Origin of the sequence: Methanoculleus sp. UBA303 (assembly GCA_002501655.1) — an archaeon.
Taxonomy (GTDB): Archaea; Halobacteriota; Methanomicrobia; order Methanomicrobiales; family Methanoculleaceae; genus Methanoculleus.
Map to the genome: position 1 here is coordinate 1 of DANY01000033.1, position 57,671 is coordinate 57,671.

The 57,671-nt window shown below is 60.6% G+C and carries 45 protein-coding genes, 1 tRNA gene and 2 pseudogenes; 21 read left to right on the plus strand and 27 right to left on the minus strand.

What is annotated here, in order from left to right; genetic code table 11:
• Window positions 1-545, minus strand: a 545-nt coding sequence (locus BP846_RS07820; RefSeq protein WP_292394134.1) for a transposase, incomplete at its 3' end; no start/stop codon positions are given.
• Between the two features lie 355 nt (window positions 546-900).
• Here BP846_RS07820 and BP846_RS07825 point away from each other — a divergent pair.
• From BP846_RS07825 to BP846_RS07865, 9 genes are all read left to right on the plus strand, one after another.
• On the plus strand, window positions 901-1,359 hold the full coding sequence (locus tag BP846_RS07825) for a 30S ribosomal protein S15 (RefSeq protein WP_292394136.1): 459 nt from the start codon (window positions 901-903) through the stop codon (window positions 1,357-1,359).
• 6 nt (window positions 1,360-1,365) lie between these two features.
• Window positions 1,366-2,583: a DHHA1 domain-containing protein gene (locus tag BP846_RS07830; protein WP_292394138.1), complete on the plus strand. Its 1,218-nt coding sequence runs from the start codon at window positions 1,366-1,368 to the stop codon at window positions 2,581-2,583.
• Window positions 2,580-2,843: a KEOPS complex subunit Pcc1 gene (locus tag BP846_RS07835; protein ID WP_292394140.1), complete on the plus strand. Its 264-nt coding sequence runs from the start codon at window positions 2,580-2,582 to the stop codon at window positions 2,841-2,843. Before BP846_RS07830 ends, BP846_RS07835 begins: the two co-directional genes overlap by 4 nt.
• Before the next feature lie 23 nt (window positions 2,844-2,866).
• Complete coding sequence (locus tag BP846_RS07840) at window positions 2,867-3,460, plus strand: 30S ribosomal protein S3ae (RefSeq protein WP_292394143.1); 594 nt, start codon at window positions 2,867-2,869, stop codon at window positions 3,458-3,460.
• Window positions 3,461-3,550: 90 nt separating this feature from the next.
• Window positions 3,551-4,024 (plus strand): hypothetical protein, encoded by a 474-nt coding sequence (locus tag BP846_RS07845; protein ID WP_292394145.1) that lies wholly within the window; start codon window positions 3,551-3,553, stop codon window positions 4,022-4,024.
• A 59-nt stretch (window positions 4,025-4,083) separates the two neighbouring features.
• Window positions 4,084-5,319: a 2,3-bisphosphoglycerate-independent phosphoglycerate mutase gene (locus BP846_RS07850; RefSeq protein WP_292394147.1), complete on the plus strand. Its 1,236-nt coding sequence runs from the start codon at window positions 4,084-4,086 to the stop codon at window positions 5,317-5,319.
• Window positions 5,320-5,335: 16 nt separating this feature from the next.
• Complete coding sequence (locus BP846_RS07855; RefSeq protein ID WP_292394149.1) at window positions 5,336-6,184, plus strand: polymer-forming cytoskeletal protein; 849 nt, start codon at window positions 5,336-5,338, stop codon at window positions 6,182-6,184.
• Complete coding sequence (locus BP846_RS07860; RefSeq protein WP_292394151.1) at window positions 6,181-7,020, plus strand: hypothetical protein; 840 nt, start codon at window positions 6,181-6,183, stop codon at window positions 7,018-7,020. Before BP846_RS07855 ends, BP846_RS07860 begins: the two co-directional genes overlap by 4 nt.
• A gap of 123 nt (window positions 7,021-7,143) precedes the next feature.
• Window positions 7,144-8,337, plus strand: coding sequence for an MFS transporter (locus BP846_RS07865; protein WP_292394153.1), 1,194 nt, complete (start codon window positions 7,144-7,146; stop codon window positions 8,335-8,337).
• 136 nt (window positions 8,338-8,473) lie between these two features.
• Here BP846_RS07865 and BP846_RS07870 read toward each other — a convergent pair whose 3' ends face one another.
• The 3 genes from BP846_RS07870 to BP846_RS07880 are packed head-to-tail and all read right to left on the minus strand — an operon-like array spanning window position 8,474 to window position 11,785.
• Window positions 8,474-10,483, minus strand: a complete 2,010-nt coding sequence (locus BP846_RS07870; protein WP_292394154.1) for a DEAD/DEAH box helicase — start codon at window positions 10,481-10,483, stop codon at window positions 8,474-8,476.
• The gene (locus BP846_RS07875) at window positions 10,480-11,289 is read right to left on the minus strand and encodes a winged helix-turn-helix transcriptional regulator (RefSeq protein ID WP_292394156.1); all 810 of its coding nucleotides are present in this window, start codon (window positions 11,287-11,289) and stop codon (window positions 10,480-10,482) included. Before BP846_RS07875 ends, BP846_RS07870 begins: the two co-directional genes overlap by 4 nt.
• On the minus strand, window positions 11,273-11,785 hold the full coding sequence (locus BP846_RS07880; RefSeq protein WP_292394158.1) for an ArsR family transcriptional regulator: 513 nt from the start codon (window positions 11,783-11,785) through the stop codon (window positions 11,273-11,275). Before BP846_RS07880 ends, BP846_RS07875 begins: the two co-directional genes overlap by 17 nt.
• 57 nt (window positions 11,786-11,842) lie before the next feature.
• On the opposite strand from BP846_RS07880, the gene hypF reads away from it, so the two are divergent.
• The gene (gene hypF / locus BP846_RS07885; protein WP_292394161.1) at window positions 11,843-14,050 is read left to right on the plus strand and encodes a carbamoyltransferase HypF; all 2,208 of its coding nucleotides are present in this window, start codon (window positions 11,843-11,845) and stop codon (window positions 14,048-14,050) included.
• Window positions 14,051-14,447: 397 nt separating this feature from the next.
• Here hypF and BP846_RS07890 read toward each other — a convergent pair whose 3' ends face one another.
• Genes BP846_RS07890 through BP846_RS07900 form a run of 3 tightly spaced genes read right to left on the minus strand, consistent with a single transcriptional unit; the run spans window position 14,448 to window position 16,353 of the window.
• Window positions 14,448-15,659 carry an ATP-binding protein gene (locus BP846_RS07890; RefSeq protein ID WP_292394163.1) on the minus strand — a complete coding sequence of 404 codons (1,212 nt, stop codon included), beginning with the start codon at window positions 15,657-15,659 and terminating at the stop codon, window positions 14,448-14,450.
• Window positions 15,656-16,141 carry an ATP-binding protein gene (locus BP846_RS07895; protein WP_292394165.1) on the minus strand — a complete coding sequence of 162 codons (486 nt, stop codon included), beginning with the start codon at window positions 16,139-16,141 and terminating at the stop codon, window positions 15,656-15,658. The genes BP846_RS07890 and BP846_RS07895 overlap by 4 nt, the downstream gene beginning before the upstream one ends.
• Entirely contained in the window at window positions 16,126-16,353 is a 228-nt protein-coding gene (locus BP846_RS07900) for a hypothetical protein (protein ID WP_292394167.1), read from the minus strand. Before BP846_RS07900 ends, BP846_RS07895 begins: the two co-directional genes overlap by 16 nt.
• Before the next feature lie 756 nt (window positions 16,354-17,109).
• On the opposite strand from BP846_RS07900, the gene BP846_RS07905 reads away from it, so the two are divergent.
• The 3 genes from BP846_RS07905 (at window position 17,110) to BP846_RS07915 (ending at window position 25,756) form a co-directional block, all read left to right on the plus strand.
• A complete protein-coding gene (locus BP846_RS07905; protein ID WP_292394168.1) occupies window positions 17,110-20,535 on the plus strand; it encodes a CARDB domain-containing protein in 3,426 nt (1,141 codons plus the stop codon).
• 114 nt (window positions 20,536-20,649) lie between these two features.
• Window positions 20,650-23,799: a PKD domain-containing protein gene (locus BP846_RS07910; RefSeq protein ID WP_394339964.1), complete on the plus strand. Its 3,150-nt coding sequence runs from the start codon at window positions 20,650-20,652 to the stop codon at window positions 23,797-23,799.
• Between the two features lie 460 nt (window positions 23,800-24,259).
• On the plus strand, window positions 24,260-25,756 hold the full coding sequence (locus tag BP846_RS07915) for a PKD domain-containing protein (RefSeq protein WP_292394169.1): 1,497 nt from the start codon (window positions 24,260-24,262) through the stop codon (window positions 25,754-25,756).
• A gap of 188 nt (window positions 25,757-25,944) precedes the next feature.
• On the opposite strand, the gene BP846_RS07920 is transcribed toward BP846_RS07915, so the two are convergent.
• The 10 genes from BP846_RS07920 to BP846_RS07965 all read right to left on the minus strand — a co-directional run bounded on the left by BP846_RS07920 (window position 25,945) and on the right by BP846_RS07965 (window position 35,526).
• On the minus strand, window positions 25,945-28,860 hold the full coding sequence (locus BP846_RS07920) for a HEAT repeat domain-containing protein (RefSeq protein WP_292394170.1): 2,916 nt from the start codon (window positions 28,858-28,860) through the stop codon (window positions 25,945-25,947).
• 69 nt (window positions 28,861-28,929) lie between these two features.
• Complete coding sequence (locus BP846_RS07925) at window positions 28,930-29,298, minus strand: response regulator (protein WP_292394171.1); 369 nt, start codon at window positions 29,296-29,298, stop codon at window positions 28,930-28,932.
• 380 nt (window positions 29,299-29,678) lie between these two features.
• Entirely contained in the window at window positions 29,679-29,993 is a 315-nt protein-coding gene (gene rpl12p / locus BP846_RS07930; protein WP_292394172.1) for a 50S ribosomal protein P1, read from the minus strand.
• 30 nt (window positions 29,994-30,023) lie between these two features.
• Window positions 30,024-31,049, minus strand: a complete 1,026-nt coding sequence (locus BP846_RS07935) for a 50S ribosomal protein L10 (RefSeq protein WP_292394173.1) — start codon at window positions 31,047-31,049, stop codon at window positions 30,024-30,026.
• Window positions 31,049-31,690, minus strand: a complete 642-nt coding sequence (locus BP846_RS07940) for a 50S ribosomal protein L1 (protein WP_292394174.1) — start codon at window positions 31,688-31,690, stop codon at window positions 31,049-31,051. The genes BP846_RS07935 and BP846_RS07940 overlap by 1 nt, the downstream gene beginning before the upstream one ends.
• A gap of 51 nt (window positions 31,691-31,741) precedes the next feature.
• Window positions 31,742-32,218: a 50S ribosomal protein L11 gene (locus BP846_RS07945; RefSeq protein ID WP_292394175.1), complete on the minus strand. Its 477-nt coding sequence runs from the start codon at window positions 32,216-32,218 to the stop codon at window positions 31,742-31,744.
• A 205-nt stretch (window positions 32,219-32,423) separates the two neighbouring features.
• Complete coding sequence (locus BP846_RS07950) at window positions 32,424-32,897, minus strand: transcription elongation factor Spt5 (RefSeq protein WP_292394253.1); 474 nt, start codon at window positions 32,895-32,897, stop codon at window positions 32,424-32,426.
• Between the two features lie 5 nt (window positions 32,898-32,902).
• The gene (locus tag BP846_RS07955; RefSeq protein WP_292394176.1) at window positions 32,903-33,112 is read right to left on the minus strand and encodes a protein translocase SEC61 complex subunit gamma; all 210 of its coding nucleotides are present in this window, start codon (window positions 33,110-33,112) and stop codon (window positions 32,903-32,905) included.
• Between the two features lie 6 nt (window positions 33,113-33,118).
• The gene (gene ftsZ, locus BP846_RS07960; protein WP_292394177.1) at window positions 33,119-34,216 is read right to left on the minus strand and encodes a cell division protein FtsZ; all 1,098 of its coding nucleotides are present in this window, start codon (window positions 34,214-34,216) and stop codon (window positions 33,119-33,121) included.
• On the minus strand, window positions 34,213-35,526 hold the full coding sequence (locus BP846_RS07965) for a D-aminoacyl-tRNA deacylase (protein ID WP_292394178.1): 1,314 nt from the start codon (window positions 35,524-35,526) through the stop codon (window positions 34,213-34,215). The genes ftsZ and BP846_RS07965 overlap by 4 nt, the downstream gene beginning before the upstream one ends.
• 95 nt (window positions 35,527-35,621) lie before the next feature.
• On the opposite strand from BP846_RS07965, the gene BP846_RS07970 reads away from it, so the two are divergent.
• The 3 genes from BP846_RS07970 to BP846_RS07980 are packed head-to-tail and all read left to right on the plus strand — an operon-like array spanning window position 35,622 to window position 38,859.
• Window positions 35,622-35,804: a hypothetical protein gene (locus tag BP846_RS07970; protein WP_292394179.1), complete on the plus strand. Its 183-nt coding sequence runs from the start codon at window positions 35,622-35,624 to the stop codon at window positions 35,802-35,804.
• Window positions 35,801-37,003 carry a gephyrin-like molybdotransferase Glp gene (gene glp / locus BP846_RS07975; RefSeq protein ID WP_292394180.1) on the plus strand — a complete coding sequence of 401 codons (1,203 nt, stop codon included), beginning with the start codon at window positions 35,801-35,803 and terminating at the stop codon, window positions 37,001-37,003. The genes BP846_RS07970 and glp overlap by 4 nt, the downstream gene beginning before the upstream one ends.
• Window positions 36,997-38,859 (plus strand): molybdopterin biosynthesis protein, encoded by a 1,863-nt coding sequence (locus BP846_RS07980; protein WP_292394181.1) that lies wholly within the window; start codon window positions 36,997-36,999, stop codon window positions 38,857-38,859. The genes glp and BP846_RS07980 overlap by 7 nt, the downstream gene beginning before the upstream one ends.
• Here the strand turns inward: BP846_RS07980 and BP846_RS07985 are convergent.
• Complete coding sequence (locus BP846_RS07985; RefSeq protein WP_292394182.1) at window positions 38,786-39,268, minus strand: TIGR00725 family protein; 483 nt, start codon at window positions 39,266-39,268, stop codon at window positions 38,786-38,788. The genes BP846_RS07980 and BP846_RS07985 overlap by 74 nt on opposite strands.
• Window positions 39,269-39,421: 153 nt before the next feature.
• Between BP846_RS07985 and ileS the strand changes: the two genes are divergently transcribed.
• Window positions 39,422-42,601 (plus strand): isoleucine--tRNA ligase, encoded by a 3,180-nt coding sequence (gene ileS / locus BP846_RS07990; RefSeq protein ID WP_292394184.1) that lies wholly within the window; start codon window positions 39,422-39,424, stop codon window positions 42,599-42,601.
• On the opposite strand, the gene BP846_RS07995 is transcribed toward ileS, so the two are convergent.
• Entirely contained in the window at window positions 42,584-43,318 is a 735-nt protein-coding gene (locus BP846_RS07995) for a tRNA(His) guanylyltransferase Thg1 family protein (protein WP_292394186.1), read from the minus strand. The genes ileS and BP846_RS07995 overlap by 18 nt on opposite strands.
• Before the next feature lie 45 nt (window positions 43,319-43,363).
• On the minus strand, window positions 43,364-43,627 hold the full coding sequence (locus BP846_RS08000; protein WP_292394187.1) for a PRC-barrel domain-containing protein: 264 nt from the start codon (window positions 43,625-43,627) through the stop codon (window positions 43,364-43,366).
• A 53-nt stretch (window positions 43,628-43,680) separates the two neighbouring features.
• On the opposite strand from BP846_RS08000, the gene BP846_RS08005 reads away from it, so the two are divergent.
• Complete coding sequence (locus BP846_RS08005) at window positions 43,681-44,817, plus strand: CBS domain-containing protein (protein WP_292394188.1); 1,137 nt, start codon at window positions 43,681-43,683, stop codon at window positions 44,815-44,817.
• A 489-nt stretch (window positions 44,818-45,306) separates the two neighbouring features.
• Here the strand turns inward: BP846_RS08005 and BP846_RS08010 are convergent, their stop codons facing one another.
• From BP846_RS08010 to BP846_RS08020, 3 genes are read right to left on the minus strand one after another with little or no spacing between them, the layout of a single operon-like run.
• A complete protein-coding gene (locus BP846_RS08010; RefSeq protein WP_292394189.1) occupies window positions 45,307-46,950 on the minus strand; it encodes a radical SAM protein in 1,644 nt (547 codons plus the stop codon).
• Complete coding sequence (locus BP846_RS08015; RefSeq protein ID WP_292394190.1) at window positions 46,940-47,563, minus strand: 6-hydroxymethylpterin diphosphokinase MptE-like protein; 624 nt, start codon at window positions 47,561-47,563, stop codon at window positions 46,940-46,942. Before BP846_RS08015 ends, BP846_RS08010 begins: the two co-directional genes overlap by 11 nt.
• On the minus strand, window positions 47,560-49,023 hold the full coding sequence (locus BP846_RS08020) for a DHH family phosphoesterase (RefSeq protein ID WP_292394192.1): 1,464 nt from the start codon (window positions 49,021-49,023) through the stop codon (window positions 47,560-47,562). The genes BP846_RS08015 and BP846_RS08020 overlap by 4 nt, the downstream gene beginning before the upstream one ends.
• Before the next feature lie 113 nt (window positions 49,024-49,136).
• On the opposite strand from BP846_RS08020, the gene BP846_RS08025 reads away from it, so the two are divergent.
• Window positions 49,137-49,209: transfer RNA gene (locus tag BP846_RS08025), tRNA-Lys, on the plus strand.
• Window positions 49,210-49,605: 396 nt separating this feature from the next.
• Here the strand turns inward: BP846_RS08025 and BP846_RS08030 are convergent.
• Window positions 49,606-50,097: a chemotaxis protein CheW gene (locus BP846_RS08030; RefSeq protein ID WP_292394194.1), complete on the minus strand. Its 492-nt coding sequence runs from the start codon at window positions 50,095-50,097 to the stop codon at window positions 49,606-49,608.
• Between the two features lie 10 nt (window positions 50,098-50,107).
• Window positions 50,108-51,961, minus strand: coding sequence for a methyl-accepting chemotaxis protein (locus tag BP846_RS08035; protein ID WP_292394196.1), 1,854 nt, complete (start codon window positions 51,959-51,961; stop codon window positions 50,108-50,110).
• Between the two features lie 267 nt (window positions 51,962-52,228).
• On the opposite strand from BP846_RS08035, the gene BP846_RS08040 reads away from it, so the two are divergent.
• Window positions 52,229-54,430: a PAS domain-containing protein gene (locus BP846_RS08040; protein WP_292394199.1), complete on the plus strand. Its 2,202-nt coding sequence runs from the start codon at window positions 52,229-52,231 to the stop codon at window positions 54,428-54,430.
• A 168-nt stretch (window positions 54,431-54,598) separates the two neighbouring features.
• On the opposite strand, the pseudogene BP846_RS13125 reads toward BP846_RS08040, so the two are convergent.
• A pseudogene (locus BP846_RS13125) lies at window positions 54,599-55,579 on the minus strand (RNA-guided endonuclease InsQ/TnpB family protein); the annotation flags it as partial.
• A gap of 161 nt (window positions 55,580-55,740) precedes the next feature.
• Here BP846_RS13125 and BP846_RS13070 point away from each other — a divergent pair.
• A pseudogene (locus BP846_RS13070) lies at window positions 55,741-56,586 on the plus strand (PAS domain-containing protein); the annotation flags it as partial.
• A 164-nt stretch (window positions 56,587-56,750) separates the two neighbouring features.
• On the opposite strand, the gene BP846_RS08065 reads toward BP846_RS13070, so the two are convergent.
• Window positions 56,751-57,473: a PAS domain-containing protein gene (locus BP846_RS08065; RefSeq protein WP_292394205.1), complete on the minus strand. Its 723-nt coding sequence runs from the start codon at window positions 57,471-57,473 to the stop codon at window positions 56,751-56,753.
• Window positions 57,474-57,671: the final 198 nt, after the last annotated feature.

The window sequence follows — 57,671 nt, forward strand, 5'->3', positions numbered from 1 at the left end:
CCGACCGTCTGATCCGGGATCGGGTCGGCGGGTTGCGGGGGCTTCCGCCCGTCCTCGACCACGATACTGAGGAAGTACCGGCCGGTCGATTGGCGGATGACGGTTGTAGACTTCATCGTGCCCACGAAGGTGCGGTGATACTTGACTTTGAGCGAACCGATCTTCGGGAGCTTCACGGTCCCCTGCTTGAAGTCCACAGTGTATGATTGGGGTACCGTGAACGCCTGTTCTGGGGCGTGCTTCTGCTTGAAGGTCGGCGCTTCGGCCCGGCCCTCGAAGAAGTTCGTGAACGCACGGGAGAGATGGATAATCGATTGCTGCAGCGATTGGGCGTTGACCTCTTTCAGCCACGGCAACTCCTCTTTGAGCGCCGGAAGCTGGTTCGTGAGGTCGTATCTGGACAGGCTGATGCCCCCGTCGTGGTACGCCGTGTTCTTGAGGTTGAGGGCCCAGTTGTATACGAACCGGCAGCACCCAAGGTGCTTGGCGATCAGAGTCTTCTGATCCTCGGTCGGATACAGCCGGTACTGGTACCGCCGCAACATACGATAGGGTCATGGTAACTCCCCTCCGGCATAAAGAATACCCGGGCGGTGTGAAAGTGAAGAAGAGGCGCCGCTTTCACCTCCCCCCTTGCGGAGGGAGTCTGCCCGCTCATGCCGCCTTCAACCCCGCAGAGATAAACCCCTACAAATCGTGACGAATTTGGGGATCTCGCGCACCCGCACGATACCCTTAAGATGCCTCCGGGAGAATATGATGCAGCACCATATGTGCTGGCTATGGTAAGTCCGACGTGCTCCCGGAAGCACGGCCCGCAAGGGCTCGGGATTACAGAGATTAGTCAGTCAACGGACTCTTTTCTGGACTTAGCATAGTATATCTAACGGAGGTGTATGAATGGCAAGAATGTACGCTCGGCGCCGCGGAACCAGCAGTTCCATCCGACCCTACCGGAAGGAAGCACCCGAGTGGTCCAACACGGACGTACCGGAGATCAAGAAGATCGTCGTCGATCTCCGCAAAGACGGCATGTCGACCAGTCAGATCGGCCTTGCGCTGCGAGACAAGTATGGCGTCCCTGACGTCAAGCTCGCCACTGGCAAGCGCGTAAACGAGATCCTCCGCGAGGAGGGGCTTGAGTCCGAGATCCCCGAAGATCTTCGGAACCTGATGCAGAAGGCGCTCGGGCTGAGGAAGCACCTTGCGGAGAACAAGAAGGATGTTCACAACGCCCGGCAGCTCCAGATCACCGAGTCCAAGGTGCGCAGGCTGACCAAGTACTACGTCAAGTCCGGACGGATGCCGAAAGGCTGGACTTACAAACCGGAGACTGCGGAGATCCTGCTTACCCGCTGATGATCCATGTCGCTTGACGCCGCTGCTGCTCGCCTGGCCGGCCACCTCATCGAGCAGGAGTTTGTGGAGGTGCTGGCGCACCACGATGCGGACGGCATAGCCGCCGCATCCATCCTCTGCCACGCTATGTTCCGTGAAGGCGGGCAATTCCGGCTGAGGATCCGCTCAAGCATCACCACGGCCGACGTCCCTCACGACGGCAGCGTGCTCCTCTGCGATTTTGGATCAGCACTCTCGGACCTCCCCGACGACGTGATGGTGGTGGACCACCACCTGCCCCACTTCGAGGGCGACTACCACGTCAACCCGCGCCTCGCCGGGATCGACGGCGACCGGAACCTCTCGGCGGCCGGTGCGGCCTACCTCGTCGCCCAGCGCATGGGCGACAACCGGGACCTCGCGGGCCTCGCCCTCCTCGGGATCATAGGAGACGGCCAGGAGAACGAAGGGCCGAACCGGGACATATACAGCGAAGGCATCGCAAACGGGTTCATCGCACCCCGCCGCGGCATCCGCCTTCCTGGGAGGGGGCTCGTCGAGCAGCTCGCGCTCGCCGTCAACCCGTACCTCGCCGGGTTCTCGGGCGTTCCCGACGCCGCCCGGGCACTGGTCGCGCAGGTCACCGACGAGGACGACGTAGACGTCGAGTCCCTCCTCTCCCGGGTCGTGCTCACGGCCGCTCCGACGGCCTCGCACTCCGCACTCTGCGGGATCTGGGGCACCACCTACAGCCTCGGCCGGGAAGTGATCGACGAGGCCGTGAACCTCGCCGCCGTCGTCGACGCCTGCGGCAAGGCCGGATCCGGGGATATCGGCGCATCACTCTGCCTCCGCTCGACGCACGCGCTCAAGGAGGCCTGGGAGATCACCGCCCGTTACCGGCAGGCGGTCGTCGCCGGCATCCGCGGGGCGCGCCGTCTCGACGAGCGCCTCGCCCTCTTTGCGGTGGACGACGGATCCGTGGCAAGCGACGTCGCGGATGCACTCGCAAACGACTTCGTCCAGAACGGCCCTGTATTCGTCATCGGACAGAGAGGGGACCGTTACTCCGTATCGGCACGCTGTCCGCCCGGCATTGACCTCGACCTCGAGGCGCTGATGCGGGGGCTCGCGGAGGCGTGCGGCGGCCAGGGTGGCGGGCACCACCGGAGGGCCGGCGCCCTGATCGGCGCCGACCAGGTGGATCGGTTCAGGCAGGGACTCCTGGAGGCGGTTCCCGCATGATCCGGATCGAGGGCACCATCGAGACGCCGCACAGCCTTCCCGGATGTGTGGCGGCGGCGCTCGAGCCTGACAACCTCACCCTGATCAGGACATACCCGATCGAGGGAGGGGTGCGGGCCGAGATCGACGGGACCAGACTTCGGTCGATCATCGCTTCGATGGACGACTACCTCATGAACCTGGCGATAGCGGAGGACGTATGCACCTGCGCTTCAACGAAACGGCGGAGAACTCCGGAGTGCGTTCAGGCTGAAGAATGATATAATCAGAAAGAAGTGATACCATGGCAAGGAAGAAACAGGTTGGAAGAAGGGTGGAAGGCTGGAAGGCCAAGAAGTGGTACCGTGTCTACGTACCCGACGCCTTCGGCAAAGTTGAGATCGGCGACACCATCTCGGCCGACCCCGCGAACATGGTCGGTCGGGTTATGACCGCAACGCTCGGCGAAGTTGTGCAGGACTACTCAAAGTCCCACATCAAGATGAGGTTTAAGATCAACAACGTGGCCGGTGACGCCGCGTACACCGAGTTCATCGGGCACGAAGTGACCCGGGACTACCTCCGGTCGATGGTCAAGCGGCGGGCATCCCGTATCGACACCATCCACCCGGTCATCAGCAAGGACGGCAAACTCCTGCGGGTGACGGTCGTCTGTCTCACCTTATCAAGGGCCGAGCAGAGCCAGGTCCACGCTGTGCGGCAGGCGATATCGCAGGCCCTGACTGCCCGGGCGGCCGAGAGCGACTTAGAGACACTGGTCAAGGATATCGTCTCCGGCGACATGGCACGGGACGTCTTCAAGGTCGTAAAGACGATCTATCCGATCCGCCGGGTCGAGATAACCAAGTCCAAACTGGAGCAGATCGCGACCGTATAAGGTCGGCTGCTCACCCCAATTTTAACTTATCCGTATCTTCACCAGTCACAGGATCCGTGCGACGGAGACGGCACGAAGGGTATATACCCTATGGCCGGGTTATACCTCCGCCGGAGCGTGCAGGGGGTGAAGATAGTGACGGCCGAAGAGCAACCGGGAGGTGCGCGGCGGGCAAAGCAGACTGTGCTCTGCCCCGGGACCCCGGACGAGCAGCAGAAGGTGGCCCTCTGGATCATCAGGAGGATGCTCGTCCAGTTCCACCGGGAGTGGACCGGCCTCCGTGAGAGGGAGAGCAGCGGGGCCTGGGTTTCCATCGCAAACGCTCTGCTCGACCGATACTCTCACCAACTCTACGATGTCATATGCGACGTGGAGGCGGTCATCAGTGACGACCTTGCCGTGGATATCCGGTGCCTCTCGGCCGACATGATCAAGACGGCCAATATCCTCATCATGATCGACTGCAAGGAGGAGTGCTGCAGGCGGGGTGATGCCCTCGCGAAGGAGGCGCTCCGCCATGCAAAGCGGTGTGTCCCTCTTCAGAGGTCAGCCCACCCCCGGTGACCCGGACCTTCCCCGCCCACCGGGAAGAGTAATCAGGTTCGGGATCTCACCTGTTTTCGATGATTGCTCACAAGGTATTATTCCTGGTGCTGGACGGTATATCCGACCGTCCCTGTGAAGCGCTGAACGGACGGACCCCCCTCGCCGCCGCACGGACCCCGGTCCTCGACCGGATCGCCGCGGAGGGCGTCTGCGGCATCATGGATACCATCGCTCCCGGCATACGCCCCGGCTCCGACACCTCCCACCTCGCACTGCTCGGCTACCCGCCGCAGGAGTACTACACCGGCCGGGGCCCGCTCGAGGCCGAGGGGACCGGCATCCACATGACCGCCGGAATGATAGGGTTCCGGTGCAACTTCGCCACGGTGGGGGGGGATGGCCTCATCACCGACCGCCGGGCCGGGCGGATATCCGGGACCGGACCCCTCTCGGAGGCGATCCGGGAGAGCGTGGACCTCTCACCGCTCGGTCTCGGGTTCAGGTTCGAGTCGGGCGCCGGCCACCGGGCGGCCCTCGCTCTGGTGGGGGAAGGTCTCGGTGATAAGGTCTCCTCAAACGACCCGAAGAAGGAAGGGGTACGGCCGCTCACCATCCGGGCCTGCACCGACGATCCGGCAGACGCAAAGACTGCAGAAGCCTGCAACGAGTTCATCCGCCAGTCCGCAAAGGTTCTCTCCGACCACCCGTTGAACGCCCGGCGGATCGAGGAGGGCCTCCCGGCCGCAAACCTCCTCCTGATCCGGGGCGCCGGGAAGATGGGCGCGTTCCCGCAGTTTCAGGAGCGTTACAGTCTCTCCGGGAGCGTCATCTCCGCGGCTACGCTCATATCCGGGATAGGGAAAGTTGTGGGGCTCGAGCATATACCGGTGCCGGGAACGACCGGGTCGGTCGACTCCGACCTGGACGCCAAGGTGAAGGCAACGCTCGGGGAACTCGACCGAAAAGACTTCGTGCTGATGAACATCAAGGGCGCGGACGAGGCCGGCCACGATGGAAAAGGGATCCAGAAGCGGGACTTCATCGAGGTGATCGACGCGGCGCTCGAGCCGCTGCTCGGTCTCGAGGATACCCTGCTCGTCGTCTGCGCCGACCACAGCACCCCCTGTTCGATCAAAGACCACAGCGCCGACCCGGTGCCGGTCGTCATCAGGGGCCCCGGGGTCAGGGTGGACCGGACGGTCCGGTTCGACGAGGTCTCGTGTGCGGAGGGCGGCCTCAACCGTATCCGCGGCTGCGATCTCATGCCGATCGTCCTCGATCTAATTAATAAGAGTCATAAGTATGGCGCATGAAGATCATACCAGGTAAATGGAACCGACAGGAGACCACGACTGGATCAGGGCCTGCACCCTCCCGGACCATACCGAACTCCAGGAGAGGACGCTCAAGACCGGGCAGGATATTGTCATCGGTGAACGGTGCCGGATAGATTACGGCCTCTCGGGAAACGATGTCGTGGTCTGCGAGTTCAGCAGGATCAACGGCAACATCACTGCGGGCGGAGACGTCCGGATAGACAACTGGTGCGAGGTCGCTGGCGATGTCGTCGTGGAGGAGGACGCCTACCTCGGCGAGGGGGTGAAGATCCAGGGGAAACTCGTCGTCAAAGGCGACCTCGATATCGGGGACAACGTCCAGATCGAGCGTGGATTTGAGGCGAAGGGCTGGATCTCCATCCGCAACCCGATGCCGGTCATCATCTATATCATGATGTACCTGGTGGCCGTCCTCGGGATAGAGAAGGAGGATGAACTGGACGCTGTCCTCCAGAAACTCTTCAACGATGAGGAGGCCCCCGCCGCCACACCGTTGATGATCCCGGCCGGCGCCGTCCTCAATATGCAGACCTTCTCGGTCCCGGAGAGGATGACCGTCGGGGCGGGGTGCCGGCTGCACGGGAACATCCGTGCGGAGTCGATCGCGATCCGGGAGGAGACGACGGTCTTCGGGAGCCTCCACCTGCGGGAAGGCGCGAGCATCGCCAGAGGATCGGTCATCCACGGTGACGTCCAGAGCGACGGCGATGTGACGGTCGAGCAGGAGGTGCATATCCTCGGGGACGTCTCCTGCCGGGGTCTCACCCTGCACGAGGATGCCCGCGTGGATGGGGTCATCCGGGCGCCGGGGGGCCTGAAGATCGAGAGGCGAGAAGTATGAAGGTTGCAGATATCCTTGAGGTCGACGGGTGCCGGATGGTTGAACCGTCGTTTGCGGAACTGACGGAAGACTTCTGTACAGCCCTGCTGCTCCGGGCGAGACCGGACGAGGCCCGGTTGTTGGTCGATGAGGAGGAGGGGCCGCTCGCGCTCGCGCTCCACGACGGTTCGAACGGCTGGCAGGCCATCTCGTTCCTCTTCCGGGACCCGACGCTCGCGGCGATCGAGTGCTTTGAGGCCGTCGGCGGCGAGATCTATCAGGAGAGCCGGGAAGCATGGCTCTCGGCGGTCCGGGAGTACTACAGCCTCGATATCTGCGCAACCGTGCACTCTGCCCTCGAAGACCTGCGTCCCGACCGGGAAGGAAAAATCCGCGACCTCCTCGACGAAGTCTGGGGTGACCGTGCGGGAACCTGCTGCCTCGACTGCTGCTGCGGGTCGGGTGTCGGTACCGCGGCCCTCCGGGCGGGCGGCGTGCGGGCGCTCGCCTACGACAACGACCCAGGCCTTCTCGCGCTCGGGCTTTCCCGGGGCCGCCTTGCGCCGGAAGACACCATGTGCATCGACGCACAGGAGGCTTCCTGCTACATTAAGCCGGTGCCCCTCGGCGCCGTGTTCATGGCCGGGGAGATCTACTCCTATAACGCTTCCCTCTGGGAAGGGATCATCACCGGGCTCCTCGACCTCACCGGCGAAGCGCTGATCACCGTCGGCACAGAGGCCGAGGCGGCCCGGGTAGAAGGGTGGTGCGCCGGGCAGGGGCGGGATGCCGGGGTCTTCGAGAACCGGCGTGACCCCATCTACGACCGGTGGTGCTGCGTCACGCGACGGGTATAACTTCAGCCGGCGGACGACCGGGTCAATATAAGGTCAATCGCTACCAACTATTTTCACCGCATTTGTGAACGATTACCGCAAGACTCATCTTGCGGCTTTGATCCCGAATCAGGTGTATCCTGCATGAATACTGCCAAACGAATTTATAACGTCTTATTTATATCCGTCTTTGCCACCATGCTCGGGCTCGGTGTCGTCAGCCCCCTCCTCCCCATCTACGCGGAGAACCTGGGTGCGACCGGTATCTGGCTCGGCATCATATTCTCAGCCTTCGCGCTCTCACGGTCAGTCTTCATGCCCATCATCGGCCGGATATCGGACCGGCAGGGGAGGAAGTGGATCATCCTCATCGGGATGTTCGTCTACGCGGTCACGTCGCTCGCCTACCTCATCGCCGGCAGTGTCTACTCGCTCACGGTTGTCCGCCTCATTCACGGGCTGGCGTCGGCCATGGTCGTTCCGATAGCCATGGCCTATATCGCGGACCTCTCGGAGAAGGGGAAGGAAGGGAGCCAGATGGGGAACTTCTCCATATCGATGTTCCTTGGCATGGGGGTGGGGCCGCTCCTCGGTGGGTTCCTGAACGACACGCTCGGGATGCCGTCGGTCTTCTACGTCATGGCCGGCCTCTCGGCGTTCGCCACACTCCTCGTCGCCATATCCCTCCCGGAAGCAAAGCCGGGTTCTCTGGCGCTCCCGGACTCCCCGCACGTTCCGATGCGTGCGATCTTCTCGCTGCCGGTCATGCGAGGGGTCATGGTCTTCAGTTTCATCAGCGCCCTCGGCCGCGGGGGCATGATGGTCTTCATCCCGGTCTTTGCTCCCCTGATCGCTTTAAGCCCTTTCGAGGTGGGTATCGTCCTCTCCGCGAACACCTTCCTGATGGCGCTCCTCCAGGTGCCGATAGGGAGGCTCACCGACACCGGGAACAAGGTCGTCCTGATCATCATCGGATCAGCCATAGCAGCGATAGCGCTCGCAGTAATTCCCGTCTCCCGGTCGTTCTGGCCCCTGCTCGTGATCACCTCCATCATAGGCGTCGGGGGCGCCATCCAGCAGCCGTCCCTCATGGCCCTGACGGTCGATGTGGGCCGGACCATCGGGATGGGGACCTCGATGGGTGCCTATAACACGGTCTTTGGCATCGGCATGATCATCGCACCGCTGATGGGGGGTGCGTTCATGGACTTCGTCGGCGTCGAGGCCGTCTTCTACATCGGCGGGGCAATAAGCCTCCTCGGAACCGCGATCTTCGCCATGATGATGCGGAGGAGCGCTCGTGAAGGCGCCAACGGTGAGGCTCCGGGGCCCGGATAGGCCACCTTCTTCTCACGGCCCTCCCGGAGAGATGCAGCCGGCAGCCGTTCAGATGCTCTGGATCGGTATCGGCGACAGACGGCATCGCGGAGCTTGAGATAGTTCCAGGGGTTCGAAAAGAGGGACTCGGGCGCCGTTACGGTGTCTTCTCCTCGGCGCACTCGAGCTCCGCGATGACCTCGGCTGCATCGTCCATCTGCCGGACCAGGTCCTTGATCTCGATCAGGCGCTCGGCGCCGATGAAGTGCTCGGCCATCACCCGGGCCATATCGGTGAGTTCGATACGCCCCGCCCGCCGCCGGACCAGCCCATAATCGAGGAGGGTGGGGAGCGCCGGCTCCAGCGTCCCGACCATTGAGCGGGTCATCCGGATGACCTGCTGCTCGTCGCCGCCACAGACCACAGCGTTCGCTACGAACTCCTCCGAACTCTGCTCCATATCGTACTCGGGAGCGACCTCTTCCATCTCGCCCCGCAGGAGGCCGACGGCGACCTCCTCCTCAGTCTTCCCGGACGTCCGGGAGTACGACCCGCCGGGCTCCGCCATGATGACCACCCGGCCAAGGTCGTGGAAGTCGGGCCGGCCTGCCCGGCCCATCATCTGGTGGAACTCCTGTACGGTGAGCCACTTGATGCCCATAGCAAGGGCATCAAAGATCACCTGAGACGCCGGGAAATCGACGCCGGCGGCAAGCGCCGCCGTGGTCACGACAGCGGCGATCTCCCCGCTGGCAAAGCGCCGCTCCACGTCCCGGCGTTCCTGTGCGGACAGCCCCGCATGGTAGGGAGCGGCGTTCTTGCCGAGGGCGTCAGCGATGACATGGCACCGGGCCCGGGAGTTGGTGAAGACGATCGTCTGGCCCCGGTAACCCTTGGATGACCGCACCTTGTACTCCTCGGCGACCATCTGCTTGATGAACCCGATCTTCTTCGACCGCTCCACGAAGAGGAGGTGGCGCTCCAGGGCGACCGGCCGATCCGCATAGCGGACCAGGTTCGCCCCGAGTTTCTCTGCAAGCAGTCCCGGGACCCCGATCGTGGCCGAGAGGTAGAGGAACTGGGCCTCGGGGGCGACATGCTTGAGCCGGGCGATCAGCCCGTCGAGGCGGTGACCCCGCTCGGGGTCTTCAAGCATCTGGACCTCGTCGATGACGACGGTCCCGATATCCTTCAAGGACCGCCCGGTCCGGAGAGCGTGATCGATCCCCTCGTAGGTCCCCACCACGAGGGGTGCGTTAACGTCCCGGTCCCCTGCCGGGCGGGTCTCGGGGAGGTTGAGGCGGCTCACCCCGGTCTGCAGGGTGACCCGGACAAGGTGGCCGTAGCGGTCGCGGAACCGCTGGTACTTCTGGTTCGCGAGCGCGACCAGTGGGACCAGGAAGAGCATCCTCCCCCGCCCTTCGAGGAAGTTCTTCATACCGGCCATCTCCCCGATGAAGGTCTTGCCGCTCGCCGTGGCGGAGACGACGAGGAGGTGCTGTCCCTCGAGAAGCCCGTCCTGGACGGCGAGCTGCTGGACAGGCATCAGGTAATCGACCCCGGCAGCCTTCGCAAACGCAGGGGGCAGCGGGAGATCGGTGATATGGGCAGTCTTCTGGACCTCGTGCGCCTCCAGCCGGTCAAAAAGGGTCCGCTTCCGGTCGGGATGCTCAGGCCCCACCGATGCCAGAACCCGGTCGAGATCCCGGACCTGGAGGAGGAGTTTCTCCAGGTGGACCAGGACGGAGCCGCCGAATTTGCCCAGGTAGCCGAGTTCCCGGCGCATCTCGCGCTTTGCGCAGTCCATGCAGATCCACTCCCCACCGTACCGGACACCGGTCGCCTTATCGACGGGAACAAACCGGTCCTCGATCTGGCAGAACCGGCAGATGTCGATCCTCGATGACGGGATCTGGAGGTCGGCAAGGAACGACTCAAACTCCGGGCTTTTCGCTGCAAGGTGCACCGAAGACCGGCGCAGCAGTGTGATCAGGTCCCGGGTCGGGGTGGGCTTGAGTTGCTTGCCACGCCTGCGCATCTTGAAGTTCTTGGGCCGCTGGCCCTTCGGTGTCGCGGTCAGGTCGACGAACCCGGAACCCTCGACGCGGCCGCCTTCGACAAACAGCAGTTTATATGTGCCTTTCTGGGGCTGGACAATAACCATCATGGTGCGATCAGGTCGTGGATCGTGTAGGTGAGCCCCACCGTCTCCAGCCGTTTGAGGAAGTCGGTAAACTCCTCATCGACGATGAGTATTGCGCACTCCCGGCCGTGGAACGCCGCCTCGATGACTCCCTCCCGGGACCCGAAGAACATATCCGGCTTGATATCCGCCTTCCTGAGAGCTACGTAGGACTCGAGACCGACAGCGGCCACCATCTCTGCGTCCCGGATGGCGGCCCGCAGGAGATCCGGGCGGACCTGCCGCGACCCGCCCCGCTCCACCCGCGGCACCTTGCAGACATGGATGAGTCCCTCCGCGTGCTCGATGATGCCGTTTAAGTGGGCGACACCGAGATCTTCCCCGGGCTCTGCGTCCATGGTCGCCCGGCCTGTGGCGCTCTGCTCTTGCTTCGTCGCATAGAGCCACCCGTCCTGCATGAAGACACCGACCGTATCCCCCTTCTGGACCCCGTCCCGGGCAATGGCCGTCCAGACAGCCACCTGCTGTATGATGTCCCGGTTGACGTGGCGAGCATAGGACTCGAGCGCCTCGGCGTGCCGCAGAACCCACTCGATCCCGCTCTTTGTCACCTCGTAGCGGCCCCGGCCGTGAGCGGTGACCAGTCCTTCATCCACCATCTCCCGGATATACTCGGAGACAGCCTGGGGTGTCACGCCGAGTTTCCCGGCGATCTCCTGCTGGCGGATGGACGGCTGATGCTCGGCGATCTCCACCAGGATCTGGAACCGGGTGGCCTCCCGTTTGCTGCGCAGGATGATGTAAAGGGGATCTTCAGCGTATTCGGTCAAGCAACACCATTCCCTGCCCTTTCACGTCGAGACCGGGGATCCTTTTCGCCAGCCCCTTGATGAAGGTCGAACTGACCCCGTATTTTCTGGATATATCACCGATCGAGGTGGTCCCGGCCACAATCTCCTGTTCGACCGAGTCCACGATTGAACGGAGCCCTGCGTCGTTTGAGACGGCGATGTGCAGCAGGTCTCCAATGTCTCCCATAGAACACTGGAAACTGGCCCTGAATTTGCTGTATGTCGCCCGGTATTCTTTCGTTGGCTTCTCTCCGGGCTTCGGCATCCGCCACTGTTCTTCGATCAGGTTTCCCTTCCTGAGGATGGAGAGGCACTCGATCACTGTCGAAGCCTCGGCGTGCGTCCCCAGTTCCTCCTCGGTCAACCAGGTCTTGTTTAAGAGTTCATAGATCTTTTTATAATCTGCATTATTGAACGTTATAAGAAGAGGAACCAGTTCTACCGGATCGTTAAGAATTTTAATATGTCCCGTCAATGCGATACCCTATTATTATATCGTTGTATAACTCCATAAATTTTTGCTGATTTTTCGATGCGTACACGTGGCACCATCATCATCCGGGGCATCGTTCAGGGGGTCGGTTTTCGTCCCTTTGTCTACGCTAGGGCCCAGGAATTCGGAATCACCGGGACCGTCAAGAATCTCGGGAGCGAGGTGGAGATCCATGCGTTTGGGGATCGCTTTGAAGAGTTCCTGGCGGCCGTTTCCCGGGGGACGCCATTATCTCATATAGATTCCGTAGAAGTCCAGGATCTGCGCGGCGGCGCACCCGATACGTTTACTATCCTTGAGAGCGGTTCCGGGAACCTCTCGGGGTTCATCCCGGCCGACGTTGCCACCTGTGACGACTGTATCGTCGATATATTTACTCCGGGTGGGCGGTATGAGGGTTACTGGGCCACATCCTGCGTCAACTGCGGCCCCCGGTACAGTATCATCAACACCACTCCCTACGACCGGGAACGCACTTCCATGGCGGTGTTTCCTATGTGTGCTGCCTGCGGGAGCGAGTATACCGACCCGTCGTGCCGGCGCCACCACGCCCAGACGATTGCCTGTGCCGCCTGCGGGCCGCACCTCACCCTGATCCGGGCTGACGGGACGCAGGTCGAGGGCGATCCCGTCCGGGAGGCGGCGGCCCTTCTCGATGCGGGCTCGATCGTCGCCGTCCGGGGGATCGGGGGGTTCCATATCGCCTGCACAGAAGAGGCGGCCGGTGAGCTGAAACGCCGCCTGGGTCGGACGGAGCAGCCCCTCGCGGTGATGGCGACCCCCGAAGAGGTGGAACGGATCGCGATAGTATCAGACGAAGACCGGCGGATCCTCCACTCGCGGGAACGGCCGATCGTGGTGCTCGCAAAGCGGGATTCTGCATCCCTCCGGGGGATCTCGAACCTCCACACCATCGGGTGCATGCTTCCTTACACCGGGCTGCACCACCTCCTCTTTGCACACCTCGCCCATCCGCTCCTCGTGATGACGAGCGCGAACCTGCCGGGCTACCCGATGATCACCGATCTCTCGGTCGCCCTCGACCGGCTCTCAAGGCAGGTGGACTATATCCTCACCCACGACCGCCGGATCATCAACCGGTGCGACGACTCGGTCGTCCGGGACGGCTACATCATACGCTTATCAAGGGGCCTCGCCCCGAAACGGACGGCGATCGACCTTGGTGATGCGTGCATCCTCGGCGTCGGCCCGGAGTTGAACGCGAATATCTCTGTATACCGTAACGGGTTCTGCATCACATCGCCCCATGTGGGAAACGTCAGAAACCCCCAGACCCTCGCCTACCTGCAGGAGACGGTGGAGAAGATCGGGGGGCTTGTCGGCGCACGATACGACCGGGTTGTCCACGACCTCCACCCGCAGTTCCTCTCGACCCGCTACGCCCACGAGGTTGCGGAAGCGGCCGGGGCGGAACTCCTCGCCGTCCAGCATCACCGGGCGCATATCGCCGCCACGACCCGGGAGGAGTGCGTCGGGATCGCGATCGACGGTGTGGGCTACGGCGACGACGGGACAATCTGGGGCGGTGAGGTCTTTGCCGGGAAGGTCCCCCACCTCGACCGGGTCGCCCATCTCGAGGTTGTCCCGATGCCGGGCGGCGACCTCGCCACACGGTTCCCGGAGCGGATGCTGTACGGGATCCTGCCGACATCGGGGGTCCGAGACCTCTTAGCGTCGAGAGGGTGGAGCGATATCGAACTCGCAGTCCTCACCCGGCAGGTGGAGCGGGGGTTAAACGTCGCCGCCACATCGAGCACCGGCCGGGTGCTGGACGCCGCCGCAGCCCTCCTCGGTATCTGCCGGGAGCGGACCTATGACGGCGAGCCGGCGATGAAACTTGAGTCGGCGGCATGCGCCGGGAGGGCGGCGGCCTGGGACCTTGAATTCTCGCGCGATGGAGGGCGCGAGGTCTTCTCGACCCGGTCGCTCCTTGCGGAGGCGTACCGGCGGATGGCCGCCGGGGAGCGGCGGGCGGACATCGCCGCGTCGTTCCAGTACAACCTTGCCCGGGGGGTCGCTGCGATGGCCGTCCGGGCGGCACAGGAGCGGGGGATCCCCCGGGTGGCGCTCTCGGGCGGGGTGGCGTATAACCGGGCGATCCGGGAGACGATCGTCGGTGAGGTTCGCGCCGCCGGACTTGAGGTGGTTGTGAACCGGGAGTATCCGCTCGGGGACGGGTGCATCAGCTTCGGGCAGGTGGTGTACGGGGGGAGCGTGGGGGAGTAGGGCGACGACCGGGTCGATCAGGTTTGTCTGGAGGTTCTACCGGCGATCTGCTCGGGCAGCGCCTTCGGCGGGTCATGCGGCAACTGCGGGAACCGATCCTGCAGTATCTGCAGGCCGGGTCGCGGGCGGCAAGGTGGTCGTTGTTGTCCGGCCCTTTGGGACCGCGGTATCCTTCTGCAATCTTTCGCCAATCCCAGGATTACAGTATCAACGCAAAACAGGTTATTTCGCGATCCCGGTCCAAATATTTGGCGCCGATTCGACAATCTTCATCCAATCTTCGTCCAATCCCGGGTTTACAGTATCAACGCAAAGCCACTTATTTCGCAATTTGAGTCCAAACATTTGGCATCACTTCGACAATCTTCGACAATCATCCCCCCAACCAGATCCCCAATCATGCCTTCTCCGGGGTTGAGGGGGTGAGCACCCATTTCGCGCTCCTTGTCTTCCCGATAGTCGTGATCGTTCCCTCTATCCGCATCTCCTGGAGCAGATCCTTAATGAAACGGCGTCTTTGATTCTCATTCAGAGCATCGGAAACCTTGTCCAGCAGCAGGTCTTCAATATCTGCTCTCTCCGCCTCATGATAGGTCTTGAGATACGCTACCACCATATCCTTGAAGTATGCCCTGTCAAACGACCGCTTCCTGATATAATCGGCCCGTGTATCGGTCTCGGCCGCAACACTCTCCGAAACATAGAGATTCGGATGCCGCCCCTCAATGAGTTTCTTCTTCCGGAGAACAGTCCGCTCCTCCGGCGTGATGGAATAACCCTTCTGTACCTTATCAAGGGCGATCACATCCATCAGCGTCAGATCTTTTCGCTTGATCAACATACGGGTGTAGCGCTCATCGATCACCCGGCCGGGAATCGTGACCCGCACCACACCCTCCTCGTTGAGATCGTAATCCGGCATCGGAAAATTGCGATCCCGTTGTACCCGAAACATGCGCTTGATCCCGCTGCCGATGGTGTCGATCATCTTCAACTCGACCATTGCACCGGCAAGGAAGGGGTTTCGATACCGGTCAGGCGGCATATCGCGCTCGATCACATTCCGGACGCTCCCCGGTATAAAATCTCCTCGATTGGTAAACATCAGGGAACCCGGCCTCTCGGTCACGGTGATACGGGCAGACTGCTGGTAGTCCTGGTGGGCGATGCAGTTGTGCAACGCCTCACGGATCACCCAGGGATCATACTGCGTCACCTCAAGAGGGAACAGTGTCTCCCCCGGGATGTAGCGGACTGTGAGGTTTCGGACCTTGCTAAAAACCCTGTCGACGGCGAGGATCAGCGGCGGCCCGAAATGGGCATAGTCGATCTCCACCTCGCCCTGGTCCCTGAGAACCCAGGTGATGTGTGCAATTGCGGGTGAGAGGAGGGACGCTGCCTCACTCTTTCCAAGGAGAAGGACTGCAGTATTCGTAATCCGACCCTGGTTACATACCTTCGCCTTCGTAAGGAAAGTAAGATCATCCCACTCATCAACCTCTTTCGCACGATCTGGGTGTTTCCCATCGTATCTCGTTTTGTATTTTCCCCGCGCAAAGGCAATCGCCTCAGGATCGAGATCCGCAAGTGTGGCACCCTCACAGATCATCGCCGACCAGTCATCCTGAGGAGCCTGCCTGCGTATCTCTTCAATCTCATGGAGAGCAAGGGTCCGAGAGACTCGTGGATACGGCCATATGCAGCGCCATTCCATGTGGTCGGAACGCCGCGTGGAGCCGGAGGGATCTCAAACATCACCACTCGCTTCTCATCGACCGCAAGGTTGTGGACGGCGACAAACGTTATACGATGGTTCGTATGCTGCGCAATCTCCTCTTTGAGACGATCGAGACCGGGCGGGGTAAGACGGTAATTTGATCCGACAATCTTTCTGGGCAGTTTGTCGGTGACGCCGAAGATCAGCCAGCCCGCCGGTTTACCATGCAGGTTGGCTTCATTGCTCAGTGCTGAGAAGTATTTTCCGATTTTATCGAAGCCGTAATCGTTTTTTGCTTCCTTAAACTCGATGCATTCAGTTTCCTCCGGAAGTTCCATCATCTCCCGTAGTTGAACAATCAGATCCCCAGACATCGCCCTCTCCTCCCGATCGCCCTGTCCGCATGAATGATTGGGTCAGCTCCTCCTTTAAGCCTCTCCTGCGTCTCCCTCACCGCCGCCGGGACCGCCCGGTGCCGGGCGAGCCGTTTCACCGGGTCGCCGCTCTCCTCCACCGGCGGTTCCGGGCTCTTAACGCCCGTATTGCAGTTGTTCCCGTCCACACGACCGTTACCAACGGTCCACATCTACGAATAGGTCCACTATGGGCGTCAAATATCTATAGGTGACCCCGGATAGCGATAAATTCCTGGATTGAAGCTTCCGGAGGGTTGTGATGGTTGTTCCTGACGAGAAACGGGAAAAAACCCCGGGCCTCTGCTGCACTCATCGTCCGGCCTGAAGCGTCATCCCGGCACGTCTTTCCCGACAGGGTGCCGGGCAGTTTCTTCCTCCCGGCACGGGCATGGCCCGGGACAGCCCTGAACAGAATCGTTCCAGGAGAAGTTAGCGCGAAAACCGGGGGTTACCGGCAACATCCAGAGAATTGGGTTGGCCGGTTCGTCGAAGACAAAGGGTTAGCCGAAGAGGGCGCCGGGATCGGCAGGCAGCGCGCACAGGTGGGGGCGGTGGGAGTGGGGCAAGGCCGGCAGATCGGCGGGGCTCCCCGGTGCCCCATTCTGGCGAAAAGTCATTTCGTGAGAGCGATTTTGATGAAACGGATTTGTCGCTCCGGCGGTTAAAGAGAAATGTTTTTCCCCGCCGGGAGATCTGTATCTTACATAGCCTGATAACCGATCTGGCACCTTGAGTAACCGGCTTACCCAAAGCGAGAAGCGTTCACCAACCACCGCCGATCCTCTAGCATAAGAATCAGCAATTTTCAGCTAATTACAGGCAGGGAAACCAAATCCCTCAAAAAAGAGTCGGCAGTTGATCTCGCGATGGTTCATGTGTGCGGGTATATGTCAACATCGATTAGTGGCAATTTGAGAGGTAAAATAATGATGCTGAAGAGAGCAGAGTCTGGAAAAAGGGTTGCGCGCAGGAACGGATTCTATACTGGAATTTTAACTTTTATCGTGGTTGTGTGTTTTGCTGCAATGGCCATACCCTATGCGGTCGCATCTGTCGGGGCGACCAGCATTGAAGGTATATCGCAGAATGAGAGTATTGTCTCAGGCAATATGACCACGATAAGTATATCTAATAGTGAACAGGGATCAAATTGCTTTTCTGCCGAACCCCCTGAAGAGCTAACGCTGACCCAGTCACCGATGGAAGAAACAATTCCATCACCTACGGAAGAAGTCATCATACCTAACTCAACAGCAAACCAGACATCGACATCAGAGATTACAGTCACGCCTACGCCGTCCACTTTGAACAATTCCCCTGCACTTGAGATACAATCATTAGAGTGTGTAGATGTTCCACTGGAATATCCGATATACCGATCCTCGGAAAATGGACCAAAGTTAACAACGGGCAATGCTGAGTTCGTTACTGATAGCAGTGCAATTTTAACCGGAACCTTAAGTAATTCTGATCCAGATATATTGTATCAGATCCGGTTCAGGTATCAGATCAGCGGAAATGATGGAAAGTTCTTCTCTCAACCAATAAGCGTCAAAGGAAATAGTAAGTTTAGCATACCAATCACTGATTTAAGACCCGGAACAACGTATATCTTCAGAGCGATCGGGGGCATCTCCGATCCATACATCAACGATGCCCCTAACCCCTCGAGGAGTTTCAAAACCGCAGGGACAGAACTTCCCGGAACTATATCATCAATAAGTGCAAGTATCGACAAAGATTTGATCGATTATCTTGATGAATTGTTGCCGGACGATGGCAATTGTGAATATTACAATTCAGCATGGGAGATATCACCCGCACAGTATAAACTTATGATTCTTGCCGGCATCTGGTCTGAAGGAGGAAAATGCGGGTATTCTGCTCATAGTAATTGCGTTCCAGATGATGCTTGCACGCATAGTGCTATCTCTAACTTTGTTTTTTCGACGGGAATTGGTCCCGCTCAGGTTGATCGTGGCCAGGAACATATTTTAGATGTAGGATGGGATAATTGGAGTACTATCGAGAAATTGGACTGGACAAAATCTTTAGTTTCATCATTGAGGGTTTTAAAATACCATCTGGATACTTGTCAAAAGAAAGGTAAATTAAATTGTATTGAGGATATGAGGGCATGTATAAAAACCACATGGTTTGGGTATAAGATCGAAGAAGAAGGTGGTTTATGGGCTTCTGATTGGTCTGCCGTTACAGGCACTACCTGGGATACTGTAAAAAACGGTAATAAATCCTGTGCCACACTACTGGGGAACTCGGATATCACTTTAGAAGATATAAAGGGCAATGTAAAGGGTGAATGGGAGGATTATCATACTGTTGTCAGAAAGATAGGTAAATTGCGCTGGAAAGTTATGACAGACGCTGATATCAATGGCTACTTTGATACATACCAGATCTTGGCAGGACGCCTCTATGGCGAGCAGAATACATATTACTATATGAATACTGGATCTGATGTTAAAGGAACAGAGATCTGGGCATATTATAATCCCGAGGATTCAGTTCATAACTTAAAAAGCGTTTTTGTAAGAGACTATAATGCAGCCAAGTTATATCCTCTAAATGCATTTCCCGTAACTCGATCTGGGAGCACTATCTCAAAGGGTGTTATTGAAAATATGCCTGAAGTAGGGATCTTCACATGTACTCCCTCAAACCCAAAGGTAGGAGAACGAATTATTTTCAATTACAAAGTTTCAGCCCCTGAGGGTGTCTCAAGTGTTGAACTCTGGAGAATAAACGATGCCAGTAAACATGATGATTGCAATATTGCAGATGATAGATGGGAACTGATCCGATCCGTACAATCTATCACCGAAATCGGAACAATTGAAGTTATCTCCCCAGTAACTGGCACCCACTGGTATGGCCTGCATGTCGTCGATGACACTGGTGCTTGGGCGTGCGAAAAAACTCCTATCAGACTAACAATACTCGAGGATTCTCACATCCCCGAGGTGATCTCACCTGATGCAGGTACACAATATGACTCCGATTCGGTCTGCGTCATGATTAACCTGAAAGACATCGATATTGCCGATAAATACGAAGTAGTCCTCTCGGATGGTGAAACTCGGAAGTCTAAAGAATACTCATCGTTACCGGTAACAATCACGGATTCGGAGATCTGGGGAAGTGACCTCCCTGACGGAGAGTACACCGTAAAATATCGTTATCACTTCGATGAAAATGAACAATATGGATACTCAGAGGGATACTCAGACTTCAGCACATCAGTGAGTTTTACTGTCGGTGAGGTTGAGGATAAAAAGATATTTTTCGATTCGGCACAACCATATACTTCCGTTTCAATTAAACTAAAAGAGAGGACTGGTACTGCCGCACTACCAGCGTCAGACAGTTGCGTTGAAAGTCTACAGAACAGTGAATCTCCCGGAGTGTACATTTACAGAGGTACGACCCCGCTTAACATCTCGATATCCGATCTATCACAATCTCTCCCTTCAGACATTGTCTCCTCCGAGACAGATTCAGAGGACTATGCGCTCGGTGACAGAGTGGAGATAAAATTCTCCAAATATGGGTATGCAACAGAATTCGTGAACATCACACTTGGAGAAACAGAAAATTATACTGTCGATCTTGCTTCCGCCATGCCCGAGTCCGGCCTCACCGATCTCATTGCAAAGAGAATCTTCACCACTACCGAAATCCGCCGCGGGGAAGAGACATCCTTTTACGTTGAAGTCATTAATGACGGTGATGTCGCTGCAGGACCTTTCAATGTAGGACTCTGGTTCTTTAACGGTACATTGAATTTTCTTGGCAAAAATGAAGTATCGTTAATCCCTGCAAAAGAATCTCTTGTTGTAAGTGGGTGGTCCGTGGTGTGGCCAAACGATAATGGATCATATCCGGTGATTGCGTGGGTGGATTGTGATGATGCCGTCGTTAACGAAACTGATAAAATAAATAACCTCTTTCCAGGGATCGGGAGGGCAACCAAAGTAAATGAGACAACTAAACTTCGTCCACCAACACTCCTCTCTCCAGCGAATGGGTCTACCATCGATGACGACACGCCTACCTTCACCTGGTCTCCCGTTGAGGGTGCAGATTATTATTGCCTCAACTACAGTGGTCTTGATTACCCTTACCTATCTACAATTAAAGAATTGAATGGCGCCTCATATGCTCACCACTGGTTAGATCGATTTATCCGGGATGGAACATTTCAGTGGAATGTAACATCTTACAATATAACAACCGGATGCAGCGAAGTTAGTCCCGACTCCTATTTTACATTAAAAATCGACAGAACAAAACTGCGTGGCCCTAAGGCAATCGAGATCGGCAGTGACGGATAGGCATACGTTCTTGATGAAGGCAATTTCCAGGTGCAGGTTTTTGCAACAAATGGAACACCCATACGTAAGTGGGGCAGATATGGTAGTGGTGCCGGCGAATTTGGGGGAGATACTATGAACGGGCCTTGGGGGATGGCTGTAAGCCCCGATGGCAAAGTATATGTGGCCGATACGTTTAACTCCAGAATCCAGGTATTCTCGTCGGATGGAACGTATATCAGTCAATTGGATAGCACTGTCACCTCACTATGGAAACCAACTGATGTTGCCATTGACAGTGAAGGAAATATATTTGTTGCCATTAGCGCAGGTTCATTTAACTATGTGGTTGTATTTGACTCAAATCATAATTTTATAAGGAAATGGCCAACTGAGCACAAATGCCCCTTAAAAACAATTTTTGTTGATTCGCACGATATCGTCTATGTCAATGGCTATAATAAAATATTAAAATACACTTTGGAAGGAGAACTGATTGGAGAAATCGGACCGATCAATTACGACCCACGCGGTATTTATGTGGACAGCGATGGAACTATTTACGTTGCTTGTGAAGAGGACTTTAAAATTCTGTCCCCATCAGGCTCGATAACTGCAGGAATTGGTTTGAATGTCGACAACTATGGATGGCCTCGTGATATCGTCGTTGGACCTCATTCTGTGATATACTGTGCATCGGGTTTTATTCATTGGGATTCCAGAAATTACATCACTAAACACTATTCAAACAACAGACTTATTGGCAAGTTTGATGGCACGCCACCCCCAGACACAACTAACTTCGCCGCCAACGTCACTACCGGCCCAACTCCACTCACAGTGCAGTTTATCGACGTCTCCACCGGGAACTTAACGGCATGGTTGTGGGACTTTAGTGACGGTGCAACCTCGACCAAGCAGAATCCTATCCATACCTATACAGCAGTGGGAACCTACAATGTCAGCCTTACCGTGAGCAACAGCGGCGGGAGTGATACCGAAACAAAGTCCAGATACGTCACCGTCCTCGACGCCATGCCCGTCAGTCTCGGTGATGCCGCGGTAGCGAAGGGACAGGTCACGCAGGCACTGCTGACCATCCGCAACGCATCGGCCATCTGTGCGGTATGCCTCGACCTGACCTACGATCCCGCCATCGTGACGGTGGATTCCATGAGTTTTGCGTCGCCCTGGGTGGGTGCTTCAAGTATCAACAACGCAAATGGCAAGACACGCATAGCGTGTACCACGTGCAACGGCCAGAGCGGTGATGTACCCATCTGCACCATAGCACTCAGAGCAACTGGAAAACCCGGCGATATCAGCCCGCTGAACATCACTGTAGATTCGCTCGCAAACGCAGATGGCAAAGACCTCACATCTGCCACCCTGCCGATCCCCGGTGTGTTCCAGGTACTGTATCCCAACGCCCCCGATCCCGTCCGATACTGCGACGCCGGCGACCTCTACAAGGGCATTCTGAGCGGGAACACGCTTTACTTCGGCGAAGAGGGTCTGAACCTCACCCGGTTGGGCAGCGTGCAGCGGCTGATCCACTACAGCAACTTCTCGGCCGGCACTATGGACGCAACCATCGACGTGCCCGACTGCTGCTCCTTCGACCTGGTGACTAGGGGGGATCTGATCCCCGGGCGCTACTACGCCTGGGGAGGTGGCGGCATTCTCAGCGGCAGACCCTGGGTTGAGATCCGAGAGCTGTGCATCGGGCTGGATGTTCTCCTGGGCGGCACAAGCACCTCCGTCGACGGCATCTCCCTCACCCGCAACGCCGTTCTCGACTTTGCGCTGGAAAACAACCTTGAAGGTCTCCACGCAACCCCGGCGGCCATCTTTATGGACATCGAGGTCACGACACCCGGCGGCGGGAAACTGACGCAGTTCCGCGGTGTGGATCTGAGGGACATTCCCCTCAACGCCTCAACGATATACGCCCGCGGGATCTCCCTGAACGATACCGATCTTGGATTCTATACCGCAAGGGCTGTCTGGCCGTCGACGAGCGACTTTGCCGGAAAGGGATACGACTCGAACACAGTATCGTTTGAGATTATCAGGAGTACAACCCCTCCCGTTGCCGACTTCATGGCGAACGTCACCATCGGCACCATTCCGCTCGCCGTCGCGTTCACCGATACCTCCACCGGCAACGTGACTTCATGGGCCTGGGACTTCGGCGACGGGAACACCTCCACCGACCGGAACCCCATCCACACCTACACAGCGGCAGGCACCTACACCGTCAGCCTGAACGCAAGCAACGCCGGTGGCAGCAGCACTGAGACTAAGACTGGTTACATTACGGTAATGGTTCCTCCACCGGTCGCGAACTTCACCGCGAACGTCAACGCTGGCGTCGCCCCGCTCACCATCCGGTTCACTGACACCACTACGGAGAATCCGTCGTCCTGGTTGTGGGACTTCGGCGATGGAAACACCTCAACTGACCAAAACCCGATCCACACCTACAGGGCACCGGGCACCTATACCGTCAGCCTGAACGCAAGCAATGCCGGTAGCAGTAGCACTGAGACTAAGACCGATTACATCACGGTAATCATTCCTCCGCCGGTCGCCGCGTTCACCACAAGTGTCACCGAGGGCAACGCGCCTCTGACCATTCGATTCACCGATACCTCAACCGGTGAGATCACCGCCTGGCTCTGGTCTTTCGGCGACGGCGCCACAGCAACAACCCGGAACTCCACCCACACCTACAGTGAGGCCGGCACCTACACAGTTCGCCTCACCATAACCGGCCCGGGTGGAAACGATGTCGCAGAGCGGATCATCACTGTCACACCTCCCGCAACAGGTGCCGCGTTCACCGCCAACGTCACCGCCGGGGTAGCCCCGCTCACCGTCCGGTTCACTGACACCTCGTCGAACAGTCCGACCACCTGGCTCTGGACCTTCGGCGACAGCGCAACCTCGACGGAGCAGCACCCGGTGCATACCTACACCCTCCCCGGCAACCACACTGTCACGCTCTCGGTAGACGGCGGCGCAGAGGCCTGCACGAAACCCGGTTACATCAAAGTCACCCCGATCCTCTTCGGCGACGCCACCGAGGACGGCGAGGTCAACCAGGCCGACACCCTCCTCGTGCTCCAGCAGGTCGTGGGGCTCCGTGAGAAGCATGTCGCCGGCACCGATGAGTTCCAGAAGACCGACGTCAACCAGAACGGAGCCATCGACGTCGGCGACGCCCTCTTCATCGCCCAGTACAACGTCGGACTCCGGGACGTCTGGTTCGGGGTGCTCTGACGGCACCGCGGGACCGGACAGAGACGTACTTTTTTGGATGGCCACCCCTCGTGTCCTGTAAACTTCAGGAAACATCCCAGCAAGAGAGTTCCCTCGTAGAGACTACAGTAGCAAAAGAGAGGTGAAATACCGGCACCAGCCAGCCGATCGGTACATGAAAGAAAAAGAGGTTTATCGAAGAGGACACCGAAGACCCCATGCCGGCCAATGCGACGGCAATTTAAGGGATTTTCATTAAACAGATCAGATTAACACGGAACGGAATGATAACTGCTATATTCAGATGTCACGAACCCCGGTCTCACCAATCAGGGGAAGAATTATGAGACAGCGACAGAGAGATACGCATCACAGTCCCGCCCAATGGATTGCTGTGGTGGCAATTCTGCTGCTGACTGCAGTCAGCACGATACCAGCGGCTGGATCGGTATCACAGCAAGTAATGCCGTCAAACAAAGACATGCCGTTGCGCATCTCAAACGATGAGGGGGTAAGGTTCAACGACTACGGCAACAGCACCTATCATTTCTCCAGTCCGACCCAGGGCCCCACGCAGGGCAGGAACACCCTCCACATTACGACCGACGCCTCCGCGGGCACGGTTACATCCAGGGCATGGGACTTCGAGGACGGCAACACCTCCACCGAGCAGAACCCGGTCCATACTTACACTGCCCCCGGTACCTACACCGTCAACCTCAGCGCTGGCAATGGTGGCGGGAGCGGTTCCAGGGTCAGGACGGACTACATCACCGTCACCGAGCCTGTCGTCATCCCCGGATACAACAACATCTTTGTGAAAGTTGCAAACGACGCCGGCGCGAAGTACAACGCTTTTGGTAACAACACCTACAACATCAGGTTTGAAGGCATCAACCGCGGCCTCAACGCCCTCCACATCTCCACCGACCCAGTCCAGAACTTTGGGCAGGTGACGGTCTCCGAGGACCAGAGCAGCACCTTCTATGCGACCGATTCCGGCGGCAAGGGCTACGAGGACGAGATCATCGTCATGGTCGCCGTCAACGGCACGATCCCAAACGACTTCAGGCTCCACATCACAGCAGACGGCTACACCTGGACGCCGAACCCCCTGCGGAACCGGGCACCCTCCCTCGACAATGTGACCTACCAGTCAGCCTCGCTCAACGAGACCTTCACGAAAGAAGACTTCATCTACGGCCCGCAGATCTGGAAGCCGACCGGGAACGAGGTGGATTACCCCCTCTACGCAGGCCAGGACATGAGTGACGCAGAGAACACCTTCCATCTCATGTTTGTCGACCTCAACACTGGCGTCCTCCGGCCGAATGAGGCCCTTATAAACCGCGGTGCGGTCCGGATCAACTACACCTTCGAGAACCTGAAGTCGTTTGCCGCCTTCAGCGTCTACGGATACTGCAGGAACTCTAACAACGGCGATGACATGATCGCCTGGACAAACGCCCTCACCTCAGATAAGGCAATGAGCGGCTACTCAGTCATCGGGGAGACGGTGTTGCCTGTTGGGGCATTCACGGCCGAACCCCAGAGTGGTACCGCACCGCTCGCGGTCACCTTCACCGACACCTCGACCGGCTGCCCAACCGCGTGGCTCTGGGACTTCGGCGACGGCGGCACCTCAACAGAGCAGCACCCGGTCCACACCTACACAACCCCCGGCAACTACACCGTCACGTTCTCGGTGGACGGCGACATCTCAGTTGTCACAAAACCCGACTACATCTGGGTCACGCCAGTCCTCCTCGGGGACGCAAACGAGGACGGCGAGGTCAACCAGGCTGACACCCTCCTCGTGCTCCAGGAGGTCGTGGGGATCCGGGAGAAGCCTGTTGCTGGCACCGACCGGTTCCGGAGGACCGACGTCAATCAGAACGGGGCGATCGAGGTCGGCGACGCCCTCTTCATCGCCCAGTACAACGTCGGGCTCCGGGACATCTGGTTCGGGGTGCTCTGACAGCCCTGTCAACCGGGTTGAAGACCACCCCTTTTTCCCCGGGCGGGGGCGATAAAATGGTCGAGAAGAAGCAGCCCTATCGTCGAGGTCTACTCCAATCCTACCCTAACCACGGTTAAAAATATCAATCCAGAGCCGCCTATCGTGGGATACCGGGCAAAATATGGCGACCTTCGCCGGCGGACGCCTCACCGAGCCCCGGGAGGAGAGGAGGCCGGTCCCTCCCCGCCTCTCCTCGGCTCCTTCTCCTCGATGAGGCTTGCCGCCTTCATCGCGGCATAGACCCCCTTGACCTGGAGATCCCCGCCCCTCCTCATCGCCACCCTGATCAGCCGGACCGTCTCGCCATCCCCCATCATCTCAAGAGACGCCACCGCCCCGTCCTGGATCTCCCGGTCCGTATCGAAGAGAGCATCGATCAACGTGCTCTCTGCCTGCTTTCCAAGCGCAACAACCTCATCCCACCTCCTGCCGGCGATCAGCACCGTTGCATACTCATCCGGCAGACCCGGTCTCCATCCCATCGCCTCAAGCGCGAGAACTGCCTCCCGCCGGACAGAGAAACTGCCTGCCCGGAGGAGTGGGACGAGGCAGGACACGGCTTCCTCATCCCCCGATATCGATTTCAGGGCGTCCAGGGTGTTTTTACGGACGGCCGGATCCCCGTCTTTCAGGAGCAGCGGTATACGCAACCCCCAGTAGCCGGCCAATTTTAGCAACGATGACAGCGCAGCCGACTTCACCCCGGGATGTGCATCGTTGAGGGCAACGAGCAGGGCGCGCACCGCACCGTCGTCCTCAAAATCGCCGAGGACCGTGACGGCAAGCGTGCGGCTGCCGGGGTCCGGGCTCTTCGCCAGCTCGGTTAGCGGGAGGACCGCACCCCCCGGTTTCAGGACCGAGAGCGCTTCAGCAGCCCGCCGCTTCACCTCAAACACCGGATCCTCAAGCGCAACAACCAGAGACCCGAAGGCCTTGTGGTCACCCAGCAGACCGAGAGAGAGAGCCGCGCGCCCGCGGATCTCTGCATCCGGATCGCACAGCGCGTTCATCAGCGGTCGAACTCCCCGGAGATCCCCCAGGTTCCCCAGCGCCTCGGCAGCCTTGAGCCGGGCCGGCATATCCACATGCGGGTTGTTGAGCACCCCGATAAAAAACTGCAGGCCCGGAACGTCCTCATGCACCGCGACACCCGTCTTCCCGCCACCGGACGCCTCCCGGTCCTCCTGCGGGGTTCGCTCTTCCGGATTCACGGTGCCCGGAGGGGCTGCCCCCACCCTGCCCTGCAGACCATCGGGCAGCAGTGCCGGTTTAGCGCTCTTCTGCGCTCTCGCAGGGTCAGCCAGGAGACCCAGGCGCTGGATCTCCTCCCAGTCCTCCTTTGCAATAAGGTAGGCTAATTGTTCAGGGGGACACGATGGTTTCCAGCCGATTCTCTCAAGTGCCCTTGCGGCCGCCTTCCTCACCCCGGTATCCGGGTCCTCGAAGAGTCTGAAGAGCGGCTGAACCGCAGCGACTACCTTGCGCCTGCCAACCTGCCGGGCCGCCTCCCGCCGTATCCCGGCATCCAGATCTTCGAGGGCCCGGATGAGGAGGAGGTCGACTTTTCGGCCGGAATACGGACTGACTGCCCGCACCGTCTCAAGCCGGACGAGGGGATCGGGGTTCTGTAAGAACGGGAGCAGGGCAGGGAGCACCCGTGCATCCCGGATCCAGCCCATGGCTCGTATGGCGCTGAGGCGGACACCGGAACTCACATCGCCGGATGCTGCGATGATGGCGGCAACGGCCCGCCCTGACCCTATCCTCCCCAGCGCAGCAACGGACTCACGGCGGAGGTCCGGGTTACCGGTTGTGCATGCCCGGATGAGGGGATCCACCGCTTCTTCATCATGGATCTCGCCGAGTGCGACCGCGGCAGAAGACGAAACGCGCTCATCCGTATCCGCCAGGGCCGCAATGAGCGGTTCGACAGCCCGCCGATCACGGCTATCGCCCAGGATCGAGGCTGCCCGCCACCTGATATCGGGATCCGGGTTTCCAAGCAACCTGATCATGGCATCGGTCGCCGGGCTGCCGATGGCCCCAAGCGCCTTTGCGATACTCGTCCTCTCCGCGCCGCATCGCTCCTGCAGCTCCCGGGCGAGAGGATCGACGCCGCGCCTCCTGAGCCGCACAAGGCCAATCCAGTCATCTTTTGCGCTCCGAAACAGGATCTCATGGTAAATGCTCCGGGGTTCCCATGCAAGGCGATCAAGTGCCCCTGCCGCGACCTTCCGGGTGCTTAAATGTGGGCTCTCGAGCCCGTGAACAAGGGCCTCTTTCGATTCGGGATTCCCAATCTCCGCAAGCGCGGCGGCCGCCTCATAGGTGACGCACTCTTCCGGGTCATCAAGGGCTCTGTGGAGGTGCCGGACAGCGTTCCAGCTTCTCGTTTTACCGAGGATCCTTGCGGCGTGCATCCGGACATCAAAATACCCGTCGTCCAGCGCCCAGATCAGAACATCCGCCAGCGCTCTGCTGTAACGTGACGCTTCCTTCCAGTCTCTTCGCGCAAATGCGAAAGCACCCCGTTCCCGGTCATCGGACGGTTTCCACTCGCACTTCTCCAGGGACTCGGCTGCCTTCGACCGGATACCCGGGTGCCGGTCCAGCAGCATCTCTCGCAGTGCGGCAGCAGCATCCCCGCCCCCGATGGCCCCGAGCGCCCAGATTGTCGCGATCTTCATGTCGTAGTCGGGATCCGCCAGCAAGGGAATGATATGCGCCGTCGCACGCGGATCCCGGATCTTCCCGAGCGCCCAGACCGCCTGGAGCCGCATGGTCCCGTCAGGGTCGTTGAGGAACGGGATGAGCGCTTCCGTCGCCCGGGCATCCCCGATAGAACCGAGCGCCTCCACGGCTTTCCACCGGACGTCCGGATCGGTATCGGCCAGCGCCCGTATGAGAGGATCGACCGCACGCGGGTCGCGCAACTCCCCAAGTCCCCCCGCCGCCATCCACCGTGTGTCCTTATCCTCGCTCCTCGCCGCCGCTATCAGGCCTCCGAGATCCCGCTTTGAAACGAGCCTGCCGATATCGGCGGCGATGAGGCGGAAGGGCATTATAATCCGCTCCCGGCAAAGAACCCCGCCGGTAGATGCCCGTAATCCTTCCCGATTGACGTCATATCGTCACGTCCCAAGATAGTCTTTGAGGATCTCTCTCAATAGCGTGGGTTCGACGGGTTTGGTGATGACCTCGACAATCTCATCCTTGTAGGGGGCAAGTTCTTCCTCGGTCAGCCTCCATGCCGAGCAGACCACCACCGGGATCGCCAGTGCTCCGGGAATCTTTCTCCGTTCGTCCAGGAACTGTGCACCGTCCATCGGCGACATCATGAGGTCCAGGAGTATCAACGAAGGGGGATCTTTTGAGATTATCCTGAGTCCCTCCCGGGGGTCATTTAACGGGAGAGGAGAGTACCCGAACGATTTTATAAGCAGCTCGGTGATTCGAAGGACTTTATCGTTGTCGTCAATTAGCATTACTTTCTTTGCCATACCCGGTACCATCTCTCTGATCCCCGCCGGGGTGAGCGACTGCGGTCCTGCAGGAGATCTGGTTTTGGATAGTTGGTAATCTGGAGGGGGTGTTTTTATATCTACCCATACGCGACGGACGAGCATGCCTGCTTTGAGAGGGCGCTCAACGAAACTACAGGCAACTGGATGTGTGCCTGCCAGGGGAACTGCAGAACATCTTTCTGGCAGGCACAATACGTGACCGTGCCGTGTCGCTCCCGCCCAGCCCCTTAGGGGCTCATGCATATCCCCGGGTTCCCTCTCACAAGAGATTTCAGAAGAATCACAACGCGGAAGCCGCGGAGTACCGGGAATTACCAGACCGGCCAGCCCATCGACCAGTGAAAGAAAAAAAAGGTTTACCCGAAGAGGGCGCCGAGACCGGCCATGCCGCTCTCTTCTTCCTCTTCCTTCTTGGCCTCTTCCTCGGCCTCTTCCTCGGCCGCGGGTGCAGCGGCTGCAGGGGCGGCGGCTGCGGGTGCAGCGGCGACCTGGGCGACGGCGGCCTTGCTGATGGCCTCCTCGATGTTCACGTCCTCGAGTGCGGCGATGAGCGCCTTCACGCGGACGTCCTCGACGGCAACGTCAGCCGCCTTCAGGACAGCGGTCACATTCTCTTCAGTTACATCCTTGCCTGCGTTGTGCAGGAGCAGTGCAGCGTAGATATACTCCATAATGTACTCACCTTTTTTTTGAATAAAGTATTAGCCGAAGAGGGCCCCGAGACCGGCCATGCCGCTCTCTTCCTCCTCTTCCTTCTTCTCCTCTTCCGTCTCCTCTTCCTCGGGCTTTGCCTCAACGGCTGCCGGGGTTGCGGCGGGTGCCGCAGCGGTTGCGGCCGAGGCAGCCTTCAGGGTCGCCTCATCGAGCTCGAAACCGTGGCTTGCCGCCGCGAGCGCGACGACCAGCATCTCCCGCTGTGCCCGTCCGATGATCAGGTCGATGATATCCTTCTCATAGATGCTCGCCTCGACGCCCACGTTCCGGGCTTCACGAACCGCCCTGCCGATGATCGCACCGATCGTCAGCGGGGTCGGGATGGCGGCATTGACCGAGAGGTTGAACGCCTGCCGGGTCGCAAGCACGATGTTGTTGTAGTAGGCCTCTTCATCGACGGCCAGGAGGTCCGGCGTGAAGATGGTATTCCGGTAGTATGCGGCCTGCAGGGCGAGACCGACGTCCATCGGCTTGATATCGAGTTTCACAAGAGCATCGGCAACCTTCTTGCTGATGACCTCGCCCTTCTTCACGATCGTCTTCGTCTCCCGGATCTTGACCTTTCCGCCCTCGATGGCCGCAGGAATGCCCACCTGCTGAAGCTCGCCCACAATGGGGCCGGGCTTGAAGGTGGTCGGACCCTTCGGGACGACGACATCCTCCGGCGCAGTCTCGCCAGGCTTCGCCGCCATCTTCGTCTTGGTCTTCTCCAGCAGCTTGAAGAGTTTGAAGGGATTCGCGTTCGTGAAGATCAGGGCGCTCTGGCCCTCGGCGTGCTCTTTCAGGCTTCCGACGTTGCCGCCGAGTTCAGTGAGGGCATGCTCGATGAGCGTGTTCCGGGCCATCTTCACCGTCGCCGTGCCACGGAGATTCCGCCGGATATGCTGGACCTGCGAGGCGGGGATGCCGTACATGTCCACAACGCCGACGAGTGTGTGCTCCTCGACACCGCGCTTGATCGCGTCTACCTCTTCCTTCTTCCACCGGGGCAGGTGCTGTGTGTAAAGTGCCATCAGGCCACCCTCACAGCCGGCCCCATGGTCGTCTTCACGTAGACCGAGTGGATATTCATCGTCCCGCTCTCCAGAACGGACTCGACTCTCCGCAGGACCGCATCGATGTTCTCAGCGATCTCAGCAGGCTCCATTCCGGCGGATCCGACCTTTGCGTGGAAGACTTTCTTGTCCTTCGTCCGGATCTTCACGGAACTCCGGAGACGCTGGACAATGGGCCGGATATCCATTCCCTGCGGAACCGGCATCGGCATCCGCCCGCGCGGACCAAGCCTGACACCAAGATAACGGCCGACGAGAGGCATCATTGCCGTCTCAGCAAGGAAGAACCGGTATTCTTCCGCCATTTTACGTGCTTCCCGGGGTTCTCCCCCGAGCCGCTCGATCTCCTCAGGTCCGATGATAAGGTCCACATCCACGTCCTTTGCCTGCGTGGTGATATCGCCCTTCCCGAGAACTGCGATCTTGACGTTGTCAAAACCGTTCGGAAGGAGAATCGTCTCATCGATACGATTCTTGGGCTGGGACATATCGATATTCCTGAGGTTGACGGTGATATCCACGCTCTCCTTGAACTTCCGTTCCGGAGCCTTCTCCAGTGCCGTCTTCACGGCTTTCTGTATACTGGTTTTATCAACCATCCTTTGCCTCCATAGTACACGACCTCATGATCTTCTATGGTTGTCTGACATCTATGCGACGAGTACGCCGTCGTATGCTCCGTCGTTGATGGCCCGGATGATCTCGCGGGGCTTCTGGCCCTCAACGGTAACACCGACACTCACGCACGTTCCAACGACCTCTTTGACCGCTGATTTCAGGTCGTACGAGAGCATGCCATCAAGTTTCATACGGGCAATACGGATAGCGGCCTCCAGCGGCAGGTTTCCCGCCACCAAAGTACCCGGCTCTGCGGAGCCCTTCCCGATACCGGCCTCTTTCATGACGAGAGCCGTTGTGGGCGGAATACCCACTTCAATCGTGAAGTTGCGCTTATCGTCGACTGTGACCATCACCGGCACCTGCATGCCGTTGAAATCGGCCGTCTTCTTATTGATCTCTTCGACGACTGCCTTCACGTTGATACCGAGAGGTCCGAGCGCTGGGCCCAGAGGCGGACCTGCTGTAGCCTTGCCGCCGGGTACCAATACTTCGACCGTTTCTGCCATACAAGTTTCTCCAGCTTATTCCTCAGGGGAATAGTTGCCTGGGTTATCTAAGGTCACCGTAAGAGGATTTAAAGTATAGTGCCCGGGGGTTCCGCTCCGGCGACCGGATTTCACACAAGCGGGCGCGTCCGGTCGATGGAAATCCCATCACCGGCGGCGCAAAGACCCGTGCCCGGATTGGAAAAGGAGAATGGAGTGATATTCTTCAGTTAGCGTCTTCCGACCGCTCCACGACGCGGACGGAATCGCCGCGGACCGTGATTGGAATGGGGACCATACTCTCGTAGAGTTCGACCGTGATCTCCTCCTTCCCGGAATCGATCCTTTTCACGACCGCCTTCTCACCCTTGAAGGGGCCGGCGATGATCTCGACGATGGTGCCCTCGGTGATACCGCTGACCACCGGTTTCGGCACCAGGAAATGCGCAACCTCCGAGAAGGCGGTCGAGCCCTGCACCACCGCGCGCGCGTGGGGGATCAACTCCACCAGCTGCTCAATCCGGGCGATGGCGTCAGGGCTCTCCACAAGGACGTAGCCCTTCAGTTCCTCGGGAACCATGACGGCCGTCACATGGATGTCTTTCTGGTCTCGGGTCACCTTCTCGATGTTGTCGGCAACCGTCCGCTCCTGCTTTGCGGTCGTCTTTATTGCATATACTCTGTTTACGCTCTCAGCCATATCCATCATTTGGGCAATACCAGCAGGATCTCGTATATAATAAAGCCGACAAGGCCGATGAGCATGATGCCGGCCGCCGCCACGATCGCAATCTTGGAGAACTCATCACGGGTCGGCGTCCGTGCCAGTTTCAGCACACGCCAGTACTTCTTGAAGAGTTCCTCTTCGATCTTGAACGACTTTACTTCCTCAAACTTCTCTTTATAGTCCATCATACCGGCTCACTTCAGGAAGTCGATCTCAAACTGTTTCATCATACGTGGCATACTCTTTTCGTTTCTCCCATATATTTGTGGTGACCGGACACCGGTGACCACGAGCAGCGTCCGCATCTTGCCCTGCATATCGGGGTCGACCTGAGCCCCCCATATGATGCGGGCATCGGGGTCGATGCGGTCGTAGACCTCCTGGATGACGGCTTCAGCCTCATACATGGTCATATCGGGCCCGCCGACTACGTTGACGAGCGCGGCGGTCGCCCCGGATATATCCACATCGAGCAGCGGGGAGCGCAGCGCCTTCTTGACCGAGTCGGCGGCTTTGTCCTCACTGTCGCTCTCGCCCATACCGATCATCGCGACGCCGCCCCGTTCCATGACGGTCCGGACATCGGCGAAGTCGAGGTTCACGAGCCCGGGCATCGTGATCAGTTCGGTGATGCCCTTGACCGCCCGCATCAGCACCTCGTCCGAGACCTTGAAGGCGGCGTGAAGCGGGAGGCGGGGCACAACCTCGAGCAGGCGGTCGTTCGGGACGACGATGACGGTATCCGCCACTTCGCGGAGCCGCTCGAGGCCGGCCTCGGCGTTCTGCGCCCGGATAGAGCCTTCTGCCGTGAACGGCAGGGTGACAACGGCGATGGTCAGGGCACCCTCTTCCCGGGCGGACTTCGCGACCACGGGTGCGGAGCCGGTGCCGGTGCCGCCCCCAAGCCCGGTGGTGATGAAGACCATATCACACCCCTCGACGGCCCGCTTGATCTCGTCCTCGTTCTCGAGGGCCGCCTCCTCGCCGACCTGGGGGATCGAACCTGCACCGAGACCGCGGGTCCTCTGCCTCCCGATAAGGATACGGGTATCCGAACGGGCCCGGATAAGGTGCTGGGCGTCGGTGTTGATGGCGATCAGCCGTGCCCCGTTGATGCCTTCCTCCGCCATCCGGGTGACCGTGTTCGAGCCGCCGCCGCCACAACCGACGACTGCGATCTCAGTCCGGAGCTCCATGAGGATATCTTCGAGATCCTTGTCGACCCCTGTGGGCTCAGCAAAGCGCTGCTCCTCTCGTGCCCGTGAAAGTGCCTCTTCTACGATAGATTTCATATGTATCTCTCCAATCCCGGGATATGTATCCGCTTCACACTGGTTGCCTGCACTGCATCAGGCGTGATCGTCTGCCCCTTGATCTCAACCGCTTTTCCGCCGGCAAGCATGGCAAAGAGCGGTCCTCTCGGGACCCCAAGCCTACGCGCCTTCTCGGGGTCAAACCGCACCTTCCGGAGGACAAGGTGATCACCGTCGATAACAGCGCCTTCACAGATAAGTAAGAGTTTTACACACAGGGTAGTTATATCACTTGCGAGTCGGGAAGACTCGCTCTCGAAGCTGATAAACGTCGATAATATCTCTGTTGATCCTTTCGTGATATGAATAACGGGCAATTCGTCGAGGGCATCGAGAAAACCGATTTTATCACTTTTTACCGTTTCTTCAATCAGATCAGGGATTATCTGCACCGAAACGGGGGTTCCCTTCCCGGCAAGGCCGTGGATACGGATGCGGGACCCCGGGGCGATCTCTTCGGCGAGAGACCGGACCCTGAGATAGGTAGCCCAGTCGAGGCTCGAGGCCTCTCCGATCTCCGACTCGGAGAGGAGGAGGATTCCGGCGTCGCTGAGTATCCGCTCGATTTGCCCGCCCTCATCGGTGGGGAGCGATTTCCTGTCGATGTAGGCAGCAACGGCACGGCTTGCCTCTTGCATCCGCCGTATGAGACCGGGGCTGAGAGCGCCGGCCTGTCGTGTCGGAACGATGTGACCGAAGGCGCCCCGGGAGGAGAGGGCGATAGCGGTCTGCCGCATGGCGTAATGCGTCCCGCCAAAGCCGATGAGGTTGATCGTCTCCCCCGGCGTCGCCGTGAGGATGCTCTCGGCCACCGCTCGCCCGGCAGCCGGGTCGGCCCATTCTGTGGGGGTGGACCCGATCTCTACGAAGAGCGAGGGCGTGGCGAGCGCCGTCGGACCGTGGTGCGTCACTTCGTAGGAGACCCGGTAACCCTCCGGGGCCCGGGCGGCGAGGTTCCTCAGGATGGCGTGCATCCACGCAGGAGCCGCTGGCGCAAGCGCTCCCGGCTCCCCGCCGAGGTCGGCGGCGCCGTAGTTGCCGGTCACATGCACAGTCAGGGCCGGCGTCGGCTGCGCGCTCGAGTGCCGGGATATGAAGATGATGAGGTCGGCATCGACCTCTTCATCGATCCGGCCCTGGTAAATCAGCCGCCCGTCGATCTCATGGAACGTCAGCGTATGGTGATCTGCGAGCGGCCATCGCCCGGACCCTGCAAGCAGGGCCAGGAGGTGGTCCCGGATGTTCACCCCTGCTACATCTTCCTTTGAGTTAATCAGCGCGATCCGCATCGGATACGTACATGGACGGGTAGCATGCTAAATGGTAGTGCTTGACTGGTCCAATAGTAAATCCTATCACTTTGCAGGAAGACCATGTGGGTACTATGGACGAAGAGAAGGTACGAAAAGCATTCGAGGCGTATGGCATAGAGAACGAGATCACCTGCCCCCAGGCCTTCGAGATAGCGGAGAAATACGGTATACCGAAGATGGATATCGCCCGGTACTGCAACCAGCGCGAACCGAGAATTAAGATCCGGAGCTGTCAGCTGGGCTGCTTCAGATGAGCCTCTTCCTCGAGGTCGTCCCGGTCAGCGAGGCCATTGAGGCGGTGCGGAGGATCGCGCCCCCGACCGGGTGCGAAGACGTCCCGCTCGAAGACGCCCTCCATAGAGTCCTCGCGAGAGACGTCTGTGCCGATATCGACATACCGGGGTTCGACCGGTCGACGGTCGACGGCTACGCGGTCGCCGCAGCCGAGACCACCGGGGCCGGAGAGGCCATCCCGGCGATGCTCCAGTGCCGGGGCCGGGTTGGGATGGGGAGCGCGGATGCCGGAAGCGTATCCCGGGGATCGTGTAAATACGTCCCCACCGGCGGCGCCCTGCCGGAGGGTGCGGACGCGGTGGTGATGATCGAGCACGCCGAGCAGATCGGGGACGATGTCCTGGTACACCGCCCGGTGGCGCCCGGTGAGAACGTAGTCTTCCGGGGCGAGGACTTCCGGGCGGGGAAGGTGGTGCTCGAGCGAGGCCGCGTGCTCTCTCCCCGGGACATCGGCGTCGCCGCGGCGGTCGGCGCCGACCGGGTCTCCGTGGTGACGGCCCCGAGGATAGGGATCATATCCACGGGGAACGAACTTGTCCCCGTCGCCGGGGCCCCGGGACCGGGCGAGGTGCGGGACGCGAACTCCTACCTCGCCGGCGCCTTCGTGACGGAGCGGGGCTGCCACCCGGTCTACTTCGGAATCGTCAGGGATGAGCGGGCAGTGCTCGAGAGGGCGGTCTCTTCGGCGCTCGACCGGTGCGACGCAGTCCTGGTATCGGGAGGCTCCTCGAAGGACGAGCGGGACAACACCGCAGCGGTCATCGCAGACCTCGGGGAGGTGCTGGTGCACGGGATCGCCCTCGCGCCCGGGAAGCCCACCATCATAGGGACGGCGCGGGGAAAACCGGTCATCGGGCTCCCGGGGCATCCGGCCTCGGCGTTCGTCGTGCTTGTCGCCATCGTCGACCACCTGCTCGCGGCGATGCGCGAGACTTCCGTCTCCCGGCGAACCATCCGCGCGCGGCTGACGCAGAACGTCCCCTCCACCCGCGGGCGGGAGGACTATATCCGGGTCAGCGTCAGGGACGGCGAGGCGACACCGGTCTTCGGGAAATCCGGGCTCCTTAACACCCTGGTGCAGAGCGAGGGGTTGGTGCGGATCCCGGCGTCGAGCGAGGGGTTCGAGGTCAGTGAGGAGGTGGAGGTGATCCTGTGGTGAAGCGCTACCTCTCGGTCATAACGCTCGACCAGGCGCGGGCACTCGTCGAGCGCTCCTTCCCGGCGGTTCCGGGGGTCGTACAGGTCCCGGTGACCACCGGGGCGGTGGGGAGGATCACCGCCGCGCCCATATTCGCCCGGTTCTCGGTCCCTGCTATCCACATATCGGCGATGGACGGGATCGCGGCGAGAAGCGCCGATACCCTCGGGGCGAGCGAGCAGCACCCGGTGACCCTCCCGGATGCGGCGAGGGTCAACACGGGAAACATCGTCCCGCCCGGCTACGATGCGGTGGTCATGATCGAGGATGTCTGGGTCGACGGTGAGACCTACACCGTCAGAAAGCCGGTCAGCCCCTGGCAGCACATCCGCCCGGTCGGCGAGGATATCGGGGAGTCGGAGATGATCGCCCCGAAAGGCCACCGTATCCGGCCGCAGGATCTGGGAGCGCTCGCAAACTACGGGGTCACCGACCTTGTGGTCAAGAATGTCCGGGCCGGCCTGGTCCCCACCGGGAGCGAACTCGTGCCGGCGGGCGTTATGCCGCCTCCGGGAAAGGTCGTGGAGAGCAACACCCTGATGGCCGCGGCGGTCCTCGCGGAGGCCGGGGTGGAAGCGCACCGTTATCCGATTGTGCCGGACGACTACGACCAGATCCGGGACGCCGTCCGGCTCGGCGTCGCCGAGAACGATATCCTGCTCGTCTCGGCCGGCTCGTCCGCCGGGACCCGCGACTACACCGCCGACATCATACGGGACCTCGGCGAGGTGCTGGCGCATGGTGTCGCCATCAAGCCCGGAAAACCGGTGATCATCGGCCGGGTTGAGGGAAAGCCGGTGATCGGGCTTCCCGGCTACCCGCTCGCGGCGGCGACCGTGCTCCGCGAGATCGTTCTGCCGCTCATCGCCCGCTACGGCCTCCCCGCCCCCCGGCCCGAGCGCGTCGCCGCCAGACTGACCACAAGCCTCCAGTCGGATATCGGGACCGATGAGTTCGTCCTCCTCTCGGTGGGGAGGATCGGCGACCGCTGGGTGGCGGTGCCCCAGTCACGGGGCGCGGGGGTCCAGATGAGCGCAGTCCGGGCGAACGGCTACCTGCAGATCCCGGCGCAGAAAGAGGGCGCCGAGGCCGGAGAGACCGTGAACGTCCGGCTCACCGTCCCGCGTGCGGAGGCAGAGGAGGCAGTGCTCGTCACCGGCAGCCACGACCCGGCCCTCGACCACCTGGCGGATCTGGCAAGGCCGCATGGTGTCGAGATCCACTCCACCCACACCGGGAGCATGGGCGGGGTGCTCGCGCTCAAAAAGCAGGAGTGCCACGCAGCCCCGATGCACCTCCTCGCCCCCGACGGCACCTACAACACCCATTACCTGGAGCGGTATATGCCCGGCGCGGACCTGACCCTCCTCTGTGTGGCAGAACGGCAACAGGGGGTCATCTCCCGCGACGGGCTCGGGTTCGACGACCTGCCCGGGCGGACGTTCATCAACCGGCAGAAGGGGTCGGGGACCCGGATGCTCCTTGACCACCGTCTTGCGACGCACGGGATAGATCCGGCGTCCATCCCCGGCTACGGGCGTGAGGTGACGACGCACCTTGCGGTGGCGCTCGCGGTCCGGACCGGGGAGGCGGACGCGGGGATGGGGGTCTACAGCGCCGCAAAGGCACTCGATCTCGCGTTCGTCCCGGTGGCAACGGAACGTTACGAACTCGTTATGCACCGCGCGATGCTCGATGACCCCCGGATCGCGACCCTGGTCGAGACCGTCTCGTCGGAGGCGTTCAGGCAGATCCTCCTAAACCTCGGGGGCTACGAGACGGACGAGACAGGCGTCCTGCGCGGACTGCGAGACTGACCGCCTCCTCGGGCCCGGCGCAGGCCATCACCCCCTCTATCTTCCAGGTCGCAAGGCCATAGACCGGTTTTCCCATCTTGAGCGCGACTGCAATCTCCGAGAGCGTGCCATAGCCTCCGCCGACGGCGATAACCGCGTCCGCCGAGTGAACGAGGATGATGTTCCTCGCGTGGCCCATGCCGGTGCGGACCACCACGTCAAGATAGGCGTTCCCGTCCCCGGTATCCGGGAGGATGCCAACGGTCGTGCCGCCGCCTCCCTTCGCGCCCCTGCAGGCGGCCTCCATCACCCCGCCGAGGCCGCCGCAGCAGACGGTCGCGCGGTTGCCGGCGATGAGGCGGCCGATGGTCTCCGCCGCTGCATACTCCTCGTCGGAGCAGTTCCCTCTTCCGATGACCGCGATCTGCATGGGGGAGGGTAGGAGGCCGGGGGCATAAAGGTTGAGGGAGGAGCCTCGTGACCGCTCCGGACGTTTCGCCCGTCGCACCATCAGGCAGTCGCACAAATGCTTTGTCCCCCAAGAACAAATGGTACACCAGAGTGTGAATATGAGGGATATGAGGTGAAAGAAGTCACCAGCAGTTATAACCCGCGTGACATCGAGGCGGGAGTCCAGGATTACTGGAAGAGAGAAAATATCTATGCACACGTCCAGAACCTGAGGAAGGATGGCAAAGCGTTCTTTTTTGTCGACGGGCCGCCGTATACAACAGGCCACATCCACCTCGGCACCGCCTGGAATAAGATCTTAAAAGACGCTATTCTCCGGTACCACCGGATGCGGGGCGCGAACGTCATCGAGCGGGCCGGCTACGACATGCACGGCCTCCCCATCGAGGTGAAGGTTGAGCACCAGCTCGGGTTCACCTCCAAGAAAGACATTGAGGAGTATGGCATCGCCGCATTCATTGAGCAGTGCCGGACGTTTGCGGTGACGCACATGGAGATCATGAGCGAGCAGTTCCGGCGGCTCGGCGTCTGGCTCGACTTTGACAACCCCTACCAGACCATCAAGGAGGACTACATCGAGTCCGCGTGGTGGACACTCCAGCGGGCTGATGAGCGCGGGCTCCTCGAACGCGGTCACCGGGTCGTGAACTGGTGCCCCCGGTGCGAGACGGCGATCGCCGACTCTGAGGTGGAGTACTGGGACGAGACCGACCCCTCGATCTTCGTCAAGTTTCCGGTCGCCGGGCGCGAGAACGAGTACCTGGTGATCTGGACGACGACGCCCTGGACCCTTCCCGCGAACGTGGCGGTGGCGGTCAACCCCGCGTTCACCTACGCCCGGGTACAGGCAAAGAAGGACGACGGCGAAGAGATCCTCTGGATCGCCGACGAACTCGTCGAGTCCGTCCTGAAGATGGGCCGGTACCAGGACTACACGGTCCTCGAACGGTTGAACGGAAGCGATCTCCTCGGGACCGAGTATACCTCACCGCTCGCCGACCTTGTGCCGCACCAGGCTGAGATCCGGCACCGGATCGTGGCGGCCGACTACGTCGCGCTCGAGAACACCGGCCTCGTCCACATCGCCCCCGGACACGGGTGGGACGACTACCTCGTCGGCATCAGGGAGGGGCTTGAGGCCTTCTGCCCGGTCGATGCCGGCGGATGTTTCACCCCGGCGGCCGGGGCGTTCGCAGACATGTACGTCCGGGACGCAAACGATGTCGTCATCGACGCACTCGGGGACTTCCTCCTCGCCCGGCGGAAGATCACCCACCGCTACGGCCACTGCTGGCGGTGCAAGACTCCCATCATCTACCGGGCGACGGCGCAGTGGTTCCTGAAAGCCACCGGGCTCCGGGACTCGATGCTTGAGGAGATCGCGAAGGTGAAGTGGTACCCGGAGTGGGCAGGGAGCGCCCGGTTCCATGATTTCGTCAAGGATTCCCGTGACTGGTGCATCTCCCGGCAGCGCTACTGGGGCATCCCCATCCCTATCTGGCACTGCGAGCGGTGCGGTGAATACACCGTCATCGGCACCATCGCCGAGCTCGAGGAGCGGTCGGGGACGAAGGTTGCCGACCCCCACCGCCCCTACGTCGACGCGGTCGCCATCCCGTGCTCCTGCGGCGGAGAGATGCACCGGGTGGACGACATCTTCGATGTCTGGTTCGACTCGGCGGTCGCATCCTGGGCGACCCTCGGGTTCCCCAGAGAGCGCGAGGCCTTCGACCGCTACTGGCCGGCGGACTTCATCACCGAAGGGCAGGACCAGACCCGGGGCTGGTTCTACTCCCAGCTCGGGGCGAGCAACGTGGCGTTCGGCCGCGCCCCTTACAAGAGCGTCCTGATGCACGGGTTCGCTCTCGACGCCGAAGGGCGCAAGATGAGCAAGAGCATCGGGAACGTGGTAACCCCTGAAGAGGTGATGAACCAGTACGGGGTCGACGTCCTCCGGTTCTACGTCCTCTGGGCAAACGCCCCCTGGGACGACCTGAAGTTCAACTGGGACGGCGTGAAGACCATCCACCGGGCGCTCAACATCCTCTGGAACGTCTACCGGTTCCCGCTCCCGTATATGATCCTCGATTCATTCCGGCCGGCGTCCGGTGATGGCGACCGGTGGGACGACTCGTTCGTCCGGACCCATATTCAGGATATGCCGGAGGAGGACCGCTGGATCGTCTCCCGGGCGAACTCGCTCATCCGGGCGATCGGGGAGGATATGCAGGAGTACCACCTCCACCGGGAGACGCGGGCGCTCGCCGCCTTCATCCTCGAGGACCTCTCCCGTTGGTACGTGCAACTCGTCCGGCCCCGGATGTGGCTCGAGGAGGATTCGCCAGAGAAACGGTTTGCCTATGAGACCTCCTACTACGTCATGCGCCGCTTAATAGCGCTCCTCGCACCGTTTGTCCCCCACATCACCGAAGAGATCTACCGGAACCTCCGTCTCGCGGGAGATCCGGAGAGCGTCCATATGCTCGACTGGCCGGAGGCGGACGACCTCCTGATCGACCCGCACCTGGAGGCCGATATGGAGATCATCCGGTCGTTCGACGACGCGGTCGCCACTGCCCGGCAGGCCGGGAAGCGGAAACTCCGCTGGCCGGTCGAGGAGACCGTGGTGGTCACCGGGAGCGACGAGGTGAAGACGGCTCTTGAAGACCTAAACGACCTTGCCCTGACCCGGGCAAACGCCCGGGCGGCCAGGGTTGTTACGGGAACGTGGGACCGGATCCTCTGGCAGGCCGAGCCGGTTATGCGGGCCATCGGCCCGGAGTTTGGCAGGGAGGGCCCGAAGGTCAAAGCGCTCATCGAGCAGGCTGACGGCACCGCCCTGAAGGCTGCCATCGAACGGGAAGGAAAGGTCGAGGTCGACGGCTACGAGATCACCACGCGTCACGTCACCTTCGCCGAAGCCCTCCCCGCGGGTGTCTTTGCTGCCCCCATGAAGGACGCGACGGTCTACGTGGATGTCACCCTCACGCCGACACTTGAGGCCGAGGGCTACGCTCGCGAGGTGATCCGGCGGATCCAGGAGATGCGCCGCCAGCTGGACCTGAACGTCAACGACTTCATCGTCGCGGCCGTGGGTGTCGCCGACGAGCGGGTGGCCTCGCTCATCGGGGAAGAGGAGTGGCAGAAAGAGATCGCCGGGGAGGTGCGGGCGGCAGCCATCACCATCTGCCACACCGATGGAGAGAGACCGGGCGAGCCCTTTGCGCTCGAGAAGGACTGGGATGTGGAAGGCGTGCAGATGCAGATCGGCATCTCACGCGCCGGTGAGTGACCGGATCAGGGCTGCCCCCTCAACTGTTGAGAAGAGGGGCGTCTCCTCCGGTTCCCGGATGCAGGTCCGCATGGCCTCAACGGTCTCACCCGTCAGGGGGTTATACCCCTCTTTTATGCACTCTTCCCGGTAGAGGAGCGTGCCCCGCCGCTGCCAGGCCGGTGTTGACGCCAGGTTGACGCCGCGCTTAAACATCATATCGTGCATCGCATCCGACTGCAACCCCCGGAGCGCGGTGGCGGCCTCACGGGGGCTCATCCCCTCGTCAACCAGCGCACTCTGACAGTAGGCGTTGATGTGGTTGCGCCACGCTTCGTTCTGCCGTGATGTGAGGTACTCGACCGCGAACTCGGGAGATGCGGGGATGGTCCGGGCATCGAACGCGAGGGGTTCGGCGCACCCGAGCTCGATCGTCAGCGCGCTTGCCGCAATCGCGGCGGTCACGGAGTCGAGTTTCTCCACCCGCCCAGAGAACGGCAGCGTCCGGAAGTAGAGGCTGATCTCGTCGGAGAATGTGTAGGCGAACACGGGGGAAAGACTGCTTTCGCTGAGGAGATAGCGGCAGACTGCCCGCATGCTCGCGCTGAAGACGGGATCGAACGGCTTTTTTAGATCAAGTGCACGGGCCAGACGGTGAAAGGCCCGGCCATCGAGCCTGACAAAAACGGGAGGGAAGATGGTGAGGTTCGAGAAGATCTCGCGGTCTTTGATATCCATATTTTATCGGTAGAGGAGGATCCCCGGAAAGGTCGGATCTCGCGGTTATTCCTCTTTTGCCGGCGACCTGAAGATCCCGGGGATATGGCGGACGATGACGATATCTCCGATGCTCTTTATGATGCGGAAGGGGATCTGCAGTCCGGCGTAGCCCTTTACCTCTCCGATCTCAGGGTTGAGCTCCCCGACTGCGAGAGAGTCTATCTTTTTTTGGTCTACATCGATCACGACATCATCAACGTTTCCGACAAAGACAGCCCTGTCGGTATAGACGCGGAGTCCGAACAGCTCGGTGATCTGTGTTCTCATCGGTATCCCCTGAAGGTATACTACTATAAGTGATAAAAAGATACTCATTTTCCATGAATGCGTCGCTGCAGATCGGAAACCTTGCCGGGATTCCGGTCAAACTACACTGGAGTTTCCTCCTGGTGATCCCCCTCTTTGCCTGGATCATCGGGAGCCAGATCCTGCTCACGACTGAGTTGATCGCGGCCCTCTTCGGTGTTCCGATCGACGTGACGCTGATTGCGGCCGGGCTCAACCCCTACATACTCGGGACCGTCGTCGCGCTCGGCCTCTTTGTCGGAGTCTTCATCCACGAGATGGCCCACTCGCTCATCGCGAAAGCGAAGGGGATCAAGATCCACAGCATCACGCTCCTCATCCTCGGGGGCGTCTCCCAGATGGAAGAGACGATGCCGGACCCGAAGGTGGAACTTCCTATGGCGCTTGCGGGCCCGCTCACGAGCCTCGCGATCGGCCTCGTCAGCGCCGCCCTGGTCTACGTCTTTGATGCCATCGTCGCAGACCCGGGCATCGCCGGGGTTCTGGCCTTCACCTTCGGCTACCTTGGCCTCTTGAATATCCTGCTCTTCGGGTTCAACCTCCTCCCGGCGTTCCCCATGGACGGGGGGCGCGTGCTCCGGGCCTGGCTTGCCCGGAGGATGCCGCTCTCCCGCGCGACCCGGATCGCCGCCGATGTCGGGAAAGCGTTTGCCGTCCTCTTCGGGATCGTCGGGCTCCTGCTCTTGAACCCCATCCTGATCATCATCGCCTTCTTCATCTACATCGGGGCGAACCAGGAGGCCACGTTCCTCCGCTACAACATCCTGCTGCAGGACGTCACGGTGGCGGACGCGATGAGCAGCCCCGTCGTCACCGTAGAACCGACGACGCCGCTCTCCCGGCTGGTGGAGATGATGTATGAGACGAAACATCTCGGCTTTCCCGTGGTTGAGCGGGGAGCGCTTGTGGGGATCGTCGCCCTCGCCGACGTCCATAAGATCTCGCCGCTCGACCGGGAGGCGATGCAGGTGCGGGACGTCATGACCCGGAACCCGGCTACTCTCCCGCCGTCGGCGCCGCTTCTCGATGCGCTCCGGGTCATAACGGGCAAAGATATCGGGAGGATCCCCGTGGTCGCCGACGGCGCCCTGGTCGGGATCGTCACCCGGACGGACGTGCTCCGGGTGATGGAACTGCGGGAGGAGGAGTAGAGAGCGATTGTCCGCAGAATTGGTGTTTGAGCATCCGGAGGGGAGTCACCAACACCCGTTGCCGGACTTTGCGTGAAGCAACCGGGGTGCATGGGATCGCGGCCTGGAGCACCACCGCAACGATTCCAGATCATCGAACTCTGCTGGACCCCTGTCCCGGCTCTTGTGCTCGCCTCCACCCAAGCGGGGTGAGTGGCAGGTCCGGATCTCCCCGGGATCACCGGAGCAGGGCAGGATAAGGGTGGCCGTTGTCCCGGGAATCTCTCCTCCCCACCGGCAGCACAACGCTCCGTCCCCCCACCCCTCCCGGCCTTCGGACTCCTCCCCAGCCCCCGATGGGGCGGGGGCAGTGCGAGGCGATACCCGGGAACGGCCGTGCCCGGGCGTGCCCCGGGATGCGACCTTCCGAAGATACCCATCCACCTTTCTACGCGTAATGCAACCCGCGATCGGTGCTATCTGCCCGGAGGCACTCCTGTAAAGGCCGCTCTAAAACTTCATCACACCCTCGATCCCCGTCTCCCCGGCGATCTCCCGGAACTCTTCAAGGCTCCTAAACGGCCGGCGGGCGGCGATGGTTGCGGCCCTCTTTTTGCCGACGCCCGGAAGCCACCGAAGCGCCGCTACCGGCAGGGTGTTGACCTCCACCGGGCAGGGGAGGGCCGTCACCGACCGCATCCCCCAGTCTACCACGACGGCGTCGAGCACCGTCCCCACCCGAAGTTCGAGCGGGATCCCGACCAGGATGGGGTATGACCCCATCTGTCGCCCGAACGACGGTTTACCCGGGATCTCGATGATGATGTCACGGAGGACGGTCCCGGCCGGAAAGACCCGGCGGAGCATCGGTTCGTCGAACTGTGTCCGTGCCCACTCCTTAAACACGCGGAACCGGGCATCGTGTGCCCCGAGCGTGTTCTCTTCGTAGGCCGCCGTCCCCTCAAACGGCATAACCTGCCGGATGTTCACCCGCCGCACCAGAAGCCCGGCGTCGAGCACTCGCTGGAGAAACGCGGAGTTCGCGTCGAAGGTCGCCGGCGTCTCCCCCGCGAGGCCGACGATGAAGTTCAGGCCAGGGAGGAGTTCCGGGATGCCCCCGGTCCGCATCGCCCCGACGTCGTTGACGACCTCAATCGCCCGGAAGACATCGTCCGGCATGGCTTTGAGGTTGTTCGCCGCGACCACCTCCGGATCGGCGGTCTCCATACCGAAGGCCGCGGTGTCGCCGGGGGTGTGGCCGGCCACGATCTCCGCGAGCGCCGCCCGGGCCGCATCCTCGTGCCGGGCGATGGTTCCCGGATTGATGTTGTCGATGTGCAGGGTCAACAGGTCCGGGGCGTTCTCCCGGACGGCTGAGAAGAGTTCTCCGAGCACATCCGGGCGCGGGACCGGGAACTCCCCGCCGCTGCTCTGGTAGGCAAGGAGGTCCGGCTGCCGGCCGAGCCTGAAGTGGCGGGCGCCCGCCGCACGGAGCGCCGCCACCTCCTCCGCGACCCCCTCGATGCTCCGATAGCGCGGCAGCCCGTAGAACGGTTCGGTGCAGAAGGAGCACCCCCCGACCGTCGCCCGGGAGCACCCGATCGCGGTCTCGAGCTCGCACATAACGTACGGAAACGCCGGGTGCCGGGCGATGATCCCGGCGCCTGCCACGGACCAGGGGTCGGTCAGGGAGTAATCGGCCGCGCCGACAGGTTCGCCGCCCGAGAGCCAGGCATCCAGCGCCACCGCGGGCGACCCCGAGAGCGTGACGTCAAACCCGGCGATCGCCTGGCGGACGGCCTTTCTCCCGCCTCCGGGTGCGTAACCGAAGGCTATCGGACCGCCGATCGCGGTCTTCGGTCCCCGGAGCAGGGTCCCGAGCTGCTGGACCTCCGTCAGGGTCGCGGGCTTCCCCCCGATGTAGGCGCCGGGGACGGTCAGCCCTGCGACAATCACCACGAGGTCACCGCGGCCGTGGCCGGCAATCAGGGCCGGGTCGGACCGGACCTGATCGATGGTGACGTAACCGGGGGTGTAGCCGTGCCCGGAGAGGACGCCGGCGACCTCCCTGATGTAGGGGGATATGTAGGGTGCGACGCCGAGGCACGCAGGCTCGTCGACGTAGCCATCGATGATGAGAGCGTTAGAGGTCATACCCGATCAGGCGGAGGAGTTCCCCGGCCCAGAAGAGTTTTCCCCGCTTGACGGGGTCGACGTTCCGGTCGGAAAGATCGAACCCGATGATCCGGACCGATGCCGCCCCGAGGTCGTCGGCGGCAAAGACAGCCCGGTCGCCGTCGGTGAACCCGCCGAAGTTGTGGACGTGGGGCAAGGGCGCCGCCTGGGTGGTGGCGACGAGCGGGCCCGTGAGGAGGGGGACCCAGTGGCGGAGGAGCGGGATGTTATCGCCGTGGGCGTGCACGACCATCACCGTCCCCCGCCTGGAGAGGTCGATGAAGACGTCGGTCGCCCCGTCGAGGTCGGTGAAGACCGCATCGGGCCGGATACCGTGGCCTGCGAGCACTTCCGCAGCGGCATCGGCGGCAAGCACCGTCCCCTCGACAAGGTCGAGCTCCTCCGGGAGAGAGGGAGCGTTCCCGCAGACCGTCACCGTCCTGCCCTGGATGAGCGCCTCGAGGAGGCCAAGATCGTCCCGGCCGTCGGCCAGATCCGCAAGCAGCCGGGCGGCCGCCTCGTCCGCCTCGCGTTCGAACCCGAAATACTCAAGAATTGCGGTGTAGTGAGGTTCCCAGTCCGCAAACCTCATTGACTGCCCTCATTATTGTCCAGGCCGACTATGTTGGAGAATCGCTTGAGGATCGGGTCGATGATCAGGCCGAGCAGGTCCTCCTTCTCCTTCACCATGGAGAAGTAATTGAGCGGTATCATGGCGGCGGCCATTGTGGCGTGTCCGCCCGCCTCACCGATAGGGCCGAAAGCCTCGGCCATTACGTTCCCGAGGTGGAGCCTGATGTCCTTGTTCCGGGCCGATATAACGATGTTTTGGTCGCTGATACCGTAGACCAGCGCCGTGTTCACGCCTTCGAGGTGGATCAGGATATCGGCCGCCTGCGGGAGCGCGTCGCGGTTCCTGATGAAACCGACGTTCGAGAAGAGGTAGCCGCTCTTGACCCGCCGGTTCCGTATGGCATTTCCAATGATCTCCACGGTCTCCTGCGATATGGATGGGGATGTGATCTTGTCGAGGAGGTCCGAGTCGGTCAGCGGGAGGAGGAACGCCGCGTAGTTGAGGTCCTGGGGAGTGACGTTCCTCTTGAAGTCCCTTGTGTCGGCCCGGATCCCGTAGAGAAGCGCGGTGGCAACCGATTTGCTCACCGGGATATCGAGTTCCATCAGGTACTGGGTCATGATGCTCGCCGTGGCGCCGACCCCCGGCCTGATATCGATGAAGTCCGCAACGGTGGAAGGGTGCTCGCCGTTCTTGTGATGGTCGATGATGATGTTGACCCGGGTGGTCTTGGGGAGCTCGTTGTTCGTGCCGGGTCCAGATGAATCGACCAGGGCGATATAGTTGCACTCCTCGAGGATCTGGGGTGTGAGCCGCTCCATCTTGATCTCGAGGAGGTTGATGAACGCCCGGTTCTCCTGGTGCCCGATGTCCCCTTCGTAGAGGATGCGGCACGTAAGTTTGTTGTGGCTTGCGTGCCGGGCGACCATCGAGAGCGCCATGGCGCTCGATATCGAATCAGGGTCGGGGTTTAAGTGGGTGACGATGCAGAGCGTCCCCTCCCAGGCAGCAAGCATGTCGTAGAGCCGGAGCGCGAGCCTTGACGAGTGGAGCTTCCGGATGTGGTGGATGGCGGTCCTCGCAACCACCTCCTGTGGGTAGAGGACGATATCGGCGCCCTCCTGCTGGAGGAGGTCGACACTGACCGGGTCGGTAGCGCGTGCGATGACGTAAGTCGCCGGATACCGGTTCTTGATGGTCTTGAGCGCGGTCAGGTTGGCGTCACGGTCGTTTGCGAGGATGAACGCGACCTCCGGCACGGGCAGCCCCTCCATGAGGTTCGGGTCCCGGAGGTCGCGGACGAGCGCTTCGTATTTCTGGTCCCGAAGATCCTCCACCCGCTTCTCGTCCTTATCGACGATGATGAGATCTTCGTTCTCCTGCTCGAGCTCCTCCGCGACATTGTAGCCGGTGCTCCCGCAGCCAAAAATGATGTATTTGATACGTTCCTTCGAAACGTTCTGGACCGCCTCAGGCATGCGTACAATGGTGTAACTTCTCATAGTATTAAGGGATTCCATTTTGGTGATCTCCGGGAAGGTCCCACAAGATTTATACCCATTCCCGTGCTATACTATTAGGTCAGACACATGGGCCTGTAGCTTAGTCGGCAGAGCGACGGACTCTTAATCCGTAGGCCAAGGGTTCAAATCCCTTCAGGCCCGTCGAACACTCAATTTTGTGTATTGTTTGCATCTGGGTTCTCTGGAGATCGTTTCGGTGACGGTCTGCCTGATTTCAGTGATCACCCTCCTTGAGAGGATTCTCCCATTATGGATGGGGCGCCCGGCCGTCCGGTCAACCCCCATCGGCCTCCGTCCGCGCCATGGTTTCACACGAGAGACCGGATGTTGCAATTTTTTGGGGGTTCTGCAGGCACTTATATGCCGCTGCTATATATATTCAGCTCCAAGGGAAAAATCCGGGAGAGCGCTGTGCGGGAGACGGGGATCGCCAGGGGTTCCCTGTTCCGCACCCGCCCACCACAGGCGGGACGGTGGGGTCAAAAAAAGAGAGGATTGCGAGTACGCCGCGTTTTGCAGGCGCGATCGACCGGGCGCCTATGCCCGGCTGTTCCGGACGAGGTCGTCGAGTATCTTTTTGATGTCGACCCAGAGGATGAGCCCGGCCCCCTGCCGGCCCCTCCCGTCGGCCTGCTTCCGGTCGTCTTCGTCTCTTGCAAGTTTGATGATCCCCTTGACGAAGGCATGGACCCCGGAGGCGATCCCTTCGTCCATCAGCTCGATATCGTCCTCGGCCACCCGGATGACGCTGTGCACGTCATCCACAATGATGCCGAGATTCGACCCTCCGGTCGCCTCGGCCACGAGGACGATGATCTTCTGGTTGTCGCCCGATGCCCCCGGGATCTGGATCAGCCGTTTCAGGTCGATAACTGTGGTGATCTCTCCGCGGAGGTTCATGATCCCGGCGATGTAGTCCTGCGCCCGGGGGATGTGAGTTATGGGCATCATCTCCACGATCTCCCGGGCAAGCTGGATATCCATCGCATACAGTTCCTGTCCCAGCCCGAACTCAACGACGTCGATCATGCTCACGGCCTCACTGGAACTTGAACGCCGCGACCCTCTCGCGGAGCTGGTGCGCCATCTGCTGGATCTCGTTTGAGGCGCTGGCGACCTCCTCGGTCGAGGCGGACGACTCTTCAGCGAGCGCGGCGAGGTTCTCCGTGCCTTTCTCGGTCTCCTGGATCAAGGAGAAGACCTCCTCGATGCTCGTTGTGACCGCGTTTGCTGCATCGGCCTGGTTCTCGGTCGCCCGGGAGATGTCGGCGATGCCGCCGACGGACACGTTGACGTCGGCGACCATCTTATTGAGGGCCCCGATGGTCTTGTTCACGCTCTCGATCCCGCTGAGGATCTCCGTGTGGGCCCCCCGCATCGCCTCGGCGGTCTTCCCGCTGCTTGTGGTTACCCCCCCGATAACCTCCTCAATCTTCCGGGTCGCGCTCTTCGACTCCCCGGCAAGGTTCCGGACCTCGCCTGCGACGACCGCAAACCCGCGACCGTGCTCCCCGGCCCGGGCGGCCTCGATCGCGGCGTTGAGCGCGAGGAGGTTCGTCTGGTTCGCTATATCGGTGATCAGTTTCACGATATGGCCGATATCCTGCATCTTCTCGTTCAGGTTTGTGATCTCCCCGACGGCCTGCTCGGAGATCCGCTGCACCGCCTGCATCTTCGCGCCAGCCTCGTTCCCGAGCCCGACGGCCGCTTCCCCGGCCTTTGCCACATTCGTGGAGAGGTCACGGACCTCCTGAGCGGTGCTTGCAATCTCTTCCACGGCCGCGGAGAGGTCGCCGATCTCTTTCGTCACCCGGTCAAGCTGCCGGATCTGCTCTTTTGCGCCGTCGGAGGTCTTCTGGGCGGTGTTTGCCACCTGCTGGGATGCCCGGGCGATCTCGTCGGCACCCTTCCCGGCATCCATGACAATGTGCTCGAGGGCATCGGCCTGCTCGAGGGTCTGCCTGAAGAACTCCCTCTGCGCTTTGAGCGCCCCGTTCAGGTCCTTCTTGACTGCGTCAAGCGGGTCGCCCGGATAGGTGGGCGACGGCCGCGTCAGGTCGCCGGCAGCGACGGCGCCGAGACTCTCCGCGAGCTCTCCGATGCTCTTCTGGAGCTTTTGTTCAAGCGTCCGCCCTTCCGTGATATCGTTGTAGACCGTGAGCACGCTCGTGATGTCACCCTTCTTGTCAAAGAGCGGGATGTTGTAGCGATCGAGGATGCAGACGCCTGCAGGGAACTCGACGGTGACCTCGCCTTTGCTCGGCTTCCCGCTCTTCAGCGTATCAGCGGCACCCTGCCCCGACTGGCTGATGTACTTGAAGTCCCGCACGGAGAGGTGCGCGGACCGCTCCTCGGAAAAACCACTCACCTTTTTAAACGCCTTGTTGACGACCTTGATGGTCAGGTCGGCGTCCCAGAGGAGGATGGGCATCGGGTTTTCCTGGATGATCGCATCGGCCTGCTGCTGGAGCACCTCCATCCGCTCTATCTGCTGCTTCTGGTCGGTGATGTCCTTGTAGACGGTCATCACGCTATCGATGTTGCCCGTCCCGTCGGGGAGCGGGACGTTGTAGCGGACGAACGAGAAGGCGCCGGTCGGGAGCGCAACCGTTATCTCGCCGGATGTTGTCTGCTTTGTCCTGAAAGCCTCCGCCACTTCCTGGCCGGACTGGTTGCCGATATAACTGAAGTCCTTGATCGTCATGGACTCGGCCTTCTTTCGGTCGTAGCCGGTCATCTGCAGGAACGCCTTGTTCACTGTCTTCACGTGCAGGTCACGGTCCCAGATGATGATAGACATCGGGTTCTCCTGCAGGATGGTCTCCGCCTGCCGCCGGCTCTCTTCTGCCGCGGTTGAGATGAAGTTGTCTGATCCTTGTTCACTTGATATCATGGTTTGCCTCCTGTACGACTTCACATATTCTCTGCAGACTCCGCCGGGCCGGGCGAGGGGCAGAGCGAGCCCGGCCACCGGTCCAGGTGTCGGCTATCGTGCCAGCCCTCTCCACGCAGCGGATCAGATCTCCCAATTTTCGTCGCTAATGTAAGGCTATCCTCATTTTACCACTTAAAATAACTCTTATGCCATGCATGTTTGCCATGCATTTCCGTAAATTATATATACCATTTCCGGCATGACCTTACATCACGGTCATCCGCCATGGTCGATAGACAGACAGAGAAGAATCTTGCAGAGATACTCGGGATTTTACAGGAGCACCCGGGCGGACTGAGTATAAGCGATATCGCAACTCTCTTCCCGATGAACCGGAACTCGGTCTCGAAATACCTCGCGATACTGCAACGGCAGGGATCGGTCGATATGCGGCTGGTCGGCGCGGCAAAGATCTACTGCCCGACCCGGCGCCTGCCGGTCGCAGCCGTCCGCCGGTTCTGCTCCCCGAACCTCATCGTCGTCGACCACAACCTGGAGGTCCTGGAGGTATCCGACACGCTCGCGGGCATCCTCAGGACGACGCCTGAGGCTCTCACCTCCCGTCCGGTTTCGGTTCTGTTTTCCGGTACGTCTTCAGATGATGTTGCCTCCCTGCTCAGGAGGGCTCTCTGGGGAGAAGAGGGGACCTTCCGGTGGCGCCCGGGCTCTCGCAGGGGTGCCGCCTCCTTCCGGTTCTCCCTGATCCCCACCGTGCTTGAGACCGGCAGGCCTGCGGTCTCGCTCGTTATGGATAAGGTCCCGGAGGGGAGTGGTCCGGGAGAAGAGCGCCTGCTTGAGGCGTTGCGGCAGGAAGCACTCCGGGAAGACCGGGCCGAAGGAATCGTCCGCGTCTCGCCGGACGGGCGTACCAGGTGGGCCGACGAGGTCTACTCTCGGGTGGCGGGGAAGAGCGGGGACGACCTCGTCGGGAGGCAATTCCGCCCGTCGCTTGTCGAGGGAGAGAGAGCGGCGTGGCAGAAGTTTGTCCGGGGCCTCACGCCAGATAACCCGTCGGCGACGACCGACTGCAGGATGGTCATGCCGGACGGGAGCACCCGCTGCTACCGCTGGAGGGGTCGGGCGCTCTGCGGCCCTGAAGGCGAGATCCTCGAGTACCAGTACATCTGCTCTGATATCCACGGATTCAGGGTGCTCGAGGAATCCCTGCGCCGGCAACAGCAGGCCCTTGAGCAGGAGGCAAACAGCCGGGCGGCCGCACTCAGGGAGAGCGAGGAGCGGTTCAGGGCGATCTTCGAGGAGTCGCCCGCCGGGATGGCGATCTGCGGCATGGACGGTGCCGTGGTTCGCGTCAACCGTGCGCTTCTCGAGATTTTAGGCGTCCTGGACCTGGACGGGATCGAGGGGAAGAACGTCTTTGCAGGTCTGCAGATCCCCGCGGAGGTGCCGGCCTGCCTCCTGGGCGGAAAGACGGCCCGGTTTACTATTCCGTATTCCCGGAAAAATTACCACCACTCCAGTTGTTGCGATATGTCGGACGATCCGGAGATGATCTGCCTGGAGAGTGTGGCATCGCCGGTACTCTCCGGAGAGGGGGGTGTACCTTCCGGATTCGTGCTGCAACTCTGCAACGTGACCGGGCAGAAGAAGGTGGAAGCTGTTATTAAAGAGGCCGAATCGCGGTACCGGAACCTCTTTGAGACACTGGCCGAAGGCGTCATCTACCTGGGGGATGACGGCAGGATCATCGATGCCAATCCTGCCGCCGAACGCATACTCGGGTATTCACTCTCGGATATGCAGGGTAGAACCGAGAGTGAACTCCGGTGGCGGTTTATCGGTGAGGACGGCACCGGGTACCCAGGATACCTGCTCCCGCATATGGCAACCCTGGCAACCGGCATACCGGAGAGAAAGACCCTTGGCATCTTCAACCCCCGGGAAGGCGGGTACCGCTGGCTTGATCTCCTTACCGTTCCCCGTTTCCGGCCCGGCGAAGAGAACCCGTTCCAGGTTATCACCATCTTCTGCGATATTACCGGGCAAAGAGAGGTCGAGGCGGCACGGGCGGAGAGCGAAAAGCGGTACCGGATATTGACCGAGTCGCTGCCGGACGTCGTCTTCCTGCTCGACCCGGATGGGCGCCTGCTCTACGTTAACTCGTCCGGGGCGCGGATGCTGCACCGCCCCCGGGAAGATATCCTCGGGAAGAGTCTCCCCGATCTCTTCCCGGGCGGCCAGGGTGCAGACTACCGCCGGAACGTCGCGTCGGTGGCGGCTACCGGCACGATCAAAAACAACGTAAGCCGGCTGCCGTTGCCGGATGGTGAGGTCTGGTATGATATGCGGCTCATCCCGGTCCGCGCGGACGACGGGACGTGCCGCTACGTGATGGGCGTCGCCCGCGACATCACGGCATCGAAACGGGCGGAGGAGACGTTGCGGATTGACACTCTCCCCGGGCTTTAGCCGGGAGATTCTTGCTTCGTTGACCGGAACTTGCACCACCAGAATTGGCGGTGTAGTGGTTCTGATCTCCACAAGCGTAGATTCGGGTGTGCCCCACCCTACGGCTGCTCGTTTCAGAATATTCTGCGCGGCGTTCAGATCTCGCGGGACAGTGTATCCGCAGACCGGGCAGGAATGGGTTCGCTGCGCGAGATCCTTCTTTTCGCGGTGCCCGCAGAGGAAACAGTCCTGGGTCGTATAGGCCGGATCTATGAGGTGGACATACGTACCAGCATTCGCAGCTTTGTAGCGTATGAACTCCCGGGCCTTGTACCACGCGGCATCGAGAATAGATTTAGATCTGCCGCGGAGTTTCGCATCCAGCGACTCAACCATCGGCCTGATGTCCAGGTGTTCCAGGGCGATGTGATCGTATCGATCAACATAGTATCGGCTCCACTTGTGCAGGAAGTCGTTCCTCCGGTTCTCCACCTGCTCGTGGATCCGGGCAACCGCGACCCGTTGCTTGCGGCGGTTCCTGCTGCCCTTCACTGCCCGGGATAACTTTCTCTGAGCACGCCGGAGTCGCTTCGCCGACTTCCTGACGTTATGCGGGTGCTCGAAGACCACTCCGTCGGTATCGGTGGAGAAGTTCTCCAGGTTGAGGTCGATCCCGACCGCCCGGGTACCGGTCGTCGGCTCGGGCGTGTCCGGAGTCTCGGAGATGATCGCCACAAACCACTTGTGAGCAGGCGTGTGCTTGATCACGATCTGCTTGATCCGCCCGGGTACCGGGCGGCTGAGTTCGATCCGCATCTCTCCGATCTTGCTCAACCGGAGGCGGTTGCCCGTGAGCTTGAACCCGGTCGAATCAAATTCCATCGAGTGCACCCACTTCTTCCGGAGCTTGCCGACCTTTCTCCCCTTCGCTTTCATCGCTCTCAGGGCTCGGAGGCTGGAGACGATCCGGTGGATCACTTTCTGGAGGACGTGGCTCTGCACCTCTTTCAGTTCCGGGTGCTGTTTCTTGAGTTCCGGTAAAAGAGAGTCCCGAAAGACGTTGTTGTCGAGACAGTGGTTCCGTACAAAGGTGCATCTCGCAAACCCGGTGAACAGCTGGTGCTCAACGGTGTGAGAGGGGTATGCACGGTAACGGGTGACGTGTCTCATTGACGGGACCAATAGAGGGATTGGGCCTCATCAGTCTATACGATATGCCGTGCGGGGGGATTCGTGAACGGACCAAAGGGCGCAATTCTCCCCATGGCTCAAGCCGGGGGCTTGCTTGCACCCCTTGAACCCCAGTTTTCTGTCATGCGGAACGGTTCAGGAGGATATTTGAGGATTCCCCCACCGGGATCGCGGTCTGCGATCCCCGGGGGGTGCTGCTCCACGTCAACCGGGCCTGCCTCGAACTCTTCGGGATCGCCCGTCTCGACGATGTACGGGGGATCAACCTCCTGCAGGCCTGCAGGGCGCTCGGGAACTGCGAGGTGCAGTTACCCGGAGATGCGGCGACCCCGCTTGAGTGCCGCATCGACTTCGACCAGATCCGCAGCCGGGATCTCCTCCCAACGGCCCAGACCGGGTCCATCCACATCGGGGGCGTCATCAGCCTGCTCAGGTCACCCGACAGTGGATCCCCGGACGGCTACCTCATCCAGATACACGATATCACCAGCCGCGTTCTGGCGGGAGGAGCACTCCAGGAGTCCTGTGACCGGCTGGCCGGCATCGCCAGGCATCTGCCCGATGCCATGTTTGCAATCGACCGGAAGGGAGTCGTCACCACCTGGAACCTGACGATGGAGGATCTAACCGGGATCCCCGCAGAGGAGATGCTCGGCAAAGGAAACTATGAGTATGCCCTCCCGTTTTACGGAAAGAGGACTCCCATGCTCGCGGATAAGGTACTAAAACCCGATGAGATACTCCGGAACCGGTACCGTTCCGTCACGTATGCCGAGGGGAACGGCATCACCGCAGAGACCGTGATATCGCCCCACAGCGGTGATTCGCCACGGACATGGTGGGTGAGGGCCGCCCCGCTCTACGACGGCAGGGAGGAGGTTGCCGGTGCCATCGAGTCGATCCGGGACATCACGGAACAGAGACGGGCCAAGGAAGTCCTGAAGAAGGAGAGGATCTTTACGAACACGGCCCTTGAGATACTCTGATGTGTTGCTGACCTCGATGCGCGGGGGCATCACAAGTAGTAGAACAGCCGGCGCCGATACAGGAGAGGCAGGCGGCGGGAGCAATACCTGCGCCGGGATCAACGGTCCTCCCCGCATTCCCGGTTTTATCACAGTGTCGCTCAGAACCTCCTGACGCCCTGCCCCTACGGGGTGATATCCCGGTAAACGGTCAGTATCTCTATGACGTTCCCGTCTCCGTCCACAAGAGGAGTGCTGTACCGGATCAGGGTGCGGGTTCCTGCAGGAAGGTCGAGCGTGACCTCCTCAAGTACCGTCTGCCCCTCCAGAGCCGCGTCCGCGATCTTCCGGGCGGTCCGGTCGAGAGATTCAAAGTCATGGACACTCATCGATTCCAGGGTTTTTCTCTCATACCCTGTCATCTGCAGGAACGCCTTGTTTACCGCCCGGAGGGTCATAGCCAGATCCCAGATGACGAGGGGCATGGGGTTCCCCTGGATCACCATCTCCGCCCTCCATTCTGCGGCCCGCGCCCCGGCAAGCAGAAGGTTTTCTCTGCTGGAATCCCGGATCGAGACCGGGATCACAACGGCATCGTCGATACGGGCGGCCGCGAGGGCGATCTCAGCATCGAAGGTCGTGCCGTCCGCCCGCCGGCACTGCCATGCAAACCTCCCGGGTCTGCCGCGTATCGCATCCAGGATACAGGCATGGATCGCTTCTTCGGATGCCCTTCCGTCCGGCTGCCGTGGGGGCGAGAACCAGGAGACATCCCGTCCAATGACCTCCTCCCGCCCGGCAACACCGAAGAGTCTGCCTGCGGCGGCATTTCCTTCGATGCACCTGCCGTTCTCGACCAGCAGTACCGCATCAGGCAGAGTATACAGTATTGCCCGATACCATGTCATCTTCTCTTCCAGTGGAGAGGGTTCCTGGCACAATTTGCTTCACATCCTTCTTTCCGGACCGGGCAAACGAACGGCTCCTCCTCCCCACCGTGCGTGTCGTCGTCGTGCCGCATCTTCGGATCCGGGAAGGAAGCTGTCTGCAAGCCTTCGTAACCTGGTAATCTCCTGGAGATGGTTTCAAATCTCCGATTTGCCATG

Coding starts and splice junctions, on each gene's coding strand:
- BP846_RS07825 (WP_292394136.1), top strand. CDS start 901: ATGGCAAGAATGTACGCTCGGCGCCGCGGAACCAGCAGTTCCATCCGA.
- BP846_RS07830 (WP_292394138.1), top strand. CDS start 1,366: ATGTCGCTTGACGCCGCTGCTGCTCGCCTGGCCGGCCACCTCATCGAG.
- BP846_RS07835 (WP_292394140.1), top strand. CDS start 2,580: ATGATCCGGATCGAGGGCACCATCGAGACGCCGCACAGCCTTCCCGGA.
- BP846_RS07840 (WP_292394143.1), top strand. CDS start 2,867: ATGGCAAGGAAGAAACAGGTTGGAAGAAGGGTGGAAGGCTGGAAGGCC.
- BP846_RS07845 (WP_292394145.1), top strand. CDS start 3,551: ATGGCCGGGTTATACCTCCGCCGGAGCGTGCAGGGGGTGAAGATAGTG.
- BP846_RS07850 (WP_292394147.1), top strand. CDS start 4,084: ATGATTGCTCACAAGGTATTATTCCTGGTGCTGGACGGTATATCCGAC.
- BP846_RS07855 (WP_292394149.1), top strand. CDS start 5,336: ATGGAACCGACAGGAGACCACGACTGGATCAGGGCCTGCACCCTCCCG.
- BP846_RS07860 (WP_292394151.1), top strand. CDS start 6,181: ATGAAGGTTGCAGATATCCTTGAGGTCGACGGGTGCCGGATGGTTGAA.
- BP846_RS07865 (WP_292394153.1), top strand. CDS start 7,144: ATGAATACTGCCAAACGAATTTATAACGTCTTATTTATATCCGTCTTT.
- BP846_RS07870 (WP_292394154.1), bottom strand. CDS start 10,483: ATGATGGTTATTGTCCAGCCCCAGAAAGGCACATATAAACTGCTGTTT.
- hypF (WP_292394161.1), top strand. CDS start 11,843: ATGCGTACACGTGGCACCATCATCATCCGGGGCATCGTTCAGGGGGTC.
- BP846_RS07890 (WP_292394163.1), bottom strand. CDS start 15,659: ATGATCTGTGAGGGTGCCACACTTGCGGATCTCGATCCTGAGGCGATT.
- BP846_RS07895 (WP_292394165.1), bottom strand. CDS start 16,141: ATGTCTGGGGATCTGATTGTTCAACTACGGGAGATGATGGAACTTCCG.
- BP846_RS07900 (WP_292394167.1), bottom strand. CDS start 16,353: ATGTGGACCGTTGGTAACGGTCGTGTGGACGGGAACAACTGCAATACG.
- BP846_RS07905 (WP_292394168.1), top strand. CDS start 17,110: ATGATGCTGAAGAGAGCAGAGTCTGGAAAAAGGGTTGCGCGCAGGAAC.
- BP846_RS07910 (WP_394339964.1), top strand. CDS start 20,650: ATGAACGGGCCTTGGGGGATGGCTGTAAGCCCCGATGGCAAAGTATAT.
- BP846_RS07915 (WP_292394169.1), top strand. CDS start 24,260: ATGCCGTTGCGCATCTCAAACGATGAGGGGGTAAGGTTCAACGACTAC.
- BP846_RS07920 (WP_292394170.1), bottom strand. CDS start 28,860: ATGCCCTTCCGCCTCATCGCCGCCGATATCGGCAGGCTCGTTTCAAAG.
- BP846_RS07925 (WP_292394171.1), bottom strand. CDS start 29,298: ATGGCAAAGAAAGTAATGCTAATTGACGACAACGATAAAGTCCTTCGA.
- rpl12p (WP_292394172.1), bottom strand. CDS start 29,993: ATGGAGTATATCTACGCTGCACTGCTCCTGCACAACGCAGGCAAGGAT.
- BP846_RS07935 (WP_292394173.1), bottom strand. CDS start 31,049: ATGGCACTTTACACACAGCACCTGCCCCGGTGGAAGAAGGAAGAGGTA.
- BP846_RS07940 (WP_292394174.1), bottom strand. CDS start 31,690: ATGGTTGATAAAACCAGTATACAGAAAGCCGTGAAGACGGCACTGGAG.
- BP846_RS07945 (WP_292394175.1), bottom strand. CDS start 32,218: ATGGCAGAAACGGTCGAAGTATTGGTACCCGGCGGCAAGGCTACAGCA.
- BP846_RS07950 (WP_292394253.1), bottom strand. CDS start 32,897: ATGGCTGAGAGCGTAAACAGAGTATATGCAATAAAGACGACCGCAAAG.
- BP846_RS07955 (WP_292394176.1), bottom strand. CDS start 33,112: ATGATGGACTATAAAGAGAAGTTTGAGGAAGTAAAGTCGTTCAAGATC.
- ftsZ (WP_292394177.1), bottom strand. CDS start 34,216: ATGAAATCTATCGTAGAAGAGGCACTTTCACGGGCACGAGAGGAGCAG.
- BP846_RS07965 (WP_292394178.1), bottom strand. CDS start 35,526: ATGCGGATCGCGCTGATTAACTCAAAGGAAGATGTAGCAGGGGTGAAC.
- BP846_RS07970 (WP_292394179.1), top strand. CDS start 35,622: ATGGACGAAGAGAAGGTACGAAAAGCATTCGAGGCGTATGGCATAGAG.
- glp (WP_292394180.1), top strand. CDS start 35,801: ATGAGCCTCTTCCTCGAGGTCGTCCCGGTCAGCGAGGCCATTGAGGCG.
- BP846_RS07985 (WP_292394182.1), bottom strand. CDS start 39,268: ATGCAGATCGCGGTCATCGGAAGAGGGAACTGCTCCGACGAGGAGTAT.
- BP846_RS07995 (WP_292394186.1), bottom strand. CDS start 43,318: ATGGATATCAAAGACCGCGAGATCTTCTCGAACCTCACCATCTTCCCT.
- BP846_RS08000 (WP_292394187.1), bottom strand. CDS start 43,627: ATGAGAACACAGATCACCGAGCTGTTCGGACTCCGCGTCTATACCGAC.
- BP846_RS08005 (WP_292394188.1), top strand. CDS start 43,681: ATGAATGCGTCGCTGCAGATCGGAAACCTTGCCGGGATTCCGGTCAAA.
- BP846_RS08010 (WP_292394189.1), bottom strand. CDS start 46,950: ATGACCTCTAACGCTCTCATCATCGATGGCTACGTCGACGAGCCTGCG.
- BP846_RS08015 (WP_292394190.1), bottom strand. CDS start 47,563: ATGAGGTTTGCGGACTGGGAACCTCACTACACCGCAATTCTTGAGTAT.
- BP846_RS08020 (WP_292394192.1), bottom strand. CDS start 49,023: ATGCCTGAGGCGGTCCAGAACGTTTCGAAGGAACGTATCAAATACATC.
- BP846_RS08030 (WP_292394194.1), bottom strand. CDS start 50,097: ATGATCGACGTCGTTGAGTTCGGGCTGGGACAGGAACTGTATGCGATG.
- BP846_RS08035 (WP_292394196.1), bottom strand. CDS start 51,961: ATGATATCAAGTGAACAAGGATCAGACAACTTCATCTCAACCGCGGCA.
- BP846_RS08040 (WP_292394199.1), top strand. CDS start 52,229: ATGGTCGATAGACAGACAGAGAAGAATCTTGCAGAGATACTCGGGATT.
- BP846_RS08065 (WP_292394205.1), bottom strand. CDS start 57,473: ATGACATGGTATCGGGCAATACTGTATACTCTGCCTGATGCGGTACTG.